This window comes from Streptomyces sp. NPDC029159 (assembly GCF_055564055.1).
This window is the reverse complement of the sequence record NZ_JBVHWT010000014.1, coordinates 99,930-157,474: the sequence shown is the minus strand read 5'-3', so window position 1 is coordinate 157,474 and position 57,545 is coordinate 99,930. Positions and strand designations below refer to the sequence as shown.

At 73.5% G+C, this 57,545-nt stretch carries 48 protein-coding genes, 2 tRNA genes and 1 pseudogene (1 of these 51 only partly in view); 40 read left to right on the top strand and 11 right to left on the bottom strand.

Annotation, left to right across the window (positions count from 1 at the left end; genetic code table 11):
- Nucleotides 1-1,426: the 5' portion of a hypothetical protein gene (locus ACZ4U4_RS24835; protein ID WP_467878235.1), read on the bottom strand. The gene continues 659 nt to the left of window position 1, outside the view; the window shows 1,426 of its 2,085 coding nt (coding positions 1-1,426); its start codon is at nt 1,424-1,426; its stop codon lies off the left edge, out of view.
- Nucleotides 1,427-1,979: 553 nt separating this feature from the next.
- On the opposite strand from ACZ4U4_RS24835, the gene proB reads away from it, so the two are divergent.
- From proB to ACZ4U4_RS24810, 5 genes are all read left to right on the top strand, one after another.
- The gene (gene proB / locus ACZ4U4_RS24830) at nt 1,980-3,056 is read left to right on the top strand and encodes a glutamate 5-kinase (RefSeq protein WP_467878363.1); all 1,077 of its coding nucleotides are present in this window, start codon (nt 1,980-1,982) and stop codon (nt 3,054-3,056) included.
- A 274-nt stretch (nt 3,057-3,330) separates the two neighbouring features.
- Nucleotides 3,331-3,837 carry a hypothetical protein gene (locus ACZ4U4_RS24825; RefSeq protein WP_467878232.1) on the top strand — a complete coding sequence of 169 codons (507 nt, stop codon included), beginning with the start codon at nt 3,331-3,333 and terminating at the stop codon, nt 3,835-3,837.
- A 195-nt stretch (nt 3,838-4,032) separates the two neighbouring features.
- On the top strand, nt 4,033-5,301 hold the full coding sequence (locus ACZ4U4_RS24820) for a glutamate-5-semialdehyde dehydrogenase (RefSeq protein ID WP_467878229.1): 1,269 nt from the start codon (nt 4,033-4,035) through the stop codon (nt 5,299-5,301).
- A 67-nt stretch (nt 5,302-5,368) separates the two neighbouring features.
- Nucleotides 5,369-5,956: an SCO2584 family spore wall biosynthesis protein gene (locus ACZ4U4_RS24815; protein ID WP_467878227.1), complete on the top strand. Its 588-nt coding sequence runs from the start codon at nt 5,369-5,371 to the stop codon at nt 5,954-5,956.
- A gap of 78 nt (nt 5,957-6,034) precedes the next feature.
- Nucleotides 6,035-7,159 (top strand): SCO2583 family membrane protein, encoded by a 1,125-nt coding sequence (locus tag ACZ4U4_RS24810; RefSeq protein ID WP_467878225.1) that lies wholly within the window; start codon nt 6,035-6,037, stop codon nt 7,157-7,159.
- On the opposite strand, the gene ACZ4U4_RS24805 is transcribed toward ACZ4U4_RS24810, so the two are convergent.
- Nucleotides 7,122-8,213 (bottom strand): M48 family metallopeptidase, encoded by a 1,092-nt coding sequence (locus ACZ4U4_RS24805; protein WP_467878222.1) that lies wholly within the window; start codon nt 8,211-8,213, stop codon nt 7,122-7,124. The genes ACZ4U4_RS24810 and ACZ4U4_RS24805 overlap by 38 nt on opposite strands.
- 132 nt (nt 8,214-8,345) lie before the next feature.
- Between ACZ4U4_RS24805 and ACZ4U4_RS24800 the strand changes: the two genes are divergently transcribed.
- The 9 genes from ACZ4U4_RS24800 to ACZ4U4_RS24760 all read left to right on the top strand — a co-directional run bounded on the left by ACZ4U4_RS24800 (nt 8,346) and on the right by ACZ4U4_RS24760 (nt 13,618).
- On the top strand, nt 8,346-8,531 hold the full coding sequence (locus ACZ4U4_RS24800; protein ID WP_467878219.1) for a hypothetical protein: 186 nt from the start codon (nt 8,346-8,348) through the stop codon (nt 8,529-8,531).
- A gap of 153 nt (nt 8,532-8,684) precedes the next feature.
- Nucleotides 8,685-8,834, top strand: a complete 150-nt coding sequence (locus tag ACZ4U4_RS24795) for a hypothetical protein (protein WP_467878217.1) — start codon at nt 8,685-8,687, stop codon at nt 8,832-8,834.
- Between the two features lie 51 nt (nt 8,835-8,885).
- Entirely contained in the window at nt 8,886-9,497 is a 612-nt protein-coding gene (gene nadD, locus ACZ4U4_RS24790) for a nicotinate-nucleotide adenylyltransferase (RefSeq protein ID WP_051739587.1), read from the top strand.
- 24 nt (nt 9,498-9,521) lie between these two features.
- The gene (locus ACZ4U4_RS24785; protein ID WP_467878214.1) at nt 9,522-11,438 is read left to right on the top strand and encodes an LCP family protein; all 1,917 of its coding nucleotides are present in this window, start codon (nt 9,522-9,524) and stop codon (nt 11,436-11,438) included.
- 227 nt (nt 11,439-11,665) lie between these two features.
- Nucleotides 11,666-12,100, top strand: a complete 435-nt coding sequence (rsfS, locus tag ACZ4U4_RS24780; protein WP_467878212.1) for a ribosome silencing factor — start codon at nt 11,666-11,668, stop codon at nt 12,098-12,100.
- On the top strand, nt 12,097-12,750 hold the full coding sequence (locus tag ACZ4U4_RS24775) for a histidine phosphatase family protein (RefSeq protein WP_467878361.1): 654 nt from the start codon (nt 12,097-12,099) through the stop codon (nt 12,748-12,750). Before rsfS ends, ACZ4U4_RS24775 begins: the two co-directional genes overlap by 4 nt.
- A gap of 114 nt (nt 12,751-12,864) precedes the next feature.
- Nucleotides 12,865-12,937: transfer RNA gene (locus ACZ4U4_RS24770), tRNA-Ala, on the top strand.
- Nucleotides 12,938-13,171: 234 nt separating this feature from the next.
- Nucleotides 13,172-13,381, top strand: a complete 210-nt coding sequence (locus tag ACZ4U4_RS24765; protein ID WP_467878209.1) for a hypothetical protein — start codon at nt 13,172-13,174, stop codon at nt 13,379-13,381.
- Nucleotides 13,382-13,384: 3 nt separating this feature from the next.
- Complete coding sequence (locus tag ACZ4U4_RS24760) at nt 13,385-13,618, top strand: hypothetical protein (protein WP_030283838.1); 234 nt, start codon at nt 13,385-13,387, stop codon at nt 13,616-13,618.
- Between the two features lie 120 nt (nt 13,619-13,738).
- Here ACZ4U4_RS24760 and ACZ4U4_RS24755 read toward each other — a convergent pair whose 3' ends face one another.
- The gene (locus ACZ4U4_RS24755) at nt 13,739-15,049 is read right to left on the bottom strand and encodes a glycosyltransferase 87 family protein (protein ID WP_467878206.1); all 1,311 of its coding nucleotides are present in this window, start codon (nt 15,047-15,049) and stop codon (nt 13,739-13,741) included.
- Nucleotides 15,050-15,200: 151 nt separating this feature from the next.
- Here ACZ4U4_RS24755 and ACZ4U4_RS24750 point away from each other — a divergent pair.
- The 7 genes and pseudogenes from ACZ4U4_RS24750 to ACZ4U4_RS24720 all read left to right on the top strand — a co-directional run.
- A tRNA-Ala gene (locus ACZ4U4_RS24750) sits at nt 15,201-15,273 on the top strand.
- Between the two features lie 527 nt (nt 15,274-15,800).
- On the top strand, nt 15,801-17,759 hold the full coding sequence (locus ACZ4U4_RS24745; RefSeq protein WP_467878203.1) for a S53 family peptidase: 1,959 nt from the start codon (nt 15,801-15,803) through the stop codon (nt 17,757-17,759).
- 287 nt (nt 17,760-18,046) lie between these two features.
- A complete protein-coding gene (gene leuS / locus ACZ4U4_RS24740) occupies nt 18,047-20,938 on the top strand; it encodes a leucine--tRNA ligase (protein ID WP_467878201.1) in 2,892 nt (963 codons plus the stop codon).
- 152 nt (nt 20,939-21,090) lie between these two features.
- Nucleotides 21,091-21,831, top strand: coding sequence for a hypothetical protein (locus ACZ4U4_RS24735; protein WP_467878199.1), 741 nt, complete (start codon nt 21,091-21,093; stop codon nt 21,829-21,831).
- A 148-nt stretch (nt 21,832-21,979) separates the two neighbouring features.
- Nucleotides 21,980-22,825, top strand: a complete 846-nt coding sequence (locus ACZ4U4_RS24730; RefSeq protein ID WP_467878197.1) for a DegV family protein — start codon at nt 21,980-21,982, stop codon at nt 22,823-22,825.
- Nucleotides 22,826-23,819: 994 nt separating this feature from the next.
- Nucleotides 23,820-24,515, top strand: a complete 696-nt coding sequence (locus ACZ4U4_RS24725) for a ComEA family DNA-binding protein (RefSeq protein ID WP_467878195.1) — start codon at nt 23,820-23,822, stop codon at nt 24,513-24,515.
- A 209-nt stretch (nt 24,516-24,724) separates the two neighbouring features.
- Nucleotides 24,725-27,160 (top strand): annotated as a pseudogene (locus ACZ4U4_RS24720) (ComEC/Rec2 family competence protein); the annotation flags it as partial.
- Nucleotides 27,161-27,341: 181 nt separating this feature from the next.
- Here ACZ4U4_RS24720 and ACZ4U4_RS24715 read toward each other — a convergent pair.
- Nucleotides 27,342-27,587: a hypothetical protein gene (locus ACZ4U4_RS24715; RefSeq protein ID WP_467878359.1), complete on the bottom strand. Its 246-nt coding sequence runs from the start codon at nt 27,585-27,587 to the stop codon at nt 27,342-27,344.
- A 98-nt stretch (nt 27,588-27,685) separates the two neighbouring features.
- On the opposite strand from ACZ4U4_RS24715, the gene holA reads away from it, so the two are divergent.
- Entirely contained in the window at nt 27,686-28,669 is a 984-nt protein-coding gene (gene holA, locus ACZ4U4_RS24710) for a DNA polymerase III subunit delta (protein ID WP_467878357.1), read from the top strand.
- A 218-nt stretch (nt 28,670-28,887) separates the two neighbouring features.
- On the opposite strand, the gene ACZ4U4_RS24705 is transcribed toward holA, so the two are convergent.
- Nucleotides 28,888-29,712: a hypothetical protein gene (locus tag ACZ4U4_RS24705; RefSeq protein ID WP_467878192.1), complete on the bottom strand. Its 825-nt coding sequence runs from the start codon at nt 29,710-29,712 to the stop codon at nt 28,888-28,890.
- Nucleotides 29,713-30,018: 306 nt separating this feature from the next.
- A complete protein-coding gene (gene rpsT, locus ACZ4U4_RS24700) occupies nt 30,019-30,285 on the bottom strand; it encodes a 30S ribosomal protein S20 (protein WP_030283819.1) in 267 nt (88 codons plus the stop codon).
- Nucleotides 30,286-30,578: 293 nt separating this feature from the next.
- Here rpsT and lepA point away from each other — a divergent pair, with 293 nt between their 5' ends.
- The 5 genes from lepA to ACZ4U4_RS24675 all read left to right on the top strand — a co-directional run bounded on the left by lepA (nt 30,579) and on the right by ACZ4U4_RS24675 (nt 38,975).
- Nucleotides 30,579-32,447 (top strand): translation elongation factor 4, encoded by a 1,869-nt coding sequence (gene lepA, locus ACZ4U4_RS24695; protein ID WP_467878189.1) that lies wholly within the window; start codon nt 30,579-30,581, stop codon nt 32,445-32,447.
- Between the two features lie 293 nt (nt 32,448-32,740).
- Nucleotides 32,741-34,630 (top strand): AMP-dependent synthetase/ligase, encoded by a 1,890-nt coding sequence (locus ACZ4U4_RS24690; RefSeq protein WP_467878186.1) that lies wholly within the window; start codon nt 32,741-32,743, stop codon nt 34,628-34,630.
- A gap of 210 nt (nt 34,631-34,840) precedes the next feature.
- The gene (locus ACZ4U4_RS24685; protein ID WP_467878183.1) at nt 34,841-36,955 is read left to right on the top strand and encodes a SpoIIE family protein phosphatase; all 2,115 of its coding nucleotides are present in this window, start codon (nt 34,841-34,843) and stop codon (nt 36,953-36,955) included.
- Between the two features lie 107 nt (nt 36,956-37,062).
- Entirely contained in the window at nt 37,063-38,295 is a 1,233-nt protein-coding gene (gene hemW, locus ACZ4U4_RS24680) for a radical SAM family heme chaperone HemW (RefSeq protein WP_467878181.1), read from the top strand.
- Nucleotides 38,296-38,396: 101 nt separating this feature from the next.
- On the top strand, nt 38,397-38,975 hold the full coding sequence (locus ACZ4U4_RS24675) for a Uma2 family endonuclease (RefSeq protein ID WP_467878178.1): 579 nt from the start codon (nt 38,397-38,399) through the stop codon (nt 38,973-38,975).
- Here the strand turns inward: ACZ4U4_RS24675 and ACZ4U4_RS24670 are convergent.
- Entirely contained in the window at nt 38,953-39,783 is an 831-nt protein-coding gene (locus ACZ4U4_RS24670; protein WP_467878176.1) for a DUF3097 domain-containing protein, read from the bottom strand. The genes ACZ4U4_RS24675 and ACZ4U4_RS24670 overlap by 23 nt on opposite strands.
- 60 nt (nt 39,784-39,843) lie before the next feature.
- Nucleotides 39,844-40,578, bottom strand: coding sequence for an MBL fold metallo-hydrolase (locus ACZ4U4_RS24665; RefSeq protein ID WP_467878174.1), 735 nt, complete (start codon nt 40,576-40,578; stop codon nt 39,844-39,846).
- A 182-nt stretch (nt 40,579-40,760) separates the two neighbouring features.
- Between ACZ4U4_RS24665 and hrcA the strand changes: the two genes are divergently transcribed.
- The 4 genes from hrcA (at nt 40,761) to ACZ4U4_RS24645 (ending at nt 44,953) form a co-directional block, all read left to right on the top strand.
- Complete coding sequence (gene hrcA, locus ACZ4U4_RS24660; protein ID WP_467878172.1) at nt 40,761-41,777, top strand: heat-inducible transcriptional repressor HrcA; 1,017 nt, start codon at nt 40,761-40,763, stop codon at nt 41,775-41,777.
- Nucleotides 41,778-42,914, top strand: coding sequence for a molecular chaperone DnaJ (dnaJ, locus tag ACZ4U4_RS24655; protein WP_467878170.1), 1,137 nt, complete (start codon nt 41,778-41,780; stop codon nt 42,912-42,914). It abuts the gene before it with no gap.
- 204 nt (nt 42,915-43,118) lie between these two features.
- Nucleotides 43,119-44,213 (top strand): nitronate monooxygenase, encoded by a 1,095-nt coding sequence (locus tag ACZ4U4_RS24650; RefSeq protein WP_467878168.1) that lies wholly within the window; start codon nt 43,119-43,121, stop codon nt 44,211-44,213.
- Complete coding sequence (locus ACZ4U4_RS24645) at nt 44,210-44,953, top strand: 16S rRNA (uracil(1498)-N(3))-methyltransferase (protein ID WP_467878165.1); 744 nt, start codon at nt 44,210-44,212, stop codon at nt 44,951-44,953. The genes ACZ4U4_RS24650 and ACZ4U4_RS24645 overlap by 4 nt, the downstream gene beginning before the upstream one ends.
- 51 nt (nt 44,954-45,004) lie before the next feature.
- Here the strand turns inward: ACZ4U4_RS24645 and ACZ4U4_RS24640 are convergent, their stop codons facing one another.
- Nucleotides 45,005-45,436, bottom strand: coding sequence for an OsmC family protein (locus ACZ4U4_RS24640; RefSeq protein ID WP_467878163.1), 432 nt, complete (start codon nt 45,434-45,436; stop codon nt 45,005-45,007).
- A gap of 266 nt (nt 45,437-45,702) precedes the next feature.
- Here ACZ4U4_RS24640 and ACZ4U4_RS24635 point away from each other — a divergent pair, with 266 nt between their 5' ends.
- Both ACZ4U4_RS24635 and ACZ4U4_RS24630 read left to right on the top strand, forming a co-directional pair.
- Nucleotides 45,703-46,059, top strand: coding sequence for a histidine triad nucleotide-binding protein (locus tag ACZ4U4_RS24635; RefSeq protein WP_467878160.1), 357 nt, complete (start codon nt 45,703-45,705; stop codon nt 46,057-46,059).
- Between the two features lie 10 nt (nt 46,060-46,069).
- Nucleotides 46,070-46,975: a ribonuclease Z gene (locus tag ACZ4U4_RS24630; protein ID WP_467878158.1), complete on the top strand. Its 906-nt coding sequence runs from the start codon at nt 46,070-46,072 to the stop codon at nt 46,973-46,975.
- A 38-nt stretch (nt 46,976-47,013) separates the two neighbouring features.
- On the opposite strand, the gene ACZ4U4_RS24625 is transcribed toward ACZ4U4_RS24630, so the two are convergent.
- A complete protein-coding gene (locus ACZ4U4_RS24625) occupies nt 47,014-47,847 on the bottom strand; it encodes an HAD family acid phosphatase (RefSeq protein ID WP_467878156.1) in 834 nt (277 codons plus the stop codon).
- A gap of 388 nt (nt 47,848-48,235) precedes the next feature.
- Here ACZ4U4_RS24625 and ACZ4U4_RS24620 point away from each other — a divergent pair, with 388 nt between their 5' ends.
- From ACZ4U4_RS24620 to ACZ4U4_RS24610, 3 genes are all read left to right on the top strand, one after another.
- Complete coding sequence (locus tag ACZ4U4_RS24620; RefSeq protein ID WP_467878154.1) at nt 48,236-49,564, top strand: enolase C-terminal domain-like protein; 1,329 nt, start codon at nt 48,236-48,238, stop codon at nt 49,562-49,564.
- A 160-nt stretch (nt 49,565-49,724) separates the two neighbouring features.
- Complete coding sequence (locus ACZ4U4_RS24615; RefSeq protein WP_467878152.1) at nt 49,725-50,810, top strand: S-(hydroxymethyl)mycothiol dehydrogenase; 1,086 nt, start codon at nt 49,725-49,727, stop codon at nt 50,808-50,810.
- Entirely contained in the window at nt 50,810-51,439 is a 630-nt protein-coding gene (locus tag ACZ4U4_RS24610) for an MBL fold metallo-hydrolase (protein ID WP_467878150.1), read from the top strand. Before ACZ4U4_RS24615 ends, ACZ4U4_RS24610 begins: the two co-directional genes overlap by 1 nt.
- A gap of 253 nt (nt 51,440-51,692) precedes the next feature.
- On the opposite strand, the gene ACZ4U4_RS24605 is transcribed toward ACZ4U4_RS24610, so the two are convergent.
- Nucleotides 51,693-53,042 carry a 6-phospho-beta-glucosidase gene (locus ACZ4U4_RS24605; protein WP_467878147.1) on the bottom strand — a complete coding sequence of 450 codons (1,350 nt, stop codon included), beginning with the start codon at nt 53,040-53,042 and terminating at the stop codon, nt 51,693-51,695.
- Between the two features lie 105 nt (nt 53,043-53,147).
- Here ACZ4U4_RS24605 and ACZ4U4_RS24600 point away from each other — a divergent pair, with 105 nt between their 5' ends.
- From ACZ4U4_RS24600 to ACZ4U4_RS24585, 4 genes are all read left to right on the top strand, one after another.
- Nucleotides 53,148-54,296, top strand: a complete 1,149-nt coding sequence (locus ACZ4U4_RS24600) for a carbohydrate kinase family protein (RefSeq protein ID WP_467878144.1) — start codon at nt 53,148-53,150, stop codon at nt 54,294-54,296.
- Between the two features lie 189 nt (nt 54,297-54,485).
- Nucleotides 54,486-55,490 carry a PhoH family protein gene (locus ACZ4U4_RS24595; protein WP_467878141.1) on the top strand — a complete coding sequence of 335 codons (1,005 nt, stop codon included), beginning with the start codon at nt 54,486-54,488 and terminating at the stop codon, nt 55,488-55,490.
- Nucleotides 55,491-55,573: 83 nt separating this feature from the next.
- Entirely contained in the window at nt 55,574-56,071 is a 498-nt protein-coding gene (ybeY, locus tag ACZ4U4_RS24590) for an rRNA maturation RNase YbeY (RefSeq protein ID WP_467878138.1), read from the top strand.
- Nucleotides 56,072-56,084: 13 nt separating this feature from the next.
- Nucleotides 56,085-57,410: a hemolysin family protein gene (locus ACZ4U4_RS24585; protein ID WP_467878136.1), complete on the top strand. Its 1,326-nt coding sequence runs from the start codon at nt 56,085-56,087 to the stop codon at nt 57,408-57,410.
- Nucleotides 57,411-57,545 lie beyond the last annotated feature (135 nt).

Sequence of the window (57,545 nt, the reverse complement as noted above, 5' to 3'; positions counted from 1 at the left end):
GGTCCAGCTCGGCCACGGCCCCGTCGTCCGGCCGCGCACCGCCGCGCCGGGTGTTGGCCTCCGCGATCATCGCCTGGATGCGGACATTGGCGGCGCCCGCGCGCGGGTCCACCGAACCGGTCATCGGGTGCGGCTTGTAGAGCAGCCGCACCTTGGGGTCGGCCAGCAGCTCCCGGACGATGTTCTCGCCGGCCAGGATCACCGAGGTGTTGCCCGGGTTGCCGTCCCAGCCCTCCCAGGTCGGGGCGTACAGCACCGTCGTCATCCGGTCCGCGGCGGGCGCGCCCGCGTACGGCCGGATCGGCGCCAGCTGCGGGCGGCCGACCTCGACGACGTCCTTGTCCTCCACGCCGATGTCGGCGAGCTGGTAGCGCTCCCGGGCCGCCGGACCCGCGACCCACACCTCGTCGTACGCCTTCGCGTACGGGTTGCAGGACGACAGCTTGTCGCTCTCACCGTGGTTGATGAAGGCGTGCTTGATGGAGGGGATGCGCAGGATCTGCGAGGTCTTGCCGGAGTTCGCCGGGTGCAGCAGCAGCTTGAGCGCGGAGTGCTCCAGGCGCATCAGGTTGGCGACCTTCGGGATGCAGACGATCGGGATGTCCGTCGCCTCGATCTTCTGCACCATGAACCGCTCACGGAGCACGATGATCGGCTTGCCGTCGAGACCGGCCAGCGTGGAGAGCCACATGTTGGCCTGGTACGCAGAGGTCGCGCCGCCGGAGAAGTACATCCCGACCGTCGGCTCGTACGCGGCCAGCCACCGGTCCAGCCACTCCAGCGCGCGCGCCTCGCCGAGTACCCGCTTCTTCGGCATCAGCCAGGTGCCCAGGTAGACCGAGCCGCCGATCGAGAGGAGCAGCGAGACGGCCAGTCCGACGCCGCCCCAGAACGCGTCGGTGGTGATCGCGGTGACCATCATGCCGATCGTGGTCGGCACCGAGAAGCGCAGCAGACGGCGGCCGGTCTGCCGGGACAGCAGGCGCGGCGGCGCGTCGGAGAGGCCCAGCGCGCTCGCGTCGACGTTCCGCGTCACGAACGGCAGCGCACGGCTGCGCCGCACCAGCACCGCGAGGGCCTGGCAGACGAAGTGGGTGCCGTAGAAGACCAGCAGCGCGATGGTGAGCGGCGCCTGCTCGACGAGCGGGTTGATGCCGTCGATGTGCAGCAGGCCGACCAATATCAGCATGTCGCGCAGCAGCTGGCGGACCGTGACGTCGAAGCGGACCCGGCCCAGCACCGCCAGCAGCCCGGGCTGCTTGTGCTGGAGGAACAGGTCGAGTCCGAGATTGACCACGGATGCGACGATGAACAGCGGTATGACGGGCAACAGCGCACCGAGAAGCTGGGCGATGAAGGCGACCATCATCGCGAGCAGCGCCGCGAGCTGTACGGCTCGGCGGGGGGCGATTCCGGCGGAAGGCACGGGGAAGGGCTCCTGGCAAGCAAAAAGAAAGGTCAGGTGACGGCCGAGGGGGCGGCCGGGCCCCGCGCTGCGACGCGCCAGGGGGTGCCCTGGGGCGGGGGAAACGGGACCGGTGGACACCCGACCGTATGACCTTGTCGGCTCCGGTGACAATCTGCTGTGGTTCTCATCACCGCGAATACGGACCAAAGGCACGCAACCTCAAAGGCGCCATCACCGTCTTAACCGACTTGTCGCAGCCGTCCGTTGTGCCAACGCCCTTGCCGCGCCCGGCCGTCGCGCCCGGCGGCGCCCGGCGTGAGCGGAAGCACACCGCGCCCGCCGCCCGCGCACACCGTCCACCGCGTCGTCCAGCAGGCGAAATCGCCACGCACCGGGCCCGCCCGCTGCCGTAGATTGCCTGCACCGGACGCGGCCCGCGGGCCGTCCGGCACGGTGGTACCGGACGCGAGCACAGGGGTAGCAGGTGGCAGGGGCGAAGCAGGAGGCGGCGACCGACGGGACCTCCGGGGGCGCGGGGCCGCGCGAGGGCGTCGCCGAGGCCCGCCGGGTCGTGGTGAAGGTCGGCTCGTCCTCGCTGACCACCGCCGCCGGGGGGCTGGACGCCGACCGCGTCGACGCACTGGTGGACACGCTGGCGAAGTACCGCGACAAGGAGATCGTGCTGGTCTCCTCCGGCGCCATCGCCGCGGGCCTGGCCCCGCTCGGCCTCGACCGGCGCCCCCGCGACCTCGCCCGCCAGCAGGCCGCCGCCAGCGTCGGCCAGGGCCTCCTCGTCGCCCGCTACACCGCCTCCTTCGCGCGCTACGGCCGCCGCGTCGGCCAGGTCCTGCTGACCAGCGACGACACCAGCCGCCGCGCCCACTACCGCAACGCCTGCCGCACCCTGGACCAGCTCCTTGCCATGGGCGCCGTGCCGATCGTCAACGAGAACGACACGGTCGCCACCGACGAGATCCGCTTCGGCGACAACGACCGCCTCGCCGCCCTCGTCGCCCACCTCGTCCGCGCCGACCTCCTCGTCCTCCTCTCCGACGTCGACGGTCTCTACGACGGTGACCCCTCCACCCCCGGCACCACGCGGATAGCGCAGGTCAGCGGGCCGAAGGACCTGGAGGGCATCGAGATCGGCAGCGCCGGGCGGGCCGGGGTCGGCACCGGCGGCATGGTCACCAAGGTCGAGGCCGCCCGGATCGCCGCGGCGGCCGGCGTCCCCGTCGTGCTGACCTCCGCGGTGCACGCCGCCGACGCGCTGGCCGGCGGCCCCACCGGCACCCACTTCCTGCGCACCGGCCGCCGCTCCGCCGACCGCCTGCTGTGGCTGGCGCACGCCTCCACCCCGCGCGGTGCGCTCGTCCTCGACGACGGTGCGGTGCGCGCGGTCGTCGAGCGGAACTCCTCGCTGCTGCCCGCCGGGATCGCGGCGGTGGAGGGCGAGTTCACCGCGGGCGACCCGGTCGAGCTGCGGGACCCGTCCGGCGCCGCCGTCGCCCGCGGGCTGGTCAATTTCGACGCCCGGGAGATCCCCCGGCTGATCGGCCGCTCCACCCGGGACCTCGCACGCGAGTTGGGCCCCGCCTACGAGCGGGAGGTCGTCCACCGCGACGACCTCGTCCTCCTCGGTCACTGACGTTTCGGCCGCGCCGCCGGTCCCGTCCGTCCCACCGGTGACGCCGCTGTCCGGGGCCCGCGGCCACCGCGCGCGGCGGCCCCCGGGGCGGAGCGGCGTGCCCCCTTTCCGCGGGGACCTTCGCCAAAACGCCCCCGCGACGCTCCGTGGACTGGTCCACTTTGTTGCGGGGGCACCGCAGGTGAGCGGTGCCCGCAGCACGCCGGGAAAGAACCCACCGATCGGCTCCGCACCCGCGCGGGGCGATTCGCATCATGCAGCACAGGAGGCCGCCGTGGTACGAGGGCGCCCAGGGGCACCGCTCCGAGGGACGGCGAGGCCCACACTGACCAGCGTCGGGACCGGCACCCCGCCGGACGCCCCGGCCCGGCCGGACGCCGCCGACCGCACCCGACCGCACGCCGCACCGCAACCGGCGCCGCACACCGGGGACCGCGAGGTCTCCCGGCTGTGGCACATCACGCTCAGCGTCTCCGGGGCCCACGCCCCGCTGGCCGACGTCCGGCGGGCCCTCGAACAGCTCGCCCACGACCACCCGTTCCTGCTGACCAGCCGCTACGCCAACGACCACGCCGAGATCCGGTACTGGGAGGAGGCCCGCGACCTGCACGACGCCGCCGCCGTCGCGCTCCGCCTCTGGGGCGAACACCGCTCCACGGCGGGCCTGCCGCCCTGGGAGATCGTCGGCCTGGAGGTCATCGACCGCGACACCTACCACCAGCGCATCGCCGAGGGCTACGGCCCGCCACCGGCGGCACCGGTCGGGGTACATCCGTACTGAGCACGGCGGACGGGACGGGCGGGCAGGTGAGGGGATCGGCCCGGCCCATCCCGCCCGGCCCGTTCCAGTAGGTCGCCCGGCCCGCTCCGCTCCGGCGTCCCTCCCGCCCCGCCCGGTCGCCCGGTGCGCTCCCGCCCGTCCCGCTCCGTGAACCACCCCGTGGCACCGCGCCGCCGCTCGTCTAGTCTTCCGCCCATGACCAGCAGCGCCTCGCACTCCTCACCCGTCCTCGCGACCGCGGCCCGCGCCCGGGAGGCCGCCGCCCTCCTCGCGCCGCTGCCGCGCACCGACCGCGACGGCGCCCTGCTCGCCATCGCCGACGCCCTCGTCGCCCGCACCGACGAGATCGTCGCGGCCAACGCCGAGGACATCGCCAAGGCCCGCGCCGCCGGCACCCCCGAATCGCTGGTCGACCGGCTGACCCTCACCCCGGAGCGGGTCGCCGCCATCGCCGACGACGTCCGGCACGTCGTCACCCTGCCCGACCCGGTCGGCGAGGTCGTCCGCGGCTCGACCCTCCCCAACGGCCTCGACCTGCGGCAGATCCGCGTCCCCCTCGGCGTCGTCGGCATCATCTACGAGGCCCGGCCCAACGTCACCGTCGACGCCGCCGCCCTCTGCCTGAAGTCCGGCAACGCCGTCCTGCTGCGCGGCTCCTCCTCCGCGTACGCCTCCAACACCGCCCTGGTCACCGTCCTGCGCGACGCCGTGGCGTCCGCCGGACTCCCCGCCGACGCGGTCCAGCTGGTGCCCGGCGAGAGCCGCGACGCGGTCAAGGAGCTGATGCGCGCCCGCGGTCTGGTCGACGTGCTGATCCCGCGCGGCGGCGCCTCGCTCATCCGCACCGTCGTCGAGGAGTCCACCGTCCCGGTCATCGAGACCGGCACCGGCAACTGCCACGTCTACGTCGACGAGGCCGCCGACATCGACATGGCCCTCTCGATCCTCGTCAACTCCAAGGCCCAGCGCCCCAGCGTCTGCAACGCCGCCGAGACCGTCCTCGTGCACGCCGGGATCGCCGACGCGTTCCTGCCCCGCGCCCTCGAAGCCCTCACCCAGGCCGGCGTGATCGTCCACGGCGACGCCGCCTGGCAGCAGGCGGGCCCGGGCCTGGTCGCCCCCGCCACCGAGGAGGACTGGGGCACCGAGTACCTCTCGTACGACATCGCCGCCGCCGTCGTCCCCGACCTCGACGCGGCCGTCGCCCACATCCGCCGCTGGACCTCCGGCCACACCGAGGCGATCGTCACCACCTCGACGGCCGCCGCCCGCCGTTTCACCCAGTTGGTCGACTCGACCACGGTCGCCGTGAACGCCTCCACCCGCTTCACCGACGGCGGCCAGTTCGGTTTCGGTGCCGAGATCGGCATCTCCACCCAGAAACTGCACGCCCGGGGCCCGATGGGACTGCCCGAGCTGACCTCCACGAAGTACCTCGTCACCGGCGACGGGCACATCCGCTGACCCCCGCGGGCGAGCCCGTCGACTCCGCTCCCTGCCCAAGCCGCCCGGGCGGGGCTAATCTGGACGGGTGCCGGACGACGCGGGGGGCACGCCGTTCCCGGACGGCGAACAGCCCGACGAGCACGACCACGGGAGCCACGGAGCGGACGAGGACTTCGCCTCCGTGGTCTTCGACGAGGCGTTCGTCCGCGCCGCGCAGATCCACGAACCCTCCGCCGTCGAGCGCCTCGTCGCCGCCGCCGAGGCCCGCGCCGGTCTCGCCGTCGGCCCCGAGCACGAGAGCGGCGACCCCTTCGACGACCCCGGCGGCCGGGACCCGTACGGCGCCCACGACGACACCTTCGCGCCCTACGGACCGTACGGGCCCTACGGCGGCGCGTTCCGCCCCTACCGCGGTACCGCCCACTGGCACCGCCCGGTGGCCTGGGTGCTCGCCGTCGTCATGGGCGTCGGCCTCGTCGCCCTCGCCTTCACGGCCGTCCACCGCACCGCCGGCGCCGGGGCCCCGGGGCGGCCCCCGGCCTCCAGCGGACCGGACACCCCCTCCGGCGGCCCGCAGCCGGGCCCGGCCCGCCCCGGCCTCCCGCCACCCGCGTCCGCCGGAGCCGTCCCGCCGTCCGCGTCGCCCGTCCCGTCCGGGTCCCGGTCGCACTGACGGCCCGGGGCGCGCCCGGGACATACGGCGTCGGCCCTTCCACGTTTACGCACCGCCCCGCCGACCTACCCTGGTGATATGAGCGGACGAGGTGACCCTCCCGAGGGGACGCCGGACGGCGCTCCGGGAGGCGGCGAGGACGAATACCGGTCGATGGTCTTCGACGAGTCGTTCATCCGCGCTGCCCGGCTCCAGGAGAACTCCGCCGACGAACGCCTCGGCGAACACCACGCCCCCGCCGTCCGCCCCCGCCGCCCCTGGGTGCGCCTCCCCGGCTCACGCCAGGCGCTGCTGCTGGTCCTGCTGATCGTCATCGCCTTCGGCACCGCCGTCTACATGGGCATCCGCCACCCGTACCAGGCCGCCGAACCGGGGCTCGGCGCGCAGCCGCTGCGCTCGTCGGTGGTGCCGCTCACCCCGCCCGGCGCCGTGCCGGGCGGCGCCCCCGGTGATCTCTACGCCCACAGCCCGGCCGCCCACTTCCGGGTCGGCGCCGCCGGCGTCGACATCCCGGCGAACACCGCGCGCACCCCGCACTTCTCCGGCGGTCAGGTCGTCGAGGCGCTGCGGCTGGCGAAGGAGTACCTCGTCCGCTCCTCGATCGACCCGGCCACCCTGACCGGCGGCAACGTCCGCTCCGTGCGGCTGCTGCTGGACACCGGGCAGCTCGATCAGTTCGACCGGAGCATGGCGCGCCCCGTCGACGACGGGCGGCACGCGGCGACCGGCTGGCTGATCCGCTTCGACCACGGCACCACGGCCCTCGCCGACCGGAACGTCCGCGTCGACGGCACCCTCGGCGCCTCCGAGAACGGCCCCGACTCCCTGGACGTCACCGCCGACTACACCTTCGTCTACGCGGTACGGGCCACCGGCGGCGCCGACCAGCACGCCGCCCACGGCACCGGGAAGCCGGTGCCCGGCGCCTCCTCGCTCTTCACCGTCCGCCGCGAGATCCACTTCCGGCTGGACCGCCAGGACCTCGCCGAGCACCGCCTGGAGGTCACCCAGAGCAGCCTCCAGGCCGGGCCGATGGCCTGCGCCCCGCAGGCGGACGTGCTGCGCCCGCTGCTGGCCGGCCAGCACGCGGGGGACGCCCGCCCGGCGGGCACCGATCCCTACTCCCGCCAGTGGGCGAACCCCTCGCTCTGCGGCCGGCTCTCCGCTACTTCCCAGCCGACTCCGAGCCACCCGATCCGCTAGCGCCGTCGCCGCCGGCGCCCGGACGCTGGGTGCCGCGGAAGACGGTGTCCCGTAGCTTGCCGCCGAGGTCGCCCGCCCCGCCCGCGATGTCCCGCACCAGACCCATCAGCGGGTCCTTGCTCTGGCGCACGGAATCGGCGTAGTGGGACGCGGAGTCGCGGAAGGAGTCGGAGACCGAGGTGTCCTTGTCCTCCTCGCGCCGCGCGTAGTGGCCGTCCATGATCCGCTGGTAGTCGCGGCTGGCCGCCCACTTCTTCAGCTCGGCGGCGCGCACCGTGGTGAAGGGGTGGCTGCGCGGCAGGACGTTGAGGATCTTCAGCACGGAGTCGCGCAGATCGCCGCCCGACTCGTACTCCTCCGCCTGCTCCAGGAACGCGTCGACGTTCATCTCGTGCAGGTGGTTGCCGCCCGCCAGCTTCATCAGGCCGCGCATCGAGGCGTGGACGTCCTGCCCGACCAGCAGCCCGGCGCGGTCCGCCGACAGCTCCGACTTGCGGAACCACTCGCGCAGCGCCGTCACGATCGCCATCACCGCGACATTGCCGAGCGGGATCCACGCCACCCGCAGCGCCATCTTCGTCAGGAAGAGCAGCAGGGTGCGGTAGACCGCGTGCCCGGACAGGGCGTGACCGACCTCGTGACCGATGACCGCCCGCATCTCCTCCTCGTCCAGCAGCTCCACCAGACCGGTGGAGACCACGATGATCGGCTCGTCCAGACCGATGCACATGGCGTTGGGCTGCGGGTCCTGATTGACGTACATCGGCGGGACCTTCTCCAGGTCCAGGATGTAGCAGGCGTCGCGCAGCATGTCGTTGAGGTGCGCGAACTGCCGGTCGCTGACGCGGACCGAGTCCGACAGGAAGAGCAGCCGCAGGCTGCGCTCCGGCAGCAGGCCGCTGAGTGTCTTGAAGACGGTGTCGAACCCGCTGAGCTTCCGCAGCGCCACCAGCGCCGACCGGTCCGCGGGGTGTTCGTACGAACGGGACGAGATACCGGGGAATCGCCTGCGGTCCCGGCTCGGTACGCGCTCGCCGCCTGGGCTCTCCGTCATTGGGGCCTCCCCCTGTTCGACTGCGTGTGATTCAGACTAGAGGACGCCACCGACACCCGATTGGATGCTCGGGCGTACGCTGACGTCGTACCACTCGACCGCACAGTCCCGTACAAAACGGAGCGCCCCGCCATGACGATTCCGAGCGTGCTGCTCGCCGCTTCCGACGCCGCCGCGACGGCCGGTGCCACCGGCGTCTCCCACGCCGACGACGGCCCCGGGTGGCTGCTGCGCGGCGTGATCATCGTCGGTGTCCTCGGCGCGATCCTGCTCGCCTGGTTCCTGCTGCGCGGCTACGGCGACTCGGACCACAACTGACCGACGCGGCACGGGAGGTGGGGCCGCCGGGCACCGTGCCGGGCGGCCGTCCGCACCGGCCCCCGGCGGAGTCGCCGTGATCTCGCGCGGGCCCGCCGCTTACGATGTGGCGGAAGTCTCTGCCCGCCCCCAGCCCGGATTGGTCTCCCGACGATGAGCCTGCACACCCCCGCACAGTCCCTGGTCGCCCTTGCCGAGGGAGGTCAGCACGAGAGCCTCAACCCGCTCATCACCGGCGGCGGTGCCTTTGTCATCCTGCTCCTCCTGCTGGTGATCACCACCCGCTTCAACCGGGACCGCTGAGCCCGGTACCCGGCCTCCGGCACGGCGCGGCGCCCAGTAGGGTCTGCACGCATGGGAGAGCACACAGAGCCCGTGAAGCGGCGACTCGGAGTGATGGGCGGGACGTTCGACCCGATCCATCACGGACACCTTGTCGCCGCCAGCGAGGTGGCCAGCCAGTTCCACCTCGACGAGGTCATCTTCGTCCCGACCGGGCAGCCGTGGCAGAAGAGCCACAAAACGGTGTCCCCGGCCGAGGACCGGTATCTGATGACGGTCATCGCGACCGCGTCGAACCCGCAGTTCTCCGTCAGCCGCATCGACATCGACCGCGGCGGCAAGACGTACACCATCGACACGCTGCGTGACCTGCGGGCGCTGCACGGCGACGCCGATCTGTTCTTCATCACCGGCGCCGACGCGCTGGGCCAGATCCTCACCTGGCACGACGCCGAGGAACTGGTCTCCCTCGCGCACTTCATCGGCGTCACCCGGCCCGGCCATGTGCTGGCCGACCCCGGGCTGCCCGACGGCGCGGTCTCCCTCGTCGAGGTGCCCGCGCTCGCCATATCCTCCACCGACTGCCGGGCGCGCGTCGCCCAGGGCGACCCGGTCTGGTACCTCGTGCCCGACGGCGTGGTGCGCTACATCGACAAGAAGCAGCTCTACCGCGAGAACGGCTGACGGGGCGGATCGAAAGGGGCACCGGTGACCGACCGACAGGACCCGTACGGGCCGCAGGACCCGTACACCCCCGACCCGTACGCCCATGAACGGCGGCAGGGCCGGCAGGAGTACACCTACGACGCGTACGGCCAGCCGGTGCACCAGGACACCGCACCCGGCCAGGAACCGCACCACGACCCGTACGGGCGCCCCGCCGCCCCGTACGGCGACCCGTCGTCCTACGGCCACGACCCCTACGGGGGCCAGGGCCACGGCTACGACGGCCACACCCAGGGCTACGACCCCTACGGGACCCCGGCCCCCGGCGGCGCCCCGCAGCAGAACTGGGTCCCGCAGCAGGCCCCCCGCCCCTCCTACGAGCAGCCGTCCTACGCGCCGTCCGGCTACGAGCCGTCGTACGGGCAGTCCGGCTACGGCCAGGAGACGTACGGCGGTGCCCCCTACGGGGAGCAGCCCTACGGCGGGCAGCAGCAGTACGGCGCGCAGGGCTACGCACAGCCCGGTTACGCCGACCCCACCCCGTCCGGGCACCGCACCGTGGAGGAGGCGCCGCGGGGCTACCCCGAGGAGCCGCCGCACCACCACGAGCAGCCGCCGCGCCCGCCGGAGCAGCGCCGCCCGGCCGAGGACGCGGGCCCGGCGGACGGACCCGGGCCGTCCGCGTCCGGCGCCGACCGGGGCCCGGAGTACCAGACGGAGCAGTTCGCGTTCATCGAGGAGCCCGACGAGGACTCCGAGGACGTCATCGACTGGCTGAAGTTCACCGAGAGCCGCACCGAGCGCCGCGAGGAGGCCAAGCGCCGGGGCCGCAGCCGCCGCGTACTGCTCGTGGTGCTGCTCGTGCTGCTGGTGGCGGGCGGCACCGGCTACCTCTGGTGGGCCGGGAAGCTGCCGGGGCTCAGCGGCCCGGGCGGCACCGCCGCGGAGGCGGGCGCGGGGCAGAAGCGCGACGTCCTCGTCGTCCACCTCCGCGACACCCGCACCGGCGACAGCTCCACCGCCCTGCTGGTCGACAACGAGACCACCGGCAAGGGCACCACCGTCCTGCTGCCGAACAACCTCATCCTCACCCAGGACGACGGCAACGCCACCACGCTCGGCAAGTCCGTCAAGGACGACGGCACCGAGCCCACCCGGGACGCCCTGGGCACCCTGCTGGGCGCCGACCTCAAGGCGTCCTGGCGGCTCGACACCCCGTATCTGGAGAACCTCGTCGAGACCGTCGGCGGCGTCTCCGTCGACACCGACACCACCGTCCCCGGGGCGAAGAAGGGCGACTCACCCCTGGTCAAGCCGGGCCACGAGCGTCTCCTCAACGGCCAGTCCGCGGTCGCCTACGCCACCTACCGCGGTCCCGGCGAGACCCAGGACAGGCAGCTCAAGCGGTTCGGCCAGGTCATGCAGGCCACGCTGAAGAAGGTCTCCAGCGACGCCGACGGCGCCACCGCCACCGTGAAGTCGCTGCTCCAGGTGCTCGACCCGCCGCTCACCGAGGCGCAGCTGGGCAGCTCGCTGGCGGTCCGCGCCGAGCTGGCGAAGACCGGTGCCTACAACACGCTCCTGCTGCCGGTGCAGGCCAACGGCACCCTGGGCCCGGACGCGGCCGGCTCCGTCGTCAAGAACGTCCTCGGCGGCACGGTCAAGAAGACCGATCCGAACGGCACCCCGCGGGTCTCCGTACGCAACGCCACCGGCAACGCCAAGGCCGCCCCCAAGGCACAGGCGGCGCTGGTCAACGGCGGCTACACCTACGTCAGCGGCGGCACCGCGGACGCCGCCCAGGCCGCCTCGCAGGTCACGTACGAGGACGCCGCGGACCACGGCAGGGCGGCGGAGGTCGCCAAGACGCTGGGCCTGCCGGACGGCGCGGTCCGCAAGGCGCACGGCGCCGCCAACGCGGACATCACGGTCGTCCTGGGACAGGACTACCGGGGCTGACCTGCGCGGAGAGGGCCGGGCACCTGCTACTTGAGCAGGTGCCCGGCCCTCCTGCGTACGGGTCCGGGGCCGCGGTGTCCGGGTGACGAAAATCCCCGGCCGGTGTGTCGGTGGTCCGTGAGACCCTTGAAAAGAATCCGAAGCCGTTCGAACCGCCCGCTCGGGCGGTGGTGCCGTGGGCCGTGTGCCCGGGGCAGGGCGGCCCGTCCCCGACCCGAAAGCCGCTTGTGACCGCCACGGACCGTTCCATCGAGCTCATCAACGCCGCCGCCCAGGCGGCCGCCGACAAGCTCGCGCACGACATCATCGCGTACGACGTCAGCGACGTCCTCTCGATCACCGACGCCTTCCTGCTGGCCTCGGCGCCCAACGACCGCCAGGTCAAGTCGATCGTCGACGAGATCGAGGAGCGCCTCAACAAGGAGCTCGGCGCCAAGCCGGTCCGCCGCGAGGGCGACCGCGAGGCCCGCTGGGTCCTCCTCGACTACGTCGACATCGTCGTCCACGTCCAGCACAGCGAGGAGCGCGTCTTCTACGCGCTGGAGCGCCTGTGGAAGGACTGCCCCGAGATCGAGCTTCCCGAGGACGCCAAGGCGACCCGCGGCAAGGCCGCCGAGCACGCCGAGGCCACGGCGGGCGAGGCAGAGGGAGCGGGCAACTGAACGGCACCCCCGCGGGCCGCGGCCGCCGCATCGTCCTGTGGCGCCACGGCCAGACCGCCTGGAACCTGGAGCGCCGCTTCCAGGGCTCCACGGACATCGAGCTGACGGCGGCGGGCCGGGAGCAGGCCCGGCGCGCCGCACGGCTGCTCGCGGCCCTGGGCCCGGACGCCATCGTCGCCTCCGACCTGCGCCGGGCCGCGGCGACCGCCGGTGAGCTGGCGGCCCTGACCGGGCTCGGGGTGGCGCACGACGCCGCGCTGCGGGAGACGTACGCCGGCGCCTGGCAGGGGCTGACGCACGAGGAGATCATCGCGCGGTACGGCGAGCAGTACGCCGCGTGGAAGCGCGGTGAGCCGGTGCGGCGCGGCGGCGGTGAGCTGGAGACCGAGGTCGCCGACCGGGCCGCCCCGGTGGTCCTGGAGCACGCCGGGAAGCTGCCCGACGACGGCACCCTCGTCGTCGTCAGCCACGGCGGCACCATCCGCACCACCATCGGCCGGCTGCTCGGCCTGGAGGCGCACCACTGGGAGGGGCTCGGCGGTCTGTCGAACTGCTGCTGGTCGGTGCTGGGCGAGGGCGCGCGCGGCTGGCGGCTGCTGGAGCACAACGCCGGCACCCTCCCGGAGCCGGTGCTCGGCGACGACACCTGAGCCGCCCGCGGAGCGCCCCGCGGACCCGGATTTCACATCCGGGCAGGTCGCAGGCTAAAGTTCTTCTTGTTCGCGGCGCCGCCGGGGGAAACCCGGAGGGGCGGAACAAGACCCGGGGCTATAGCTCAGTTGGTAGAGCGCCTGCATGGCATGCAGGAGGTCAGGAGTTCAATTCTCCTTAGCTCCACAACCCGGATGATCCCGTCTCACGGATTCCAGTCCCGCACTGGATCGCGCGAGGCGGGATCATTGCTGTATCTGCGGCGTCGTCGGGACGGGCCCGGGGCCGGACGGTTCGGCGCCGGTGGCGCGGGCAGATTCGGTGCGCGGGCCGTCGCGTCCGGGTCCGCGCCGTGACCAGGCCGTCCCGCCGGGTGGGCCGTGGCAGAATCGGACGGCCGGCAGGGGAGGAGAGGACGCGATGCCCAGGAGCATCCTCGGGAAGGTCGCCGACCTGCCCGGCGCCGCCGGGCCGTCGTGCCCGCACCGGCTGCCGGACGCCGTCCCCCCGCGCGGTGCGACCCCGTCGTTGCAGTGCCCCACCTGCGGCTCCGCCCGGGTGGCGCAGATGCTCGGTGACAACGGCGGCGTCTCTTTCGTCTGTACGTCCTGCGGCCACAGTTGGAGCTGACCGATGGGAGCCCACAGCAGGAAATGCGACTGGTGCGGCAGCGGTACGCCGATCGTCCGTGACATGGAACCGCTCAACTCCGCGTTCCAGTACTGGTGCGAGGAGTGCGCCCGCGCACTGGTCATCAAGGGCGACCCGATCGAGACCTACCGCGAGCTGGACGGTGAGCCGATCTACGGCCGCCTCCTCGACGAACACTGCACGCTGAAGCGTTTCTACTCCTTCGCCACGGCCTGAGCGCGGCCGCGGCCCCGGTCTGCCGATCGCCGTACGCACGGCCCCGCCTGACGTCGCGTGAGCCGGAGCCCGGACCGTACGGCGTCACGTCACCTCAGGGGCGGCGCGTACGGCTCCGGGCTACGCCTGCGGGCCGCGCCCCGTCCGGCGCAGCCGCAGCGCGCACAGCGCCAGCAGGCCGATCCCGGCGAGCGGATAGACGTCGGAGAGCAGCAGCTGGAGCGGGTTCTGGTGCAGCTCCTCGTGGCGGTGCCAGGCGTGCGGCACCCACCACAGCGCGAAGCTGGCGAACAGCAGGGCCGGTGCGGCCGTCGCCGCCCACCACCACCGCCGCGCCGCGCCGCCGGTGCGGGCCAGCGCCTCGGAGCCGAGCAGGATCAGCGCCGGTACGCACCACACCCAGTGGTGCGACCAGGAGACCGGGCTGATCAGCAGGGCCGTCACCGCGCAGCTGACGGCGGCCCAGGCGCGGTCGCCGCGCAGCAGCGCACCGGTCGCGAGGGCCAGCCCCGCGGCGACCGTCAGGGCGGCGGCCACCGGCCAGACGCCGCCCGGGTCCTGGGTGTGCAGCAGCCGCGCGAGGGCGCCGCGCAGCGACTGGTTCGCGGTGATCTCGACGTCGCCGACGCGGTCCGCGGCGAAGACGATCTCGGTCCAGAAGCGGTGCGCATCGCGCGGCAGCACGAGCGCCGACAGTCCGGCGGTGGCGAGGAACGTCACGGTGGCCACCGCCGCCTGGCACAGCCAGGGCACCCGCAGCGCGGTACGGAGCGGGGCGCCGCCGCGCAGCAGCCGGACGGCGCGTACCGCCCCGGCGAGCGCGAGGAAGACGGCGAACAGTGCGGGCGTGAGCTTGATCCCCGCCGCGATGCCGATGCCGATCCCGGCCCAGCGGTTGCCGTCCCGGCGGGTCAGGTCCCACAGCACGAGCACTGCGAGCAGCAGATTGATCTGCCCGTAGCGCAGGGTCGTCCACACCGGCTCGCACCAGACCAGCAGTGCGGAGAGCGCGAGCGTCGCGGCCGGGCGCGGCAGCCGGTGCGGGCGGCCGACCAGCCGCAGCGAGAGATGGACGACGGCCACCAGCAGCAGGAGGTTGCCGGCCGTGGCCAGGGTGCGCATGGTGCCCACGCCGACCAGCGTCAGCGGGGTGAACAGCAGCGCGGCGAACGGCGGGTAGGTGTTGGGCAGGTGCGCGGAGGTGGCGACCATGTCGTAGAGGTCCGCGCCGGTGCGCGCGGTCCAGCCCTCCGCGCGGTAGACCATGAGGTCGATCATGGTGACGTGCGCCAGCCGCTGGGCGGTCCAGAACGCCGCGAACGAGACGAGGCAGCCGACCGCGGCCCACCGGACCGCACGGCGTCCCGGCGCCCCCGTCAGCGGGGCGCGGCCGCCGGAATCGGTGGACTGTTCCAGCTCCGGCGCGGTCACGGCGTACGGCTCCCCAGGACGAATCGGGCACGGTCCGCCGACAGTACCCCGGGCCGTTCCAGGCGCTGGAGCAGGAGCGATTTGGCAGAAGCCCGGGGGAGCCGTGTAATGTAGTCGATGTCGCCGCGGGAGACCGCAGCGGAGAAGACCTGGGGCTATAGCTCAGTTGGTAGAGCGCCTGCATGGCATGCAGGAGGTCAGGAGTTCAATTCTCCTTAGCTCCACAGGAATCAGAGCGGGCCGTCCGAAAGGGCGGCCCGCTCTTGTTGTATGCCCGTTTCGCCACGTGGTCGCCGTGTGTGGTGTGCGCCATGGGGCGGGCGTTCCGCGGCGGGTGTGACGTACGGCATGGCGGCGGGCGTGGGGGAGCGGGGCGCCGGTGGGGCGGTGTTCCGCGCCGCGCGTGGTGGCCTCCCGGGCGACCGGTTCGCCCCACCGTACTCTGACGTCTGCTCACCTTCCGCCCGCTTTCCACCTCTTGTCGTCCGCGGCCGCTTTCGTTCCCTTCCGCATCCCGCCCATTCCTTGCCGCTTCTTGCCGTTCCTTGGGGTCTTCTTGGCGTACCCATGCCCCTGACGTGAACATTTCACCGAAAGAGTGACGCATCGCGTGCATGTCACCTCCCTTGTCCCATGCCGCACGCGAGGCACCGGACGCCGGTGTACGGCGGCGCGCACGGCGGGCCGTCGTCGCGGAGCCGGTCGCGGTGCCACCGTCAGCACCTACCGCACCGTCACCACAGGGGGTTCCATGAGATCGAGCCGCAGCAGAGCCGGGCGGGCGCGTACCGCGACGGCGTGGGCGGCCGCCCTGCCGCTGATCGCCGGGGCGCTCGCGCTCGGCGCGCCCGCCGCCGACGCCGCAGGCCACGACGGCGGACGGCATGAGCTCCGCGGCACCAAACCGGCGTGGGCGACCCAGCAGTCCGACCGCGGTGACACCGCCGCGGACACCGGCATCACCGCCCGCGTCTACCTCGCGGGCCGGGACGCCGACGGGCTCGCCGCGTACGCCAGGGCGGTCTCCGACCCGCACTCCGCCCACTACGGGAAGTACCTGACCGCCGCCCAGGTGAAGGCGCGCTACGGCGCCACCCGGCAGCAGATCGACGCCGTGCGTGACTGGCTCCGCGGCGCCGGGCTCAAGGTCACCGGGGCGGGTGGCCGCTACCTCACCGTCCACGGTCCGGCCTCGGCCGCGGAGCGCGCCTTCGCCACCGACCTGCACAACTACCGCAAGGACGGCCACACTTACCACGCCCCCTCGGCCACCGCCTCCGCCCCCGCCTCGCTGGGCGGCGCCGTGCTGACCGTCACCGGCCTGGACAACGCGCCCAAGATGGCCCGGCACCACTCCACCGAGCTGCCCCAGCCGCCCGCCGTCTTCCGCAACGCCGGCCCGTTCTCCACGTACCACGGCTCCCGGACCGCCAAGGACCTGCCGGGCGCCTACGGGACCAAGGCGCCGTACGCGGTCAAGGGCTACACCGGCAAGCAGCTGCGCGCCGCCTACGGGGCGGGGAAGTGGACCGGCAAGGGCGTCACCGTCGCGATCACCGACGCCTACGCCTCGCCGACCATCGCCGCCGACGCCGCCCACTACGCGGCCCGCAACGGCGACGCCGGGTACCGCCCGGGCCAGCTCTCGCAGGTGCTGCCCGAGGACTACCACCACATCGAGGAGTGCGGCGCCTCCGGCTGGTACGGCGAGGAGACCCTCGACGTCGAGGCCGTGCACGCCGTCGCGCCCGCCGCCGACATCGTCTACGCCGGGGCCGCCTCCTGCATGGACGACGACCTGCTCGACACCCTCGGCCGGGTCGTCGACGGCCGTCTCGCCGACATCGTCTCCAACTCCTGGGGCGACCTGGAGGCCAACGAGACCCCGGACGTGGCTGCCGCCTACGACCAGGTCTTCCAGCAGGGCGCGGTCGAGGGCATCGGCTTCTACTTCTCCTCCGGTGACAACGGCGACGAGGTCGACAACACCGGCACCAAGCAGGTCGACACCCCGGCGAACTCCGCGTGGGTCACCGCCGTCGGCGGCACCGCACTCGCCGTCGGCAAGCACGACACGTACCAGTGGGAGACCGGCTGGGGCACCCGCAAGGCGGTGCTGTCCAAGGACGGCGCAAGCTGGGACGGCTTCCCCGGCGCGTTCAGCGGGGGCGCCGGCGGTGGCACCAGCAAGACCGTCGCGCAGCCCTTCTACCAGCGCGGAGTCGTCCCCGACGGGCTCGCGCAGGCGGGCGGCGGCAAGGCCATGCGCACCGTCCCGGACATCGCCGCGGTCGCCGATCCCAACACCGGCTTCCTGGTGGGGCAGACCCAGACCCTGCCCGGTGGCAAGCAGGGCTACGACGAGTACCGTATCGGCGGCACCTCGCTCGCCGCACCCGTGATCGCCGGTATCCAGGCGCTCGCCCAGCAGGCCCGGCACGGCATCCCGATCGGCTTCGCCAACCCCGCGATCTACCAGCGGTACGGCACCCCGGTCTACCACGACGTCACCGACCACCCGCTCGGCGCGGGCCGCGGCCTGGCGGTCGTCCGGACCGACTACGTCAACGGCGTCGACGCCTCCAAGGGCACCACGACCTCGCTGCGCAGCCTGGGCCAGGACAGCTCCCTGAGCGCCCGCCCCGGCTACGACGACGTCACCGGTGTCGGCTCCCCGGCGAACGGCTACGTCGAGTCGTACCGGCACTGACCCCTGGGTCGGCGCGCCCCTGAATTCCGGGGGCGCGCGGGCCGGGGCCCGCGCCGGTGGGGAATCCTCGACGCGGGCCCCGAGCCCCCTGCGGTACCCTGGCGCCATGCGTGCCGTACGCCTTCTGCTTAGCGGGCCGCGCTGATCAGTACCGACCGGGCCACCCACGGTGGCCGTCCGGGTCGGCATCGGCGCGGCGTCCCCTCCTGTGCGAGGGGTCTTTTTGTTTCCGCAGCAACCGTGTCCGCGGCAGCCGCAGGCAGAGACGATCGATGGAGCTTGAAGAGATGAGCGAGACGACCACCTCCCCCGCCGGTGAGGGCGCACCCGAGGCGGCCCCGCACCGCTACACCGCCGCGCTGGCCGCGGACATCGAGGCACGCTGGCAGGACTTCTGGGAGGCCGAGGGCACCTACGAGGCGCCCAACCCGAGCGGCGACCTGGCCGGCGACGCCGCCGTCGTCGCCCGCCCCAAGAAGTTCATCATGGACATGTTCCCGTACCCCTCGGGCGCGGGCCTGCACGTCGGCCACCCGCTGGGCTTCATCGCCACCGACGTCTACGCCCGCCACCAGCGCATGACGGGCCACAACGTCCTGCACACCCTGGGCTTCGACGCCTTCGGCCTGCCCGCCGAGCAGTACGCCGTGCAGACCGGCACCCACCCGCGGGTCTCCACCGAGGCCAACATCGTCAACATGCGGCGCCAGCTGCGCCGCCTGGGCCTGGGCCACGACCAGCGCCGTTCGGTCGAGACGATCGACCCGGCGTACTACAAGTGGACCCAGTGGATCTTCCGGCAGATCTTCAACTCCTGGTACGACCCGGAGGCCGACAAGGCGCGCCCCATCGACACCCTGGTCGCGCAGTTCGAGGCCGGCACCCGGCCCACCCCCGACGGCCGCCCCTGGGGCGAGCTGTCCGCCAACGAGCGCGCCGACATCCTGGGCGAGTACCGCCTGGCGTACGCCTCGGACGCGCCGGTCAACTGGTGCCCCGGCCTGGGCACCGTGCTGGCCAACGAGGAGGTCACCGCCGAGGGCCGCTCCGAGCGCGGCAACTTCCCGGTCTTCAAGTCCAAGCTGCGCCAGTGGAACATGCGCATCACCGCCTACGGTGACCGCCTGCTGAACGACCTGGACGGCCTGGACTGGCCCGAGGCGATCAAGCTGCAGCAGCGCAACTGGATCGGCCGCTCCGAGGGCGCCCGGGTCGACTTCCCCGCCGCGGGGCGCACGATCACCGTCTTCACCACCCGCCAGGACACCCTGTTCGGCGCGACGTACATGGTGCTGGCCCCCGAGCACGAGCTGATCGCCGACGGCTCCCTGGTGCCGGACGCCTGGCCCGAGGGCACCCACGACGTCTGGACCGGCGGCCACGCCACCCCGGCCGAGGCCGTCGCGGCCTACCGCAAGCAGGCGGCGAGCAAGTCAGACGTCGAGCGGCAGGCCGAGGCCAAGGACAAGACCGGCGTCTTCACCGGCATCCACGCCACCAACCCGGTCAGCGGCGAGCAGATCCCGGTCTTCATCGCCGACTACGTGCTGATGGGCTACGGCACCGGCGCGATCATGGCGGTCCCGGCGCACGACAGCCGCGACTTCGCCTTCGCGCGCGCCTTCGAGCTGCCGATGCGCTGCGTCGTCCAGCCCTCCGACGACCGCGGCACCGACACCACCACCTGGGACGACGCGTTCTCCTCGTACGAGGCGAAGCTGGTCAACTCCGCCAACGACACGATCAGCCTGGACGGGCTGGGCGTCACCGAGGCCAAGGCGAAGATCACCGACTGGCTGGCCGCCGAGGGCATCGGCGAGGGCACCGTCAATTTCCGGCTGCGCGACTGGCTGTTCAGCCGCCAGCGCTACTGGGGCGAGCCGTTCCCGATCGTCTACGACGAGGACGGCGTCGCGCATGCGCTGCCCGAGTCGATGCTGCCCCTGGAGCTGCCGGAGGTCGAGGACTACTCCCCGCGCACCTTTGACCCGGACGACGCCGACACCTCCCCGGAGACCCCGCTCTCCCGCAACGAGGACTGGGTCCACGTCGAACTGGACCTGGGCGACGGCCGCGGCGTGCAGCGCTACCGCCGCGAGACCAACACCATGCCCAACTGGGCAGGTTCGTGCTGGTACGAGATGCGCTACCTGGACCCGCACAACGACAGCGCGCTGGTCGCCCCGGACATCGAGCAGTACTGGATGGGCCCGCGCGAGGGGCAGCCCCACGGGGGCGTCGACCTGTACGTGGGCGGCGCCGAGCACGCCGTGCTGCACCTGCTGTACGCCCGTTTCTGGTCGAAGATCCTGTTCGACCTGGGGCACGTCTCGTCCTCCGAGCCGTTCCACAAGCTGTACAACCAGGGCATGATCCAGGCGTTCGTCTACCGCGACAAGCGCGGCATCGCCGTCCCGGCGGCCGAGGTCGAGGAGCGCGACGGCGGCTACTTCCACCAGGGCGAGAAGGTCAGCCGCGTCCTGGGCAAGATGGGCAAGTCCCTGAAGAACGCCGTCACGCCGGACGAGATCTGCGCCGAGTACGGTGCGGACACGCTGCGCCTGTACGAGATGGCGATGGGCCCGCTGGACGTGTCCCGCCCCTGGGACACCCGCGCCGTCGTCGGCCAGTACCGCCTGCTGCAGCGGCTGTGGCGCAACGTCGTCGACGAGTCGACCGGTGAGGTCACCGTCGTCGACGCGGAGCCGGACGAGGCGACGCTGCGGGCGCTGCACAAGGCGATCGACGGTGTCACCCAGGACATGGCGAACCTGCGGTTCAACACCGCCATCGCCAAGGTCACGGAGCTGAACAACCACCTGACGAAGACGGCGGGCCCGGTGGCGCGCAGTGTCGCCGAGCGCCTGGTGTTGCTGATCGCGCCGCTGGCGCCGCACATCGCCGAGGAGCTGTGGCGCAAGCTGGGCCACACCGACTCGGTGGTGCACGCCGACTTCCCGGTGGCCGACCCGGCGTATGTCGTCGATGAGACGGTGACCTGCGTCGTTCAGCTGAAGGGCAAGGTCAAGGCCCGTCTGGAGGTCGCCCCGACGATCTCCGACGCGGACCTGGAGGCGGCGGCGCTGGCCGAGCCCGCGGTGGTCGCGGCACTGGGCGGCGCGGGTATCCGCAAGGTGATCGTCCGCGCGCCGAAGCTGGTCAACATCGTGCCTGCGTGATGCGGCGCGGCCGGTTCCGGCCGGGGTTCTAGGGGGTTTCCCCTACGGGCAGGTTGGGGGTTCCGTCAGGGCCCGCAACCTGCCCGATCCGTTTACGGTGGAGGGACGGGCGCGGGTGACCGACCGGCGCCGAGACCGATCCGGGAGAGCCCATGGAAGCCGCCATCGCCATCGTGGGGCTGCTCTTCCTGCTGTTCGTCGTCACGGGGGTCTTCGTGACCGTCAAGGCGGTCCAGGTGACCAAGCGCGGTGTGGACCGCACGGTCGCCCAGGCCCGCCGGACGGTCGAGGACACCGGCCTGCGGGCGCGGCAGCTGGCCAAGCCCGGTGTCCCGGGCGAGCTGGCGCAGCTGCGGCTGTCCCTGCGCACGTCGATGCGGGCGACCCAGGAGGCGCTGCGTGGCGGCGTGGCCGAGGACGCGTCGCTGCGCGAGGCGCTCGGCCTCTTCGACCGCCTGAGCACCCACGGCCGCGCGCTCGACGACGAGCTCAGGCGTCTGGAGCGCGAGCCCGACCGCGCCACCACGGCCGCCCGCCTGCCCGAGCTGCGCGAACGCCTGGAGCGCATCACCCGCTCGGCGGAGTCGCTGCGCTGGGCGGCGCGCGATCGGCAGCGGAAGTTCGCCGAGGACGACCTGTCGGCGCTGAGCGAGCAGATCGACGTCGAATCGGGCGCGCTGCGGCACTGGACCCCCGCCTCGGACGACGCCGTGGGCAGCGGTTCCACCGAGGCTCCGGGCCGGCCGTCCGCCGCCCGGCCGTCCGCCTCCCCGGAGCCGGGGGCGGAGCAGCCGCAGGCGATATCTGCCGCGGATCCGCGCCGCCGCTCCGCGTACTCCTGGCAGCAGATGCCCTCCTGGCAGAAGTCGCCGGGGCCGGAGCGGGCCGGCTGAGACCGGGGCGCTGACGGGCCGGGGCGGGGCGCTGTACGGACGCGTCCGCCCCGCGCAGGCCGGGCGGTCGGAGCGGGAGAGCCCGTGACCGGGTGCGGAACGGCCCCGCACTGTCGGCTGCCGGTCCTCCCCCGATAACCTCCCCTTCATGTCCCGCCATGTCGCCATCGTCACCGATTCCACGGCCTACCTGCCGCCGGTGGCACTGCAGCGCCACCGCATCACGGCCGTCCCGCTGACCGTCGTCCTGGGGGACCAGGCCCTGGAGGAGGGCACCGAGATCTCCGCGAGATCCGTCGCCCAGGCACTGCAGAAGCGCCGGCCGGTGACCACCTCGCGCCCCGCCCCGACGACCTTCGCGGACACCTACCGCAAGGTCGCCGCCGCCGGTGCCACCGAGATCGTCTCGCTGCACCTGTCCTCCGAGTTCTCCGGCACCTACGACGCCGCGGTGCTGGCCGCCCGGCACTCGCCGGTACCCGTAAGGGTCGTGGACACCGGCATGGTCGCGATGGCCCTCGGCTTCTGCGCCCTGGCGGCGGCCGAGACCGCCGAGGCCGGTGGCGACGCCGACGCCGCGGTCGCCGCGGCCGAGCGCCGCGCCGCCGCGACCTCCGCCTACTTCTACGTCGACACCCTCGACTACCTGCGCCGCGGCGGCCGCATCGGTGCCGCACAGGCCCTCCTCGGCTCCGCCCTCGCCGTCAAGCCCCTGTTGCAGCTGACCGACGGCCGCATCGAACTCCTCGAAAAGGTCCGTACGGCGTCCAAGGCCATCGCCCGGCTGGAGGAGATCGCCGCGGAGCGGGCGGGCGAGGGCGAGGCCGACATCGCCGTGCACCACCTCGCCGCCGCGGAGCGCGCGGACGCCCTCGCCACCCGCCTGCGCGAACGCGTACCGGGCCTGCACGAGCTCCATGTCAGCGAGGTCGGCGCGGTGATCGGCGCCCACACCGGACCGGGGTTGCTGGGAGTCGTGGTCGCGCCGCGGTAGGGCTGTCGCCCGCCGCGGCGGGCGATGCGGCTAGGGGCGGGGCTCATGATTACATCGGGTAGCCGGGCCTGGTGGCGGGGGGCACCCCTCCGGGTGGTGCGGTTATCCACAAGTCGCCGGTTATCCACGGGATTTGACGCGCCTCGGCACGGCTGGCGCGTGCGGCCTACCGTCGGTCGGTATGAGCAGAGAGTCACGTTCGGTTGGTGGGGGGTCCCGCCTTGGCGAGGTGGGCGGCGGTTCCGGTGCCGATGTCCTGGAGGTCTCGGGCGCGGGTCGCGACCCGTCCTCGGCACGGAGCGGTGGCCGTACGAGGCGGCGGGCCGAGCGCCGTGCCACGGGATCGGCGGCGGTACGGGCACGGGCGGCCGTCCTCTTCGGCGTGGGGGCGGGGACGGAGCACGATCACGGGGGCGCGGGGTGGGATGCGGGGCCGGTGCCGGGTTCTGCCTCCGGCCGGCGGCGGGAGGAGGGAGCCGGGCCTGATCAGGGGAGGCCGGGGCCGCTTGCGGCCGAGGCGACGGAGCCCGGCGGCAGGGCTCCCGGGACGGGGCGCAGGGCGAGCGCCGGCTCCGGTGACTCCGGCCGTACGGAGAGCCCCGAGCCCGCCCTCGGCGGTACGGCGAATCCGCCGCGTGAGGCTTTCTCGGATGCGGGCCTCGGCGCCGGGCTGCGCCGCTCGTTGAGCTCCGGCCCTGCCCCCGGTGACGAGACAGGCCCGTCGCCCGAGGCGTCTCCGGAGTCCGGCCCTGCCGAGGGGCGGGGCCACACGGCGCGCCCGGGTCCGCCGCCCGACCCCGGGCAGCAGGCGGACCCGCCCCGTAAGGCATCCCCGGAGCCCGCCCCTGACCCGGCCCCGAAGCGGACCTCAAGTCCTCGCCCCAAGACCCCCGACCTCCGCCACACTCCCACCCCGCACAGCGCCCCCGGTCCTCCCGTCCTGACCCGTCGGGCGCGGGTGCGGCTGGCCGTGGGGGAGCGGTTACCCCTCTGGATGCAGACGCGGTTCGGTACGGAGCCGAAGGCGTTGGCGGCGCTCGGGGTGGTGCTGGTGGTGGCGCTCGTCCTGGCGGCGCAGCACTTCTGGTCCGGCGAGCCGGAGCCGGTGCGGGCCCCGGCGGCGGCGCGGGCGGTGCCGGGGCCCGGCCCGTCGCCGGGGCAGGGGCCGTCAGGTGCCGCTCCCGCGCCCGGGGCGAGCGCGAGCGGCGCGGGCCGTCAGCTGATGGTCGACGTGGTGGGCAAGGTCGAGCACCCCGGGGTGCGCCGACTGCCGGCGGGGGCGCGGGTGATGGACGCGCTGGCCGCGGCCGGCGGGGTGCTGCACGGAGCGGACACCCAGGGGTTGAACCGCGCCCGGTTGCTGGTGGACGGCGAGCAGATCGTCGTCGGCAAGGCGGGCAGCGCGGCGGGCCCGGGCGGTGGTGCGAACGGGCCGCCCGGCGCGGCCTCGGCCGGTGCCGCGGGCGGGCTCGGCGGGCCGGGTGCCGCCGCGCCCGGGCAGCCGGTGAGCCTCAACTCCGCGACCGTGGAGCAGCTCGACACCCTGCCCGGCGTCGGCCCCGTACTGGCACAGCACATCGTCGAATTCCGCACCCGGCACGGCGGGTTCACCTCGGTGAACCAGTTGCGTGAGGTGACCGGGATCGGCGACCGCAAGTTCGCCGACCTGCAACCCCTGGTGCAGCCATGAGCACCGGGAACCGGACCGTCCACGCGACGGCCGACTCCGCTCCCGGAGCCGCGGAACCGCGGCAGCAGGCCCCGGCCGACCTGCGCCTGGTGGCACCGGCGACGGCCGCGTGGGGCGCGGCCGCGCTCGCCCTGGGCGCCCCGGCGGGTGTGGTGGCGGCGGTCTGTGCCCTCGCGGTCGCCCTCGCCGCACCGGCCCTCTGGGCGGCGATGCGGCGACGCCGGACGGAGACGGCGAATGGTCCGCGCACCGGGCTTCTGCGGTCCGCCGGGGCGCTGGTGGCCCTGGCGTCGGTGCTGCTCTGCGGGGCGGCGGGCGCGGCAAGCGCGGCGCTGCACGCGGCGGACGCCCGGCGCGGGCCGCTGCCCTCCTGGGCCGCGCGCCATGCCCGTCTCACCGCCGAGATGGAGGTGACCGGAGACCCGCGGACGGTCCGCCCGAAGGTCCGCGGATCGCACCGGCTGCCGCCGTCTCTGGTGTTCACCGCCGAGGTGGTGCGCCTCACCGCCCCGGACGGTTCGGTGACCGCGCTCCGTACGCCCGCCCTCGTCGTCGTGGCGAGCCGTGACGGCGATACGGATCACCCGAAGAACGAAGCGACCCCCCGGGCAACGGCCACGGCCACGGACCAGGGCACGGCTCAGGAACCGGGAGCCGCGGGCCCCGGGGACGCACACCCCGACTCCCCGGATCGGGCCCGGACGGCGGGCGGTGAGGTCCTGGAACGGTGGCGGACGCTGTTGCCGACCACCCGCGTCCGGGTGCCGGTGCGCGCCGCCCCGCCGATGCCGCCCGACGACCGGATCGCCGCCGTCCTCCGGGTCACCGCCGACGGCCCGCCGCAGGTCACCGGCGCACCGTCCGGGCTCCAGCGCCTGGCCGGCGGTCTGCGGGCCGGGCTCCGCGACGCCTCCGACGGACTGTCGCCCGACGCCCGCGGGCTGCTGCCCGGCCTGGTGGTCGGGGACACCTCGCGGGTGCCGCCCGACCTCGACGACGCGTTCCGGGCCACCGACCTCACCCATCTGCTCGCCGTCTCCGGCAGCAACCTCACCATCGTGCTGGCACTGCTGATCGGCCCGCCGCACCTCGCCTCCCGTGCCGAACGCCGTGGCCTGGCCCCGCGCCTGGGCCTCTCGCTGCGGGCCACCGCCTTCGCCGGGGGCGGTCTCGCCCTCGCCTTCGTCGTCGTGTGCCGCCCCGACCCCAGCGTGCTGCGGGCCGCGGCGTGCGGCCTGATCACCCTGGTGGCGATCGGCACCGGGCGCCGCCGCTCCCTGCTGCCCGCCCTGGGCGCGGCGGTGTTGCTGCTGGTGCTCTACGACCCGTGGCTGGCCCGTAGTTACGGGTTCCTGCTGTCGGTCCTGGCCACCGGTGCGCTCCTGGTGCTCGCACCCCGCTGGAGCGCGGCCCTCCGCAGGCGCCGGGTGCCGCCGCGCCTCGCCGAGGTGATCGCCGCCGCAGCCGCCGCCCAGGCGGTCTGCGCCCCGGTCGTCGCGGTCCTCGCCGCCCGGGTCGGACCGCTGGCGGTGCCCTGCAACCTCCTGGCGGAACTTGCCGTCGCCCCGGCCACGGTCCTCGGGTACGCGGCACTCGCCGTGGCACCCGTACTCCCTTTTCTCGCCCGGGCGTTGGCCTGGTGCGCGGGCTGGCCCGTCGGCTGGATCGCCGGGGTGGCGCGTACGGGGGCGGCGCTGCCCGGGGCGGAGTTCGGCTGGCCGGGCGGCTGGACGGGCGGGCTCGCGCTCGCCGCCGTCACGGTCGTGCTGGTGCCGCTCGGGCGGCGGGTGCTGCGCCGCCGGTGGCTGTGTGCCGTGTGTGCGCTGGCGCTGGTCCTGGTGGTGTGGCGACCGGTGCCGCTGACCCGGGTGGTGACGGGCTGGCCGCCACCGGGGTGGCGGGCGGTCGCCTGCGATGTGGGGCAGGGCGACGGCCTGGTCCTGGCGGCGGGCGACGGCACCGCTCTGGTGGTGGACGCGGGCCCCGAGCCCCGTGCGATGGACCGCTGCCTGACGGCCCTGGGGGTGCGGCGGGTGCCCGTGGTGGTGCTGAGCCACTTCCACGCCGATCATGTCGACGGACTGCCGGGCGTGCTGCGCGGCCGGTCGGTCGGCCTGATCGAGACGACCACGCTCCGGGAGCCGCCCGGCCAGGCGGAGTTCGTGCGGCGTACGGCGGCGGAGGCGGGCGTCCCGGTGGCCCCGGCGGTCCCGGGGGAGCGGCGCCGTCTGGGGCAGCTGAGCTGGGAGGTCCTGTGGCCGCCGGCGGACGGCACGGGCGGCGCGTCAGGGCCCAACAACGCCAGCGTGACGCTGCTCGTCCGCAGCGCCGATCTGACCCTGATGCTCCTCGGCGACCTCGAACCACCCGCCCAGCAGGCCCTGTTGGCCGCGCACCCGGAGCTGACCGCCGTGGACGTCCTCAAGGTCGCCCACCACGGCTCCGCCCACCAGGACCCGACGCTGCTCCAGCGCCTGGCACCGCGGCTCGCGCTCATCTCGGTGGGCGCGGACAACCCGTACGGCCACCCGGCGCCCCGCACGGTCGACGCGTTACGGCGCGGGGGCGCCATGGTCCTGCGTACCGACACCGGGGGCGCGTCGGCCGTGCTCGGCACCCACCAGCATCTGGCGGTGACCACGGAGGACCGCCGCCCCGACGGCAGGACACGCGGGCTCCGCCGCCCTCCCGGCCACCGTCTCCCGGCGCACCGCAGCCGCCGCCCGCGCCGCGTCGGCCGGACCTCTACCCGCCGGGACCGTCGCCGTACGGGCCGTGCCCCGCCCGGTCCGGCCGGGTCCGGTGCGCCGTCCCGCCGCCCGGTCGCTACTCCCTCTCGCGCCACCCCTCGTGCTCGGCGGCGAGGGCGTCCAGCCGGTGTGCGTCGTAGCGGCCGTCCGGGTCCTCGACGACCACCAGCCACTGGGCGTCCTCGGCGTCGTCCTCCCCGGCCAGGGCGTCCCGTACGAGCTGGGGCTCCTCGGGGACGCCGAAGCGTTCGGCCAGGGCCTCGGCCACCTCCTCGGCGGCGTCGCGGTCGGGCAGTACCAGTACGTGTCGTGCATCGCTCACCAGGCCATTGTCGGTCAGCGGGCCGGTGCGCCGGGCGGGCCGGTCCGGCGGGGTGCGCGGGGCGGCGCTGTCAGTGGGGCGTGGGATGCTGGAGCGCGATGGCCAGGAAGAGTGCAAACGACGATCCGCTCGCCCCCGTGACGCTCGCGGTGGGCCAGGAGGACCTGCTGCTGGACCGCGCGGTCCAGCAGGTGGTGGCGGCTGCCCGCGCCGCCGACGCGGACACCGATGTGCGGGACCTCACCTCCGACCAGCTCCAGCCCGGCACCCTCGCCGAGCTGACCAGCCCGTCGCTCTTCGCGGAGCGCAAGGTCGTGGTGGTGCGCAACTCCCAGGATCTGTCGGCGGATTCCGTCAAGGACGTGAAGGCGTATCTCACGTCGCCCGCCGAGGAGATCACGCTCGTACTGCTGCACGCGGGCGGGGCCAAGGGCAAGGGGCTGCTGGACGCCGCCCGGAAGGCGGGCGCGCGCGAGGTGGCGTGCGCGAAGATGACGAAGCCCGCCGATCGGCTGTCGTTCGTGCGGGGCGAGTTCCGGGCGGCGGGGCGCTCCGCGACGCCCGAGGCGTGCCAGGCGCTGGTCGATGCGATCGGCAGCGATCTGCGGGAGTTGGCGTCGGCCTGTTCGCAGCTGGCCGCCGATGTCGAGGGCACGATCGACGAGGCGGTCGTCGCGCGCTACTACACCGGCCGGGCGGAGGCATCGAGCTTCACCGTCGCCGACCGCGCGGTGGAGGGCCGGGCGGCCGAGGCGCTGGAGGCGCTGCGCTGGTCGATCGCGACCGGCGTCGCCCCCGTCATGATCACCAGCGCGCTGGCCCAGGGCGTCCGCGCCATCGGCAAGCTGGCCTCCGCCCCGCGCGGCGCCCGCCCCGGCGATCTCGCCCGTGAGCTGGGCATGCCGCCGTGGAAGATCGACCGCGTACGGCAGCAGATGCGCGGCTGGTCGGCGGATGGCGTGGCGACGGCGCTGCGCGCGGTGGCCGCCGCCGACGCAGGCGTCAAGGGCGGCGGGGACGACCCCGAATACGCCCTGGAGAAGGCCGTGGTGGCCGTCGCCCGCGCGGCCCGCTCCCGCTGACCGACCCGGGACGGGCAGGGCCAGGCCGGGCCGACCGGAGGCTGTGCCCGCCTCTTGAGCCTCTGACCAGGCACGTCAGTCCCTGACCAGGCGCGTCCCGGCCCTCCGGCGCCCGGCAAGCCCCCCGGCAAGCCTCCGGCAACACTCCGCCTGCCCCGGCGCACTCCCCGTCGGCCTGCGAGGCCCCAGCCGTACCGCGAGCCGCGGGCCCCGGCCCCTCACCCCCGCAGCTTCGCCAGCGTCTCCTTGGCGCTGGCCTTGAGCATGTCGCCCACGTCGTCCGGTGTCGGCTGGTTGGTGATGCTTTGGCCGGAGGCGTAGCCGGACCAGGTCGTCTGGTAAGTGGTCCAGCCGTGCCGGACGGCGAGGATCGCGTACCGCCCGGTGTTGCTGTCCTGGTCCTCGCGGCTCACCAGATACGCCTCGTCGCCGAGGCCCTCGACCGGTGTGACCTGGTAGCGGTTCGAGGGCGAGCTCTGCTTCTCGTAGGCGCGGTAGGTGTCGGCGAACTCCGGGGCGGGGTCGCTCTTCTTGTGCAGGACCGCGGTGGTGTAGACGGTCGCCGAGGAGTAGTCGGAGCTGCTGCCGTCCTCCTGCTGCAGCGTGATGGTGCACCACATGGAGTCGGCGGAGGGCTGCTGGGAACCGCTGTGCTCCGGGTTGGAGCCGGAGGTGGTGGCGTTCTGCGACGGCCGGTACCGGGCGTCCTCGAAGGGCTTCAGGGAGGTGTCCGCGCACAGGTCGGAGGTGTACGCGTAACCGGCGAGGTCGGGGGCGGGCTCGCCGCTGAACCCGCCGGTGGCGAAGAGCAGGGAGCCCCAGAGCGCGCTGGCCGCGACGGCGCCGCCGATCGCCCATATCCAGCCGGACGCGCCCTTGCCCCTGGCGTCCGGAACCGGCGGCTGCACCGGTGCGGGCGGCCCGAAGCCACCGGGCTGCGGCGACGGCTGGGCGTACGGAGGGGACGGTGCCGGGACCGGACCGCCGTAAGGGTTCGGCTGCGGCGGGCCGTAGGGCAGGCCGGAATCCCCCGAGATCGACATGCCCGCAGAGTAACGGACCCCACCGACAACGCCCGGCCCGCCGAACTCCACCGCACGGCCCCGAGGGAAAGCTCAGCAGAAAGCCCCGCCGGCCCTGGGGAAGGGCACAGGCGGGGCTTTCCGTATGTGTCATGTGTCGGCGCGCCCGGCGAGAGGCCGGGTGGGCCGGGGTGCGCCGCACCCGCGTGGCGAACGCAGGCCGTGTGCGGCGCGGTGGTGCACCGTACGAGGAGCGGAGAGAGGGGCCGCTGGGTCCCCGACGGCGGGGTGGTGCGGGTCGGACGGCAGGCCGTCCGGCGGAGGTCGTCAGCCCTTGAGGCCGGCGACCTTCTTCGCCAGCGCCGACTTCTTGTTGGCGGCGGCGTTCTTGTGGATGACACCCTTGCTGACGGCCTTGTCGAGCTTCTTGGCCGCCTCGGCCTGGGCGGTGGTGGCCTTCTGCAGGTCACCGGCCTCCACGGCCTCGCGGGTGCGACGGATCGCGGTCTTCAGAGTGGACTTGACAGCCTTGTTGCGCTGACGAGCCTTCTCGTTGGTCTTGATCCGCTTCATCTGGGACTTGATGTTCGCCACGAAAGAGCCTTTTCAGGTTCGTTGGAGTTTCGAGTTGCGCGACGTACTGAGAGGGCACGAAGCGCAGTGGACCAGGCTACCAGTCGCCTCCTCAGCCACCCAATCCGGGCGGTTTCCGCCCGTGGGGGCCCGCCGTCGGGAGGGACCCGGAGCTGCGGGTGAGCGCCCGGAGCGGGCCGGGGCGCCGCTCATGGGACCATGGGGAGGACGTCACACCCGAGGGTGGTCTTGCGGATCATGGCGGGTCCGCCGGACGCACCCTGTTCCGCCTACCCGCCTTGAATGGACCCTGCGTGCCCGCGACCTCTACGAACGTGCCGGAGCCGAGCCGTACCGATCCGGCCCTCCTCCGTAACTTCTGCATCATCGCGCACATCGACCACGGCAAGTCGACGCTCGCCGACCGGATGCTCCAGATCACCGGTGTCGTCGACCAGCGGCAGATGCGCGCGCAGTACCTCGACCGCATGGACATCGAGCGCGAGCGCGGCATCACGATCAAGTCCCAGGCGGTGCGGCTCCCGTGGTCGCCGTCCGAGGGTGAGGAGGGGAGCGGTACCCACCACATCCTCAACATGATCGACACCCCCGGCCACGTCGACTTCACCTACGAGGTCTCCCGCTCCCTCGCCGCGTGCGAGGGCTGCATCCTCCTCGTCGACGCCGCGCAGGGGATCGAGGCGCAGACCCTCGCCAACCTCTACCTGGCGATGGAGAACGACCTCACGATCATCCCCGTCCTCAACAAGATCGACCTGCCCGCCGCGCAGCCCGAGAAGTTCGCCGCGGAGCTGGCGAACCTCGTCGGCTGTGAGCCGGAGGACGTGCTGCGGGTCTCCGCCAAGACCGGCGTCGGCGTGCCCGAGCTGCTGGACCGGGTGGTCCGCGACGTCCCGGCGCCGGTCGGCGTCAAGGACGCCCCCGCCCGCGCGATGATCTTCGACTCGGTCTACGACGCCTACCGCGGCGTCGTGACGTACGTGAAGGTCGTCGACGGCACCCTCAACAAGCGCGAGCGGATCCGGATGATGTCCACCGGCGCCGCCCACGAGCTGCTGGAGATCGGCACCAACTCGCCCGAGATGAAGGCCGCCGACGGCCTCTCCGTGGGCGAGGTGGGCTATCTGATCACCGGTGTGAAGGACGTCCGGCAGTCCAAGGTCGGCGACACGATCACCCAGCTCAACAACGGTGCGACCGAGGCGTTGGGCGGCTACAAGGACCCCAAGCCGATGGTGTTCTCGGGCCTGTACCCGCTGGACGGCTCGGACTACCCGGAGCTGCGCGAGGCGCTGGACAAGCTCCAGCTCAACGACGCGGCGCTGGTCTACGAGCCGGAGACCTCCGCGGCGCTCGGCTTCGGCTTCCGCGTCGGCTTCCTGGGCCTGCTGCACCTGGAGGTCATCCGCGAGCGGCTGGAGCGCGAGTTCAACCTGGCGCTGATCGCGACCGCCCCCAACGTCGTCTACCAGGTCGACATGGAGGACGGCACGCACCACGAGGTCACCAACCCGAGCGAGTTCCCCACCGGCAAGATCGACAAGGTCCATGAGCCGGTCGTGCGGGCCACCATCCTGGCGCCCAGCGAGTTCATCGGCGCGATCATGGAGCTGTGCCAGACCCGGCGCGGCACCCTCCTCGGTATGGACTACCTCTCCGAGGACCGCGTCGAGATCCGCTACACCCTCCCGCTCGCCGAGGTCGTCTTCGACTTCTTCGACCAGCTCAAGTCCAAGACCCGCGGCTACGCCTCCCTGGACTACGAGCCCACCGGCGAGCAGATCGCCGACCTCGTCAAGGTCGACATCCTGCTCCACGGCGACAAGGTCGACGCGTTCTCCGCGATCTGCCACAAGGACAAGGCGTACGCGTACGGCGTCCGGCTCGTCGGCAAGCTGCGTGAGCTGATCCCGCGGCAGGGCTTCGAGGTGCCGATCCAGGCGGCGATCGGCAGCCGGGTCATCGCCCGTGAGACGGTCCGCGCCATCCGCAAGGACGTCCTCGCCAAGTGCTACGGCGGTGACATCTCCCGTAAGCGGAAGCTGCTGGAGAAGCAGAAGGAAGGCAAGAAGCGGATGAAGATGGTCGGCAGCGTGGAGGTGCCGCAGGAGGCGTTCATCGCGGTGCTCTCCTCGGACTCCGACGGCGACAAGAAGAAGTAGCGGCCGCGGCCCGCCTCCCGGCACGGGGGAGCGGGCGCGTTCCGGACAGGGCGCCGACCCCGCGCGGGTCGGCGCCTTCGTCGTGCCGGGGTCCGGTGAGACGTCCCGGACGGCAGGCTTCCGGGGGATATGCCGGAGATGCGGCGAGGGGGTATCTGCACGTACAGCGTACGGATCACTTCGTGAACCAGTCGGCCGCAGACTCTTACATGGCGACCGAACGCGGCCTACTCTGATCTCGCTCAAAGGTTACTCGCGAGTCACCAGCAATGTAGCGGGCCCCGGAGGATGCCGTGACGGACACCCACACGCTGATCGACAACCGCCCGCCTTCGGTGGCGAGCCTCTTCCTGGAGCGGGTCGCCGCGACGCCCGACGCGGAGGCGTTCCGTCACCCCGTGCCGCCCGTCTCGGGCACGGGCCCCGACGACTGGAAGTCGCTGACCTGGAACGACGCCGCGCAGCGGGTGTATGCCACGGCCGCCGGGCTGATGGCGCTCGGGGTGCGCCCCGAGGAGCGGGTGGCGCTGGCCGCCGCGACCCGCGTCGAGTGGATCCTCGCCGACCTCGGCGTGCTCTGTTCCGGCGCCGCCACCACCACGGTCTACCCCAGCACCAACGCCGAGGAGACCGCGTACATCCTGTCCGACTCCGGCAGCCGGGTGCTGATCGCGGAGGACGCCGCCCAGCTCGACAAGGTCCGCGAGCGCCGCGCCGACCTGCCCGACCTCGCCCATGTCATCGTCATCGAGGAGGCCGACGCACGGCCCGCCGAGGACGACCCGGAGGGCTGGGTGCTCTCCCTCGCCGACCTGGAGAAGCGCGGCGCCGCCCATCTGGAGGCGCACCCGGAGTGCGTCACCGAACGCGTCGCCGCCCTCCGCGCCGACCAGCTCGCCACGCTCATCTACACCTCCGGCACCACCGGCCGCCCCAAGGGCGTACGGCTGGCGCACGACTGCTGGTCGTACATGGCGCGCGCCATCCAGGCCACCGGCATGGTCACCGCGGAGGACGTGCAGTACCTCTGGCTGCCGCTCGCCCATGTCTTCGGCAAGGTGCTGACCGCCGGGCAGATCTCGGTCGGCCACGTCATCGCCGTCGACGGCCGGGTCGACAAGATCATCGAGAATCTGCCGGTGGTCCGGCCGACCTACATGGCGGCCGTCCCGCGCATCTTCGAGAAGGTCTACAACGGCGTCGCCGCCAAGGCGCGCGAGGGCGGCGCCGCCAAGTACAAGATCTTCCAGTGGGCGGCGGGCGTGGCCCGCGAGTACGCCAAGGTCTCCCAGGACACCTTCCGCCGCACCGGCAACGCCTCCGTCCCCTTCGCGCTCGCCGCCAAGCACAAGGCCGCCGACGCGCTCGTCTACGCCAAGCTGCGCGCGGCGTTCGGCGGCCGGCTGCGCGCCGCCGTCTCCGGCTCCGCCGCCCTCGCCCCGGAGATCGGCTACTTCTTCGCCGGCGCCGGCATCCACATCCTCGAGGGCTACGGCCTGACGGAGTCCAGCGCCGCCAGCTTCGTCAACCCCGGCGAGGCGTACCGCACCGGCACCGTCGGCAAGCCGCTGCCCGGCACCGAGGTGCGGATCGCCGAGGACGGCGAGATCCTGCTGCGCGGCCCCGGTATCATGCAGGGCTACCACGGGCTGGAGGCGCAGACCGCCGAGGTCCTGGAGCCCGACGGCTGGTTCCACACCGGTGACATCGGTGAACTGTCGGCCGACGGCTATCTGCGGCTCACCGACCGCAAGAAGGACCTGATCAAGACGTCGGGCGGCAAGTACATCGCCCCGGCGGAGGTCGAGGGCCGCTTCAAGGCGCTCTGCCCGTTCATCTCCAACGTCCTGGTGCACGGCGCCAACCGGAACTTCTGCACCGCCCTCATCGCCCTCGACGAGCCGACGCTGCTGACCTGGGCCGCCGAGCGCGGCATGGCCGATCGCCCGTACGCCGAGGTCGTCGCGGACCGGCGGACCCGCGATCTGATCGACGGCTATGTCGAGCGGGTCAACGAGGGCCTCCAGCGCTGGCAGCAGGTCCGTAAGTTCCGGCTGCTCCCGCGCGACCTGGACATCGAGCACGGCGAGGTCACCCCCAGTCTCAAAGTGAAGCGGCCGGTCGTCGAGCGGGCCTTCAAGGACTTGATCGACGAGATGTACGCGGGCGCGCGGGAGGCGTGAGGGCGCCCGCCCGGGCGGGCGCCGGGGCGCCGCGCGCCCCCTCGCCCGTCCGGTGAGATCCGCCCGCAGGCCCGCTGCCTGCGCTTCCCGGCCGCTTCCCCGCCGTCCGCGCGCCGTTCCGCCGTGACGCGGTGTCGTGGCACGCGGCCGGTCTGTCACCCTGTCCGTGCGGCACGCGGCGGACGGCCGTGCCGCGCGGGAGGTGCGGGGATGACGACGACTGCGTTAGCGGCGGAGACCGGAGCCGCGGACCCGGCGGGTGCGGCAGGGGCGGCCCGCTCCCTCGCGCTGCCGGGCACGGCCCGGGCGGCGGCCGACGCCCGCCGCTTCGTCCGCGCCACGCTCGCCGACTGGGCGGCCCGGCGGCCACCGGGCGCGGAGCGGCTGGACGGGCGGCTGACGGACGAAGCGGTGCTGCTGGTCAGCGAGTTGGTGACCAACGCCGTGGTGCACGCCGGCACCGACGTCGACGTCCGCTGCCGCCTCGACGCGGACGGCCTGACCGTCGAGGTGGCCGACCGCCACCCCACCCGGCCGGTGTGCGGACCGCACCACGGCGAGCTGCCCGGCGGCGCGGGCCACGGCCTCCAGCTGGTCGGCGCGGTCGCCACCTCCTGGGGCATCACCTACGACCGCGCCGCCAAGGCCGTCTGGTTCCGCCTCGCGACCACCGCCCCGGAGACCGGGACGGACCGCGCGCCCGGCCACGTCCCGGCCGCCCGCACCGCCCCGGACGACGCCCCCGCGTACCGCACCGAAGCACCGGACGGCGCGTACCGCCCGGCGTCCGCCCGCGACCCCGAGGCCCCGGCGGCCGACCGGCCCGCCGCCGGATACGCCGACGCCGCCTACGGAGCGGGCAGCTACAGCGACACCTCCTACGGGTACGCCGCACCCGATCCCGGCCCCTCCGGCACGGCCGCCGAGTGGATCACGCACGGCGCGCCGACCTTCCTCGCCGAGGCGTCCGACCTGCTCTCCGGCCCGCTCGACGCCGACCGCATCGCCTCCCTCGCCGCCCAGCTCGTGGTGCCCCGGCTCGCCGACTGGTGCGCGGTGTGGCTCTACGACGGCGAGGCCGGCGGGCCGGTGCCGGGCACGGCCGGCGGCGGCGAACCGCCGCGCCTCGCCCACGTCTGGCACTCCCGCGAGAGCCTCCTCGACCCGCTCCGGCTGGCCCTGGAGAAGGCCCCGCCCCCGGGGGCGCCTTCGCGGTCCTGCGCCACCGACGGCTCGGCCGTCCCCTGGGCGTGGCCGGACGGCGCGGAGGCGGCGGACGAGCCCGGGGCCGCGGACGGCGAGGGCGCTCCCCTCGGCGGCGCCGCCCTCGCCTGCCCGCTGATCAGCGGCGGCCTGCGGCTGGGCACGGTGCTGCTCGGCCGGTCCGGGCTGCCGCGCTTCCCCGACGCGGCGGTCGGCCTCTCCGAGGACCTGTGCCGCCGCGTCGCCCGCGCCGTCGCCACCGCCCGCGCGTACAGCAGGCAGGAGCGGATCAGCCGGGTCCTCCAGCGAAGGCTGCTGCCGCACGGCCGCGCGCAGGTCCCGGGCGTCGCCTCCGCCGTGGTCTACGAACCGCGCGCGGGCGCCTGGGCGGGCGGCGACTTCTGGGACCTCTTCGACGCGGGCGACGGCCGCTGGTGCTTCGCCCTCGGCGACGTCTGCGGCAGCGGCCCGGAGGCGGCGGCCGTCACCGGGCTCGCCCGGCCGGTGCTGCGGCTGCTGGCCCGCGACGGCTTCGGCGTCGGCGCGGTGCTGGACCGGCTGAACGAGACCATGGCCCGAGAGGCGGCCGACTCCGTCGCCGCGGTGGCCGCCGCCGTCGCCGCCGAGGCCGGGGTGCAGTCCTCCGTCGGCCTGCGCGACGAGGGCGAACAGGCCCGCTTCCTGTCGCTGCTCTACGGCGAGATCGTCCCGCACCCGGACGGCTCCGGCGGCATCCGCTGCACCCTGGCCAGCGCCGGCCACCCGCTCCCGCTGGTCCTCGGCACCGACGGCACGGTCCGGGTGGTCGCCGCCCCGCAGATGCTGCTGGGCGTGGTCGGCGACGCCACGTACGAGAGCGAGGCGTTCGACCTCGCCCCGGGCGAGACGCTGCTCTGCGTCACCGACGGCGTCACCGAGCGCCGCTCGGGCCGCAACCAGTTCGATGACGACGACGGGCTGGCCCGCACCCTCGCCGCCTGCGCCGGGCTGCCCGCCACCGACATCGCCGAGCACATCCGCCGCGCCGTCCACGGCTTCTCCCCGACCCCGCCCGACGACGACCTCGCCCTCCTCGTCCTCCAGGCGATCCCGGAGGACGAGGAGGAGGGGGCGGCGGGGTAGGCCGGGCCCGGACCGGAGCGCCGCCCGGAGCGGGCCTCCGGCCGGAGCGCGCGGCCCCGACCCGGCCGCGAACCGGGACCGCCCCCGGATGACGGACAATGGACCCCATGCCTTCCGCACTGCCCGATGGGGAGCCGATGCCCGGGGACGGGGCGCTGCCCGCCGCCGCGCTGACCGGCGCCGCCGACCGCCCGCTCGGTTTCTACCTGCACGTCCCGTACTGCGCGACCCGCTGCGGCTACTGCGACTTCAACACCTACACCGCGAGCGAGCTGCGCGGCCCCGGCGGCGCCCTCGCCTCCCGGGAGACCTACGCCGACCACCTCGTCGAGGAGATCCGGCTGGCCCGCAAGGTGCTCGGCGACGATCCGCGGCAGGTCGAGACGGTCTTCGTCGGCGGCGGCACCCCGACCCTGCTGCCCGCCGCCGACCTCGGCCGGATGCTGGCCGCGATCCGCGACGAGTTCGGGCTCGCCCCGGACGCCGAGATCACCACCGAGGCCAACCCGGAGACCGTCGACCCGCGCTACCTCGACGGGCTGCGCGAGGGCGGCTTCAACCGCGTCTCCTTCGGCATGCAGAGCGCCCGCCCGCACGTCCTGAAGATCCTCGACCGCACCCACACCCCCGGCCGCCCCGAAGCCTGCGTCGCCGAGGCGCGCGCCGCCGGGTTCGAGCACGTCAACCTCGACCTGATCTACGGCACCCCGGGCGAGAGCGACGACGACTGGCGCGCCAGCCTGGACGCCGCCCTCGGCGCCGGGCCCGACCACGTCTCCGCGTACGCCCTGATCGTCGAGGAGGGCACCCAGCTCGCCCGCCGCATCCGCCGCGGCGAGGTCCCGATGACCGACGACGATGTACACGCCGACCGCTACCTCATCGCCGACGAACGCCTCACCGCCGCCGGTTTCCGCTGGTACGAGGTCTCCAACTGGGCCACCACCGACGCCGCCCGCTGCCGCCACAACGAGTTGTACTGGACCGGCGCCGACTGGTGGGGCGCGGGCCCCGGCGCCCACAGCCACGTCGGCGGCGTCCGCTGGTGGAACGTCAAGCACCCCGGCGCCTACGCCCAGGCCCTGACCGAGGGCCTCTCCCCGGGCGCCGGCCGCGAACTCCTCGCCGCCGAGGACCGCCGCGTCGAACGCATCCTCCTGGAACTCCGCCTCGCCGACGGCTGCCCCCTGGACCTCCTCGCCCCCGCGGGCACCCGCGCCGCCGCCCGCGCCCTCACCGACGGCCTCCTGGAACCGGCCCCGTACGCCGCGGGCCGCGCCGTCCTGACACTCCGCGGCCGCCTGCTGGCCGACGCGGTGGTGCGGGATCTGGTGGACTGATTACCGAAAGAGTGAATCGATGCGGCAGGCCCCCGAACCTGCCTACGCTCCTCCTGACCTTGTGCCGTAGGACACGGCGACGGGAAACGGAGGCCATGGAGATGACCGCTGTGGATGAACGCCGGATGACGGAGCTCTTCGAGAACATCGATGTTCCCGAGGGCGTCAAGATTGAGCTCCTCCGGGGGGAAATCGTGATGATGGCGGGGCCGGACCTGATCCATAACAGGATCGTGAGGTCCGTGGCGATGCAAATGCCCAGCGACCGCTGGGAGTGGCTGCTCACCCAGGACATCGACATCCTGAGCGAGCAGAGCGAGCCGGTCCCCGACCTCGTGGTGCTGGAGAGCGGCGCCGGGCCGGAGTCCGGGCGGCTGCTGCCGTCCGCGGTGGTCACGATGGTGGTCGAGGTGGTCTCCAAGACGAGCGTGGACCGCGACTACGGCGTCAAGCGCTCGGTCTACGCCGCGGGCAAGATCCCCGCTTATCTGATCGTCGACCCCATCGTGGGCCACTGCGTCCTGCTCACCGAACCGTCCGGCAGCGGCGACGACGCCGACTACGCTGTCCAGCGGATCAGCAAGTTCGGCGAGCCGGTGCCGCTGGACGCGCTCGGCGTCGAGCTGGAGACCGGCGACTTCGGCCTCCTCCCCGGCGTCAGGCCGCACCGCCGACCGTGACGAAGTCGATCAACTCCTCCACCCGTCCCAGCAGCGCCGGTTCCACGTCCTTGTAGCTGCGTACGTTCGACAGGATCCGCTGCCAGGCGGCGCCGGTGTTCTCCGGCCAGCCCAGCGCCCGGCACACCCCGGTCTTCCAGTCCTGGCCGCGCGGTACGACCGGCCAGGCCGCGATCCCCACCGACGACGGTTTCACCGCCTCCCACACGTCGATGTACGGGTGGCCCACCACGCACACATGCGGATCGGTCACGCCCGCCGCGATCCGGGACTCCTTCGAGCCGGGCACCAGATGGTCGACGAGGACGCCGAGGCGCGCGTCGGGCCCGGGGGAGAAGGCGCGGACGATCTCCGGCAGATCGTCGATGCCCTCCAGATACTCCACGACCACGCCCTCGATGCGCAGGTCGTCGCCCCACACCCGCTCGACCAGCTCCGCGTCGTGCCGCCCCTCCACATAGATCCGGCCCGCCCGCGCGACCCGGGCCCGCGCGCCGGGCACCGCCAGCGAACCGGACGCCGTCCGCGCCGGACCGCCCGCAGCCCGCTCCCGGGGCCGTACGAGTGTGACGACCTTGCCCTCCAGCAGGAAGCCGCGCGGCTCCATCGGGAAGACGCGGTGCTTGCCGAACCGGTCCTCCAGGGTGACCGTCGGCCCCTGCGCCGACTTCTCGCAGCGGATCACCGCCCCGCAGAACCCGGTGGTCACCTCCTCGACCACCAGATCCGGCTCCGCCGCCACCTCGGGCGCGGGCCGCTGCTTCTTCCACGGCGGGGTGAGGTCGGGGCCGTAGTGCCTGCTCTGCATGGTGTCGGGATGCCTGTTCTGTGACGGGTCGGGTGCCGGATACGCATACGAAAGCGCAGGTCAGGAGGGAGGGACGGCGAAGCGGGCGGCGAGTGCGTCGCGCTGGGCGCGGACGAAGGCGGCGTCCACCACGGCGCCGTGCCCGGGGACGTACCGCGCGTCCTCGCCGCCCAGCGCCAGCAGCCGGTCCAGGGCGGCGGGCCACTGCCGGCCGAGGGCGTCGGGCCCGGCGGACGGCTCGCCGGACTCCTCCACGAGGTCGCCGCAGAAGACCACCTCGGGCTCCGTGCCCCGCCCCGGGACGAGGACCGCGAGGTCGTGCGCGGTGTGGCCGGGGCCGGCATTGGCGAGCAGCACCTGCCGGTCGCCGAGGTCGACGGCCAGTTCACCGTGGACGCCGTGGTGCGGCAGCACCAGGATGTCGGTGGCGTTGGTGGCGGTGTCCGGATCGACACCGTGGCGCACCGCGTCCTCCCGCAGCGTCTCCCGTTCCCGGGCCAGCAGCTCGGCGGCGCCGGTGGCGGCGAAAACCTGCACCCCGGCGAAGGCGGCGGTGCCCAGGACGTGATCGAAGTGCGGATGGGTCAGCGCGATGTGCGTCACGTCGCGGCCCACCACCCGGCGGACGGCGAGCCGCAGTTCGGCGCCGTCGCGCAGGGTGGCGCCGGTGTCGACGAGCAGCACGCCGTCCGACCCCACGACGGCGCCCACCGTCTCGTCCCAGCCCGGCATCCGGCGGCGGGCGATGCCGTCGCCGAGCCGTTCCCATCCCGCCTCTTCCCAAGTCGTGCGCATGCCGAGACGCTATCGGTAGCGCGGTGGCGCCGCCCGGCGGATCACGGGGCGTGGCCGGTGTCGCACGCGAGACCCTTGCCCCGCCGGTGTGACCCGGCCGTACACTGGACCGGTACTGGCACTCGGACCGGTGGAGTGCCAGGCGAGAAAGCCGCAGGACGGCGGGACTGGAGGTGTGCACGGTGCTCAGTGAACGCAGGCTCGAGGTGCTGCGTGCCATCGTCCAGGACTACGTCGGCACGGAGGAGCCGGTCGGTTCGAAGGCGCTGACCGAGCGCCATCGGCTCGGTGTCTCCCCGGCCACGGTCCGTAACGACATGGCGGTCCTGGAGGAAGAGGGGTTCATCGCCCAGCCGCACACCAGCGCGGGCCGGATCCCCACCGACAAGGGCTACCGCCTCTTCGTCGACAAGCTCGCCGGTGTCAAGCCGCTTTCCAGCCCCGAGCGCCGGGCGATCCAGAACTTCCTGGACGGCGCGGTCGACCTGGACGACGTGGTGGGCCGCACGGTCCGGCTGCTGGCGCAGCTGACCCGGCAGGTCGCGGTGGTGCAGTACCCGTCGCTGACGCGGTCCACCGTCCGCCATGTCGAGCTGCTGGCGCTGGCCCCGGCGCGGCTGATGCTCGTACTGATCACCGACACTGGACGCGTCGAACAGCGGCTGATCGACTGTCAGGGGCCGTTCGGCGAGCCGTCGCTGGCGGATCTGCGGGCCCGGCTCAACAGCCGGGTCGTGGGGCGCCGGTTCGCGGATGTGCCGCAATTGGTGCAGGATCTTCCGGACTCCTTCGAGCAGGAGGACCGCGGCACGGTTTCGACGGTGCTGTCGGTGCTGCTGGAGACGTTGGTGGAGGAGACCGAGGAGCGGTTGGTGATCGGCGGTACCGCCAATCTCACCCGCTTCGGGCACGACTTCCCGTTGACGATCCGGCCGGTGCTGGAGGCTCTTGAGGAGCACGTGGTGCTGCTCAAACTGCTCGGGGAGGCCAAGGACTCGGGCATGACCGTACGTATCGGGCATGAGAATGCCCATGAAGGACTTGCATCCACCTCGGTGGTTGCGGTCGGCTACGGTTCGGGCGACGAGGCAGTCGCCAAACTCGGCGTGGTCGGACCGACCCGCATGGACTACCCCGGAACGATGGGAGCGGTACGCGCAGTGGCACGTTACGTCGGACAGATCCTGGCGGAGTCGTAAGTGGCCACGGACTATTACACGGTCCTCGGTGTCGGCCGCGACGCCTCGCAGGACCAGATCAAGAAGGCTTTCCGGCGGCTGGCGCGTGAGCTGCACCCGGATGTGAACCCGGATCCGAAGACCCAGGAGCGGTTCAAGGAGATCAACGCCGCTTACGAGGTGCTGTCGGACCCGCAGAAGAAGCAGGTCTACGACCTCGGCGGCGACCCGCTCTCGCAGGCCGGCGGCGGTGGCGGGGCCGGTGGCTTCGGTGCCGGCTTCGGCAACTTCTCCGACATCATGGACGCGTTCTTCGGCGCCTCCTCGCAGCGCGGTCCGCGCTCGCGGACGCGGCGCGGTCAGGACGCGATGATCCGTCTCGATGTCGAGCTGGACGAGGCGGCGTTCGGGACGACCAAGGAGATCCAGGTCGACACCGCCATCGTGTGCACCACGTGCACCGGTGAGGGCGCGGCCCCCGGCACCTCCGCGCAGACCTGTGACATGTGCCGCGGCCGCGGTGAGGTCTCGCAGGTCACGCGGTCCTTCCTCGGTCAGGTCATGACGTCGCGGCCGTGTCCGCAGTGTCAGGGCTTCGGTACGGTCGTGCCGACGCCGTGCCCGGAGTGCGCCGGTGACGGCCGTATCCGGTCGCGCCGCACGCTGACCGTCAAGATCCCGGCGGGCGTCGACAACGGCACCCGCATCCAGCTCGCGGGCGAGGGCGAGGTCGGCCCCGGCGGCGGTCCCGCCGGTGACCTCTACGTCGAGATCCACGAGCAGTCGCACCCGGTCTTCCAGCGGCGTGGCGACGATCTGCACTGCACGGTCACCATCCCGATGACGGCGGCGGCGCTGGGCACGAAGTGTCCGCTGGAGACGCTGGACGGCGTGGAGGAGATCGACGTCCGGCCCGGCACCCAGTCCGGCCAGTCCATCCCGCTGCACCAGCGCGGCGTGACCCATCTGCGCGGCGGTGGCCGCGGCGACCTGATCGTCCACGTCGAGGTGCAGACGCCCTCCAAGCTCGACCCCGAGCAGGAAGAGCTGCTGCGGCGGCTGGCCAAGCTCCGTGGTGAAGAGCGCCCCACGGGCCAGTTTCAACCCGGACAGCAAGGGTTGTTCTCCCGCCTGAAGGATGCGTTCAACGGGCGGTAGGTGGTACCGGCCGGAAGTCCGGGGTTGTCCCCGGTTCACACGGCCGACGGGTAGTAGGCGGCCGTAGGTCTACGCGTGTGGGCCCGGGGATTTTCCCCGGGCCCACACGCGCGTTCGGCGGGCGGTGGCCGATCGTGCCCGTCCGGGGCGCCGGGTGGGTCTGCCCGTTTCGGTGCGGTGCGCGGGGCATGACACGATGTGGCCATGTCCACCGCGCTGACCGCTCTTTGCCGTCATCCGATCGTGCAGGCACCGATGGCCGGCGGCGGTTCCGGTCCGGAGTTGGTCGCCGCCGTGGGGGAGGCCGGCGGGCTCGGTTTCCTCGCCGCCGGGCTCAAGACCGCCGACGGCATGTACCAGGAGATCAAGCGGCTGCGCGGGCTGACCGGCCGCCCCTTCGGCGTCAACCTCTTCCTCCCGCAGCCCGAACTCGCGAACACCGCCGCCGTCGAGGTCTACCGCGAGCAGCTCGCCGGTGAGGCCGCGTGGTACGAGACCGGGCTCGGCGAGGTCGATCCGTACGGCGGCTCGGACGACGGCTACGAGGCGAAGCTGGCGGTGCTGCGCGAGGACCCGGTGCCGGTGGTCTCCTTCCACTTCGGCTGCCCCTCGCCCGCGGTGCTCGCCTCGCTCGCCGCGGTCGGTACGTACACCGTCGTCACCGTCACCACGCCGGACGAGGCGCGGGCGGCTCAGGCGGCGGGCGCCGACGCGGTCTGTGCCCAGGGCGTCGAGGCGGGCGGCCACCAGGGCACCCACCGGGACGATCCGCACGCCGACGGCACCGGCGCCCCGCTCGGACTGCTGACGCTGCTCACGCAGGTCCGCGAGGCGGTGCGGCTGCCGGTGATCGCCGCCGGAGGGCTGATGCGCGGTGCGCAGATCGCCGCGGTGCTCGCCGCCGGCGCCGAGGCGGCCCAGCTGGGCACCGCCTTCCTCGCCACCCCCGAATCCGGCGCGCACCCGCTGCACAAGCGGGCGCTGACCGACCCGCTGTTCATCCGCACCGAGCTGACCCGCGCCTTCACCGGACGCCCGGCCCGGGGCCTGGTCAACCGCTTCCTGCGGGAGCACGGCCCGTACGCCCCGGCCGCCTATCCGGCGGTGAACCATCTGACCGCCGGGCTGCGGAAGGCGGCGGCGCGGGCGGGTGACGCCCAGGGCATGGCGCTGTGGGCCGGACAGGGGCACCGGCTGGCGCGGGAGCTGCCCGCCGGTGAACTGGTGGCACTGCTGGCGTCCGAACTGGACGCGGCACAGGGAGAGTTGAACGGTCGCAGGATGAGGGACGAGTCATGACGGCGCCGGTTTTCGTGGTGGATTCGCTGGCGGGCGCACGGCCCGGCGGCACGCTGGTGCTGGACGGCCCCGAGGGCCGGCACGCGGTGTCGGTGCGGCGGCTGCGGGCCGGTGAGGACGTGGTGCTGACCGACGGCGCCGGGACCGGTGCGTACGGCACGGTCGCGGCGGCCGAGGGCAAGGACCGGCTGACCGTCGCGGTGGCCGAGGTACGGACGGAGCCCGCGCCGCCGGTGCGGATCACCGTCGTCCAGGCGCTGCCCAAGGGCGACCGCGGTGAGCTGGCCGTGGAGACGATGACGGAGACCGGCGTCGACGCCGTCATCCCCTGGGCGGCGTCGCGGTGTGTCACCCAGTGGCGCGGTGAGCGGGCCGCGAAGTCGCTGGCGAAGTGGCGGGCGACGGCCCGGGAGGCCGGGAAGCAGTCGCGGCGGCTGACCTTCCCCGAGGTGGCCGAGGCGCACACCACCAAGCAGGTGGCCGAGGTGCTGGCGGCGGCCGATTTCGCGGCCGTGCTGCACGAGGAGGGCGCCACCCCGCTGGCCACCGCCCAGCTGCCCGCGTCCGGTTCGGTGGTGCTGGTCGTCGGCCCCGAGGGCGGGGTCGCGCCGGACGAGCTGGCCGCGTTCGCGGCGGCGGGCGCCGCGCCGTACCGCCTGGGCCCGTCGGTGCTGCGCACCTCCACGGCGGGTACCGCCGCGACGGCGCTGCTGCTGGGGCGTACCGGCCGCTGGAGCTGACGGGAGGCCGGGCCGGGCGCGCGGTGACCGGCGCCCGGACCGGCCGGGCCGTCAGGAGACCAGCTCGGCGTCGAGGGTGATGTTCTTGACGCCCTTCAGCGCCTGGCTGACCGGGCAGTTGGCCTTGGCGTCCTGCGCCGCCTCCTGGAAGTCCTCCTCCGACAGGCCCGGGACGCGCGCCCTGACGCTCAGCGCGATGGCGGTGATGCCCTCACCCGGCTGGAAGGTCACATCGGCCCGGGTGTCGATGTCCTCGACGGTGTAGCCCTGTCCGGACAGGCCGTGCGAGAAGGCCATGGAGTAGCAGGCCGAGTGGGCTGCGGCGATCAGCTCCTCCGGGCTGGTGACGCCGTTCGGCTGCTCGGCGCGGGCCGGCCAGTTGATGTCGTACGTGCCGACGTTGGAGGAGTTCAGGGCGACGGTGCCCTTGCCCTGGAGGAGGCTGCCCTCCCAGTGGGTGGCGGCGGTGCGGGTGGTGGCCATGGTGCGGTAACTCCCGGTCCGTTGACGAAAAGGGGGCTGTGCCCGGCCAGCTTAGAGGCCGGGACTTCACGGACCCGCCCTCGCGGCCGTGCCCCGGCGTGGTCGGCCCACCCGGCCGTACGGGGTGCCGGGCCGGTAGCATCCGAGGGCGTACGCAGGGTGCGTACGGCGTCCGCCGCGTACGCCGGGACGGGACGAGGGCGGCCATGGCGTGGCCCTCGTGCTCCGGCGGGTGGGGCGGCCGATGACCCGGGAGGAGCCCACCGGTGGCGGGAGAACCGCAGGCCGACTGCCTGTTCTGCAAGATCGTGGCGGGGGAGGTGCCGGCGACCATCGTCCGCGAGTCCGCGACCACCGTCGCCTTCCGCGACATCAACCCCCAGGCGCCGACCCACGTCCTGGTGATCCCCAAGGTCCACTACGCCAACGCGCGCGAGCTGGCCGCCGCGGAGCCGGCCATCGCCGCTGACGTGCTGCGTGAGGCGGGCGAGGTGGCCGCGGACGAGAAGGTCGACGCGACCGGCTTCCGCATCGTCTTCAACACCGGCCCCGGCGCCGGGCAGACGGTCTTCCACGCCCACGCCCATGTGCTCGGCGGCCGCGACCTCCAGCGCCTGGTCTGACGGGACGAGAGTGTCCGTACGCGAACTGGTCGTCCTCGGCACCGCCAGCCAGGTGCCGACCCGGCACCGTAACCACAACGGCTATCTGCTGCGCTGGGACGGCGAGGGCCTGCTGTTCGACCCCGGTGAGGGCACCCAGCGGCAGATGCTGCGCGCCGGGGTCGCCGCCCACGACCTCAACCGGCTCTGTGTCACCCACTTCCACGGCGACCACTCGCTGGGTCTCGCCGGGGTGATCCAGCGGATCAACCTCGACCGGGTGCCGCACCCGGTCACCGCCCACTACCCGGCGAGCGGGCAGCGCTTCTTCGACCGGCTGCGCTACTCCACCGCGTACCGCGAGACCGTACGCCTGGCGGAGGAGCCGGTCGCCGCGGACGGGGTGCTGGCCAAGACCCCGGCGTACACCCTGGAGGCGCGGCTGCTGTCGCATCCGGTCGAGTCGTTCGGCTACCGGCTGGTGGAGCCGGACGCCCGGCGGATGCTGCCGGACCGGCTCGCCGCCCACGGCATCGCCGGGCCCGACGTCGGCCGTCTCCAGCGCGCCGGGGAGCTGGGCGGGGTGCGGTTGGAGGAGGTGAGCGAGGTGCGGCGCGGGCAGCGGTTCGCGTTCGTCATGGACACCCGGCTGTGCGACGGCGTCCACGCGCTGGCCGACGGGGCGGACCTGCTGGTCATCGAGTCGACCTTCCTCGACGAGGACGTCCAGCTCGCCACCGAGCACGGCCATCTGACGGCCGGACAGGCGGCGGAGGTGGCGGCCGGCGCCGGGGTGCGGCACCTCGTGCTGACGCACTTCTCGCAGCGCTACTCCGACCCGGCCGTCTTCGAACGGCAGGCCCGGGACGCCGGGTTCACCGGTGAGCTGACCGTCGCCCGCGATCTGATGCGGGTGCCGGTGCCCAAGCGGCGCTGAGGGGCGGGGGTGACCGCCGCCGGTCACCCCCGCGCCGCTCACGGCAGGTAGTACATCGGGTTGGGCAGCTTGAACGTCCGGTCACCGAAGCCGCCGCGCAGATCGCTGTACTGGTCGCCGAAGTTGGCGACGATGCGGTAGCCCAGCGACTCGATGTGCTTGCGGGTGCCCGACTTGTACTCGACGGTGGTGCAGTCGGCGCCGCACGGCAGGTACGCCGGAGGGTTTTCCTTGTTCTTCAGGTAGACGTGGCCGCGGTCGAGCGGGACGTCGTAGCCGACGTTCTTGAGGTTGCGTACGCTCCACTCCCGCTGGGCCTCCTTGCGCCCGGTGAGGAAGAAGACCTCGGCGCCCTTGGAGTGCGCCCAGGTGACCAGGCGGTCCATGCCGAAGACCGGGTCCATGTCGGTCGAGGCGAGGTACGCGTCCTGGCTCTTCTCGGTGAAGTGGAAGCCCTCGCGCAGCTCGTAGTTGTACGTCAGCAGCGTGGTGTCGTCCATGTCGAGGACGATGGCGGGCTTGGCGTGGCCCTTGTCCGCGGTGGCGTCGTGACGGGCGAGCGCGCGGGTGAGGTAGGTGCGCGCCTTCTCCTCGATGGAGTGGACCTGGCGGGCGTAGTTGCTCTTCGGGGAGGCGTAGTGCTCGCCGTCGGCGGTGACGGTGTCGCCGTAGTACGCCTTGATCCGGTCCTGGACGAGGGTGAGGTTGGGGATCTCCTTGTCGCTGCGCGGCACCGAGTGCTCCGCGGTGGCCTGGCCGACGCCGAACACCGCGGTGCCGGCGACGAGCGCGGCGACCGTCGCGGCGCCGGCCTTGGCCCGGCGGGAGCGGAGGGCGGCCGGAACGCGGCGGGACAGGGAAGAGCGGGGCATGCGCGGCTCCTTCGGGAAGTGGTGGGGGTCCGCGCGGGGCCGCGCGGTTCCGGGCAGGTCACGCCCGGCCCAGGTAGATCTAACAGAGGCGCGGCGTGGGATCTACGCGCGAAGATTCAACGATTGGTAAAGAGGCGGGAGTTGCGGGCCGGTCGGCGGCGGTGCCGGGGCGCACCGCGGCAGGGTCGGGGCGTGCGCCGCGGCCGAACGGGGCGGGTGCCGGCGGGCGCGGGGGCGTGCGCCGCCCGACCCCGCGCCCCCGAGGCCCCGTTGACGCTCCGGCGCCGCCCTCCTAGCCTCCCTTCCGGTCCGTGGACGTTGTCCACATACGCGGACATACGTGGCGCCGTCGCCCGGCGGCGTCCCTCCGGAGACAGGAGTCCGTCCCTTGGCCGCCACCCGTGCTCACGACCTCACCGTCACCGAGGTCCGGCTCACCCCGGTCCTGGTCGCCGATCCGCCGCTGCTGAACACCCAGGGCGTCCACCAGCCGTACACGCCGCGCCTGATCGTCGAGGTGGTCACCGGTGGCGGCGTCACCGGCGTCGGCGAGACCTACGGCGACACCGCCTACCTCGCGCTGGCCCGGCCGCTCGCCGACGCCCTGCCCGGCCACCGGGTCACCGATCTGAACGCCCTGCCCGCGCTCGCCGCCCGCGTCTGCGGCGACTCCCCGGACGCCACCGGGCCCGCCGCCGTCGACGCCGCCGGTCTCCGCGGCGTCCGCACCGCCGACAAGCTCCGCCGCTCCGTCGTCTCCGCCGTCGAGGTGGCCTGCCTGGACGCATGGGGCAAGACGGCGGGGCTGCCCGTCCACGCACTCCTCGGCGGCAAGGTCCGCGACCGCGTCGACTACAGCGCCTACCTCTTCTACCGCTGGGCCGCGCACCCGCAGGGCCGTGGCGAGGCCGACGACTGGGGTGCGGCCCTCGACCCGGACGGCATCGTCGCCCAGGCCCGCCGCCTCGCGGACACCTACGGCTTCGGCTCCTTCAAGCTCAAGGGCGGCGTCTTCCCGCCGGACGAGGAGATCGCCGCCGTCCGCGCCCTCGCCGCCGCCTTCCCCGGCAAGCCGCTGCGGCTCGACCCCAACGGCGCCTGGTCCGTCGCCACCTCGCTCCGCGTCGCCGCCGCGCTCGGCGACACCCTGGAGTATCTGGAGGACCCCGCGTCCGGGACCGGCGCGATGGCCGAGATCGCCGCCGCGCTGCGCGCCGGGAGCGCCCCGCCGCTGCCGCTCGCCACCAACATGTGTGTGACGACGTTCGAGGAGATCCCCGAGGCGTTCACCCGGGGCGCCGTACAGGTCGTCCTCTCCGACCACCACTACTGGGGCGGACTCCGCGCCACCTGCGAACTCGCCGCGCTCTGCGCCACCTTCGGCGTCGGCCTGTCCATGCACTCCAACACCCACCTGGGCATCTCCCTCGCCGCGATGACCCACGCCGCCGCCGTCGTCCCCCGCCTCGACCACGCCTGCGACACCCACTACCCCTGGCAGACCGAGGACGTCCTCACCGAACGGCTCGCCTTCCACGGCGGCGCCCTGGAGGTGAGCGACGCACCGGGCCTCGGCGTCACCCTCGACCGCGACCGGCTCGCCGCCCTGCACCGCCGCTGGCAGGACGACGACGGCGCCCTCCGCTCCCGCGACGACGCCGCCGCCATGCGCCGCGCCGACCCCGGCTGGCGCGTCCCGGCCGTGCCCCGCTGGTGACGGGCGGCGGGCGCGGCGGCCCGCGCCCGTTCGCGTACGCCGGATCATGGATTGCGTCCCAGGTCCTGCGGACGGCCGCCCGCCCCGCGTACGGTGTGGCACGGCTCGGTGGCGGTACGCCACAGTGGTCCCGTACGTGATCTTTGAGAGGGGCTGTCCCATGGCACAGGAAGTGCGCGGCGTCATCGCGCCGGGGAAGAACGAACCGGTCCGGCTGGAGACCATCGTGGTGCCGGATCCCGGACCCGGCGAGGCCGTGGTGCAGATCCAGGCGTGCGGGGTGTGCCACACCGACCTGCACTACAAGCAGGGCGGCATCAACGACGACTTCCCGTTCCTGCTCGGCCACGAGGCCGCGGGCGTCGTGGAGTCCGTCGGCGAGGGCGTCACCGACGTGGCCCCCGGCGACTTCGTCGTCCTCAACTGGCGCGCGGTGTGCGGCCAGTGCCGGGCCTGCCTGCGCGGCCGTCCGCAGTACTGCTTCGACACCCACAACGCGCAGCAGAAGATGACCCTGAAGGACGGTACGGAGCTGACGCCCGCGCTGGGCATCGGCGCCTTCGCGGACAAGACGCTGGTCGCCTCCGGGCAGTGCACCAAGGTCGACCCGACCGTCTCGCCCGCCGTCGCCGGGCTGCTGGGCTGCGGGGTGATGGCCGGTATCGGCGCGGCCATCAACACCGGCAACGTCGGCCGCGGCGACACCGTCGCGGTCATCGGCTGCGGCGGTGTGGGCGACGCGGCGGTGGTCGGCGCCCGGCTGGCCGGCGCCGCGAAGATCATCGCGGTGGACGTCGACGACCGGAAGCTGGAGACCGCCCGCACCATGGGCGCCACCCACACCGTCAACTCCCGCACCACCGACCCCGTCGAGGCGATCCGCGAGCTGACCGGCGGCTTCGGCGCGGACGTCGTCATCGAGGCGGTCGGCCGCCCGGAGACCTACCAGCAGGCGTTCTACGCCCGCGACCTGGCTGGAACGGTCGTCCTCGTCGGCGTCCCCACCCCCGAGATGAAGCTGGAACTCCCGCTCCTCGACGTCTTCGGCCGCGGCGGCTCCCTCAAGTCCTCCTGGTACGGCGACTGCCTGCCGTCCCGCGACTTCCCGATGCTCGTCGACCTGCACCAGCAGGGCCGGATCGACCTGGGCGCCTTCGTCACCGAGACGATCGGCATCGACGGCGTCGAGCGGGCCTTCGAGCGGATGCACGCGGGCGACGTGCTGCGTTCGGTGGTGACCCTCTGATGGCCGCCCGCATCGACCACCTGGTCACCTCCGGCACCTTCTCCCTCGACGGCGGCACCTGGGACGTCGACAACAACGTCTGGATCGTCGGGGACGACGACGAGGCGATCGTCATCGACGCCGCCCACGACGCCGACGCGATCCTCACTGCACTCGGCGGCCGCACCCTGCGCGCCATCATCTGCACCCATGCGCACAACGACCACATCGACGCGGCCCCCGCCCTCGCGGCCCGCACCGGTGCGCTGATCCATCTCCACCCCGCCGACCTGCCGCTCTGGCAGCAGACCCATCCGGGCACCCCGCCCGACCGGGAGCTGTCCGACGGCCAGGTGCTGACCATCGCCGGGACGGACCTGACGGTGCTGCACACCCCGGGCCATGCCCCGGGCGCCGTCAGCCTGTACGCACCGGGGCTCGGCGCCGTCTTCACCGGCGACACCCTCTTCCAGGGCGGCCCCGGCGCCACCGGCCGATCGTTCTCCGACTTCCCGACGATCATCGACTCGATCCGCGACCGGCTGCTGACCCTGCCGCCGGAGACCGCCGTCCACACCGGCCACGGCGACGCCACGACCATCGGGGCCGAGGCACCGCACCTGGCGGAGTGGATCAAGCGCGGACACTGAGCCCGACACGGCCGGGCACCGGCCACACCGGACGACACCAGCCACAGCCAACCGGAACCCCTGCGACACGAGGAGGTGGTGGGGGGGGGGGGGGGGGGGGGGGGGGGGGGGGGGGGGGGGGGGGGTGTCCCCCCCCCCCCCCCCCCCCCCCCCCCCCCCCCCCCCCCCCCCCCCCCCCCCCCCCCACCGCACCCCCACCGGCCGGGAGAGAGGCTGGACGAGATCCGCCCCGGCGGCCGGCCCGGCCCGCCCCTCACCCCTCGGTGGCCGCCCGCTCCAGAATGCGGGCGGCCACCGCCGGGGAGTCCACCAGCGGATGGAGCGCCATCGCCCGCAGCGCCGCCTCGCGGTCCTTGCGGACGGCCGCCTCGACCGTCGCCCGCTCCACCGCCTTGAGCTGGAGCATCAGCCCCAGCTGATCGGCGCGCAGCGGCGCACACGGCAGCGGCACCGGGCCGTCCGCGCCCACCTCGCAGACCGTCTCCACGATCGCGTCCGGCGCCAGCTCCGGCACCGTCGTCCCGTTGCGCACATTGAGGATCAGCCGGCCACCGGCGCCGCCGTCCGCGCCGCCGGAGAGCGCCCGCATCAGCGCCAGCGCCACCCGGTCGTACCCGCCGCCCTCCAGGTCACAGGCGTCACGCTGCCAACCACCGCTCGCCTCCCGGCTCTCCGCCATGTACGTCTCCTCGCGCTCGCGCCGGGTGGACTCCCACAGCGCGTACGCCGCCTCCGGCCCGTCCGCCTCGGCCGCCCGCGCGAAGAACCCGCCCTGCTGCCCGTCGAGGAACTCCCCGCGCGTCTCGGCCGCTTCCCGCACCGACGCCAGCGTCTCCCGGCGGAAGTAGTAGTAGTGCAGATACTCGTTGGGCAGCGCGCCCAGCGCCGCCAGCCACTCGGCGCCGAACAGCCGCCCCTCCTCGAACGAGCCCAGCGCCGCCGGATCCGCCAGCAGCCCCGGCAGCAGCTCCCGCCCGTCCAGCGTCAACGACCGCAGCCAGCCGAGGTGGTTGAGCCCCGTGTAGTCGTACGCCACCCGGCCCGCCGCGAACGCCGCACCGTCCACGCCCGCGGCCCGCGCCGCCCGCCGCACCAGCCCCACCGGCGAATCGCAGATCCCGATGACCCGCTCGCCCAGCACCTCGGCCATCGCCTCCGTCACCATCCCCGCCGGATTGGTGAAGTTGATGACCCAGGCGTGCGGCGCCAGCTCCGCCACCCGCTCCGCGATCCGCAGCGCCACCGGGATCGTCCGCAGCCCGTAGAGCACCCCGCCCGCGCCCACCGTCTCCTGGCCCAGCACGCCCTCGGCCAGCGGGATCCGCTCGTCGCGCACCCGGCCGGCGGTGCCGCCCACCCGGATCGCGGAGAAGACGAAATCGGCGCCGGTCAACGCCTCGTCCAGGGTCGCCGCCCGCCGTACCCGCACCGGCGCCGGATGCCCCTGCGCCTGCCGCTCCAGGACGTCCCCGATCACCGCCAGCCGCCGCGGATCGGTGTCGTACAGGGTCAGTTCGTCGACCGCGCGCGCGGGATCGTCCAGGAGCGCGCGGTACACCAGCGGCACCCGGAATCCGCCGCCACCGAGAATCGTGAGCCTCATGGGCCGGAACGTACACCGGCATCAGGCACACTGTCGGCACCACCGGGACGGGGACGCACGCGAGGGAACCACCGCGACCGGACCGGCGGGAGAGAGGCGAGCACGGTGAGCGCAAGGCCGCGACCACAGCAACAGCCCGTACGGCGGGGCGCCCCGGCGCCGGTCCTCGACCCGCTCGCCCCCCTCCGCAGCGACGGCGACCCGGCCACCGACGTCTATCTGACCGGCACCGTCTTCCTCGACATCATCCTCACCGGCCTCGACTCCGCGCCGGTCCGCGGCACCGAGTCCTGGGCCCGCGGCATGGGCTCCAGCCCCGGCGGCGTCGCCAACATGGCCACCGCCCTCGCCCGCCTCGGCCTGCGCACCTCCCTCGCCGCCGCGTTCGGCGACGACATGTACGGCGAGTACTGCTGGGACGCGCTCAGCCACGGCGAGGGCATCGACCTCACCTACTCCCGCACCATCCCCGGCTGGCATTCCCCCGTCACCGTCTCCATGGCGTACGAGGGCGAGCGCACGATGGTCTCGCACGGCCACGAGGCGCCGCCGCCGGAGACCGCCTTCGACGGCGGCCACGCCCCCGGCTGCCCGCCGCCCTCCCGCGCCTGCGTCGCCTCGCTGGTGCCCGGCCGCCACGAGGGCTGGCTGGCCTGCGCCGCCGCCCGCGGCAGCCGGATCTTCGCCGACGTCGGCTGGGACGACACCGGCCGCTGGGACCCGGCCGACCTCGACGGGCTCGAACACTGCGAGGCGTTCCTGCCCAACGCCGAGGAGGCGATGCGCTACACCCGCACCTCCGACCCGCGCGCCGCGGCCCGCAAGCTCGCCGAGCGGGTGCCGCTCGCCGTCGTCACCATGGGCTCCGCGGGCGCCTGCGCCGTCGACGGCCGCACCGGCGAGAGCGCCGAGGTGCCCGCCATCGCCGTGGAGGCGCTGGACCCGACCGGCGCCGGGGACGTCTTCGTCGCGGGCTTCGTCACCGGCACCCTCGCCGCCTGGCCGCTCGCCGACCGGCTCGCCTTCGCCGGGCTGACCGCCGCCCTCTCCGTTCAGGAGTTCGGCGGCTCCCTCGCGGCGCCCGGCTGGGCCGAGATCGTCGGCTGGTGGCAGCAGGTCCGCGCCGGGGACGACCCGGCGGCCGACGCGCTCCGCGACCGCTACGCCTTCCTCGACGCCGTGCTGCCCGCACCGGGCCGTTGCACCCCGCCGGCCCGCGCCGTCCCCACGATCGGCTTCCGGCGCCCGGCGTAGCGGCCGGCCCGGGCCCACGGCGGGCGGGCGGAACCGGCCCGCCCGCCGCTTCGACCCTCGTAAAGCCTTTCGGTGTTGTCGGTGCCCCGTCGTACTCTGGAGACCGTAGGAGCTGAGCCGTACGGCCATACGCACCGCTCATCAGCTATCGGCAAAGGACAGGGGTTGAGCAGGCCACAGCGCCGACCCATGACGCAGACACCCAGGCACCAGCAGGCGAGCGCCCAGTTCACCGTCCCGGCCAAGCACCCCATGGTGACGGTCCTGGGATCCGGCGACGCGCTCCTCCGCGTGATCGAGAAGGCCTTCCCCGCAACCGACATCCACGTCCGCGGAAATGACGTCACCGCCGTCGGCGACGCCGAGGAAGTCGCCCTCGTCCAGCGCCTCTTCGACGAGATGATGCTGGTGCTCCGCACCGGCCAGCCGATGACCGAGGACGCGGTGGAACGCTCCATCGCGATGCTGCGTGTGAACGGCGCCGACGGCGCCGGCAGCGGCGAGACCCCGGCCGAGGTCCTGACCCAGAACATCCTCTCCAACCGCGGCCGCACCATCCGCCCCAAGACGCTCAACCAGAAGCGCTATGTCGACGCCATCGACAAGCACACCGTCGTCTTCGGCATCGGCCCCGCGGGTACCGGCAAGACCTACCTCGCCATGGCGAAGGCGGTCCAGGCGCTCCAGGCCAAGCAGGTCAACCGCATCATCCTGACCCGCCCCGCCGTCGAGGCCGGCGAACGCCTCGGCTTCCTGCCGGGCACCCTCTACGAGAAGATCGACCCGTATCTGCGGCCGCTCTACGACGCGCTCCACGACATGCTCGACCCCGACTCCATCCCGCGCCTGATGGCCGCCGGGACGATCGAGGTCGCGCCGCTCGCCTACATGCGCGGGCGGACGCTCAACGACGCGTTCATCATTCTCGACGAGGCGCAGAACACCAGCCCCGAGCAGATGAAGATGTTCCTCACCCGCCTCGGCTTCGACTCGAAGATCGTCATCACGGGTGACGTCACCCAGGTCGACCTGCCGGGCGGCACCAAGAGCGGGCTGCGCCAGGTCCAGGAGATCCTTCAGGGCGTCGACGACGTCCATTTCTCCCGCCTCACCAGCCAGGACGTCGTCCGCCACAAGCTCGTGGGCCGTATCGTCGACGCCTACGAGAAGTACGACAGCCGCAACGGCGGCTAGCCACCCCTGTGGTCCACCCCGCCGGCCGGCCGCTCACCCGCGGCCGGCCCGGCACCCACCAGAAGCGAGAAGTCACAGCCCCCATGTCGATCGACGTCAACAACGAGTCCGGCACGGACATCGACGAGCAGGCGATCCTCGACGTCGCCCGCTACGCCGTCGCCCGGATGCGCATCCACCCGCTCTCCGAGCTGTCCGTCATCGTCGTCGACGCGGAGGCGATGGAGCAGCTCCACATCCAGTGGATGGACCTCCCCGGCCCGACCGACGTGATGTCCTTCCCGATGGACGAGCTGCGCCCGCCGGCCAAGGACGAGGACGAGCCGCCGCAGGGCCTCCTCGGCGACATCGTGCTCTGCCCCGAGGTCGCCAAGAAGCAGGGCGAGGAGGCCCCGACCGGCCACTCCATGGACGAGGAACTCCAGCTCCTGACCGTCCACGGGGTGCTGCACCTCCTCGGCTACGACCACGAGGAGCCCGACGAGAAGGCCGAGATGTTCGGCCTCCAGGCGGCCATCATCGACGGCTGGCGCGCCGAGCGGGGGCTGACGGGTCCTTCCCCGGCCCCCACCGTGTCCTGACCGGGCGCCGCACATGACCACGCAACTCATCGCGGTGGCGGTGCTGCTCGTCGTGATCGCCTGGCTCGCCGCCTGCGCCGAGGCGGGCCTCGCCCGGACGACCAGCTTCCGCGCCGAGGAGGCGGTCCGCTCGGGCCGCCGCGGCAGCGAGCGGCTCGCCGCCGTCGCCGCCGACCCGACCCGTTACCTCAACGTCGCGCTGCTGGTCCGCGTCGGCTGCGAGATGGCCGCCGGGGTGCTCGTCACCTACGCCTGCCTGCGCTCCTTCGCGCAGACCTGGCAGGCGCTGACCGTCGCCATCGCCGTGATGGTGCTCGTCTCGTATGTCGCGGTCGGTGTCTCGCCGCGCACCATCGGCCGCCAGCACCCGCTGAACACCGCGACCGCCGCCGCCTACGTCCTGCTGCCGCTGGCCCGGATCATGGGCCCGGTCCCGCAGCTGCTGATCTGGCTGGGCAACGCGCTCACGCCGGGCAAGGGGTTCCGCAAGGGCCCGTTCGCCTCCGAGGCGGAGTTGCGGGCGATGGTCGACCTCGCGGAGAAGGAGTCGCTGATCGAGGACGAGGAGCGCCGCATGGTGCACTCCGTCTTCCAGCTCGGCGACACCCTGGTGCGGGAGGTGATGGTGCCGCGTACGGACCTGGTCTCCGTCGAGCGGTACAAGACCATCCGCCAGGCGCTCACGCTCGCGCTCCGCTCCGGTTTCTCCCGCATCCCGGTGACCGGCGAGAACGAGGACGACATCGTCGGCATCGTCTACCTCAAGGACCTCTCCCGCAAGGTCCATGTCAGCCGGGACGCGGAGACCGAGCTGGTCTCCTCCGCGATGCGCTCCGCCGTCTTCGTGCCCGATACGAAGAACGCCGGTGACCTGCTGCGGGAGATGCAGCGCGACCGCAATCACGTCGCGGTCGTCATCGACGAGTACGGCGGCACGGCCGGGATCGTCACCATCGAGGACATCCTGGAGGAGATCGTCGGCGAGATCACCGACGAGTACGACCGGGAGCTGCCGCCCGTCGAGGAGCTGGGCGGCGACCGCTACCGCGTCACCGCCCGCCTCGACATCGGCGATCTCGGCGAGCTGTACGGGCTCGCGGAGCTGGATGACGAGGATGTCGAAACGGTCGGCGGGCTGCTGGCCAAGCTGCTGGGGCGGGTTCCGATCGCCGGGGCCACGGCCGTTGTCGATCTCTCCGGCGAGGCCGCCGATCCGGGGCTTACGGGGTTGCGCCTCACTGCGGAGTCGCCGGCGGGGCGTCGGAACAAGATCGTCACGGTGTTGTGTGAGCCGGTTCGGGGGGTTGCGGGGGAGCGTGGGGGTGGCTCGGAGGGGTGAGCTGACGCCTGTGCCTGTGCCTGTGTGCCTGCGTCGGTGGTGGGTGCGGTGGTGGGGGGGGGGGGGGGGGGGGGGGGGGGGGGGGGGGGGGGGGGGGGGGGGGGGGGGGGGGGGGGGGGGGGGGGGGGGGGTACG

Bases quoted from the DNA above. Each gene is read 5' to 3' on its own strand.
- ACZ4U4_RS24820 (WP_467878229.1), top strand. From the start codon at position 4,033: ATGACCAGCAGCGCCTCGCACTCCTCACCCGTCCTCGCGACCGCGGCC.
- ACZ4U4_RS24810 (WP_467878225.1), top strand. From the start codon at position 6,035: ATGAGCGGACGAGGTGACCCTCCCGAGGGGACGCCGGACGGCGCTCCG.
- ACZ4U4_RS24805 (WP_467878222.1), bottom strand. From the start codon at position 8,213: ATGACGGAGAGCCCAGGCGGCGAGCGCGTACCGAGCCGGGACCGCAGG.
- ACZ4U4_RS24800 (WP_467878219.1), top strand. From the start codon at position 8,346: ATGACGATTCCGAGCGTGCTGCTCGCCGCTTCCGACGCCGCCGCGACG.
- ACZ4U4_RS24795 (WP_467878217.1), top strand. From the start codon at position 8,685: ATGAGCCTGCACACCCCCGCACAGTCCCTGGTCGCCCTTGCCGAGGGA.
- nadD (WP_051739587.1), top strand. From the start codon at position 8,886: ATGGGAGAGCACACAGAGCCCGTGAAGCGGCGACTCGGAGTGATGGGC.
- ACZ4U4_RS24765 (WP_467878209.1), top strand. From the start codon at position 13,172: ATGCCCAGGAGCATCCTCGGGAAGGTCGCCGACCTGCCCGGCGCCGCC.
- ACZ4U4_RS24760 (WP_030283838.1), top strand. From the start codon at position 13,385: ATGGGAGCCCACAGCAGGAAATGCGACTGGTGCGGCAGCGGTACGCCG.
- ACZ4U4_RS24745 (WP_467878203.1), top strand. From the start codon at position 15,801: ATGAGATCGAGCCGCAGCAGAGCCGGGCGGGCGCGTACCGCGACGGCG.
- leuS (WP_467878201.1), top strand. From the start codon at position 18,047: ATGAGCGAGACGACCACCTCCCCCGCCGGTGAGGGCGCACCCGAGGCG.
- ACZ4U4_RS24735 (WP_467878199.1), top strand. From the start codon at position 21,091: ATGGAAGCCGCCATCGCCATCGTGGGGCTGCTCTTCCTGCTGTTCGTC.
- ACZ4U4_RS24730 (WP_467878197.1), top strand. From the start codon at position 21,980: ATGTCCCGCCATGTCGCCATCGTCACCGATTCCACGGCCTACCTGCCG.
- ACZ4U4_RS24725 (WP_467878195.1), top strand. From the start codon at position 23,820: ATGCAGACGCGGTTCGGTACGGAGCCGAAGGCGTTGGCGGCGCTCGGG.
- holA (WP_467878357.1), top strand. From the start codon at position 27,686: ATGGCCAGGAAGAGTGCAAACGACGATCCGCTCGCCCCCGTGACGCTC.
- ACZ4U4_RS24705 (WP_467878192.1), bottom strand. From the start codon at position 29,712: ATGTCGATCTCGGGGGATTCCGGCCTGCCCTACGGCCCGCCGCAGCCG.
- ACZ4U4_RS24685 (WP_467878183.1), top strand. From the start codon at position 34,841: ATGACGACGACTGCGTTAGCGGCGGAGACCGGAGCCGCGGACCCGGCG.
- hemW (WP_467878181.1), top strand. From the start codon at position 37,063: ATGCCTTCCGCACTGCCCGATGGGGAGCCGATGCCCGGGGACGGGGCG.
- ACZ4U4_RS24675 (WP_467878178.1), top strand. From the start codon at position 38,397: ATGACCGCTGTGGATGAACGCCGGATGACGGAGCTCTTCGAGAACATC.
- ACZ4U4_RS24670 (WP_467878176.1), bottom strand. From the start codon at position 39,783: ATGCAGAGCAGGCACTACGGCCCCGACCTCACCCCGCCGTGGAAGAAG.
- ACZ4U4_RS24665 (WP_467878174.1), bottom strand. From the start codon at position 40,578: ATGCGCACGACTTGGGAAGAGGCGGGATGGGAACGGCTCGGCGACGGC.
- ACZ4U4_RS24650 (WP_467878168.1), top strand. From the start codon at position 43,119: ATGTCCACCGCGCTGACCGCTCTTTGCCGTCATCCGATCGTGCAGGCA.
- ACZ4U4_RS24645 (WP_467878165.1), top strand. From the start codon at position 44,210: ATGACGGCGCCGGTTTTCGTGGTGGATTCGCTGGCGGGCGCACGGCCC.
- ACZ4U4_RS24640 (WP_467878163.1), bottom strand. From the start codon at position 45,436: ATGGCCACCACCCGCACCGCCGCCACCCACTGGGAGGGCAGCCTCCTC.
- ACZ4U4_RS24625 (WP_467878156.1), bottom strand. From the start codon at position 47,847: ATGCCCCGCTCTTCCCTGTCCCGCCGCGTTCCGGCCGCCCTCCGCTCC.
- ACZ4U4_RS24615 (WP_467878152.1), top strand. From the start codon at position 49,725: ATGGCACAGGAAGTGCGCGGCGTCATCGCGCCGGGGAAGAACGAACCG.
- ACZ4U4_RS24610 (WP_467878150.1), top strand. From the start codon at position 50,810: ATGGCCGCCCGCATCGACCACCTGGTCACCTCCGGCACCTTCTCCCTC.
- ACZ4U4_RS24605 (WP_467878147.1), bottom strand. From the start codon at position 53,042: ATGAGGCTCACGATTCTCGGTGGCGGCGGATTCCGGGTGCCGCTGGTG.
- ACZ4U4_RS24595 (WP_467878141.1), top strand. From the start codon at position 54,486: ATGACGCAGACACCCAGGCACCAGCAGGCGAGCGCCCAGTTCACCGTC.
- ybeY (WP_467878138.1), top strand. From the start codon at position 55,574: ATGTCGATCGACGTCAACAACGAGTCCGGCACGGACATCGACGAGCAG.
- ACZ4U4_RS24585 (WP_467878136.1), top strand. From the start codon at position 56,085: ATGACCACGCAACTCATCGCGGTGGCGGTGCTGCTCGTCGTGATCGCC.